Genomic DNA, 57,671 nt, shown 5'->3' with positions numbered 1-57,671 from the left:
TGCCCCTCTTCGGCCGCGGCGCCGGGGAAGGCCATGTCGACCGGCTCGATGACCAGGGACCCACGCCGGTCCAGCCGGACGGCGCGCAGCCGGTGCAGCACGTCGTTGGCCGCCCCCGTCAGCACGTCGCAGGCGATGGCGTCGCCGTCGGGACGGCGCGCGGCGTCGCGCCGCACGATGAGGTTGAGCACGCACGGATCGTCCGAGAGCAGGCGAACGACCTCGTCGGTCAGGTCCGGCGGGCTCACCGCGCGGATGTGGATCAGGTCCATCCGGTACCTCCGCGGCTCCCGGCCCCGACGCACGGAGCCCTGCCCGGCCGGCGGCCCGGGGGCTCCCTCCAGTAACGCGGCCCCGGACCCGTTCGGCAAACCGGGCGGCACACCCGCGAGCTGCTCCGCCGGCCGGGCGGCACCGCCCGCCCAAGGACGGCCTTCCCCCCCCCGAGTCGCACCGGCCCTCGCGGGTGACCGCCGCGCCGTACTGGCAGGATCGGCGTGTGGAGACTCCCGACGCCCTTCCCGAACCACTGCCCGGAGCCGCCGGCGCCGCCGCCCAGGACCCGGCCGCCGACGGCGAGCAGCACCGGGGCCGCCGCCTCGTCCGCTGCCGCCTCTGCGGCCGGCCCCTCACCGGGAGCGACTCGCGGCGGGCCGGCCTCGGCCCCTCCTGCGACGCCAAGCTGCACCCGGCGCCGCCGGACATCCGCACCCGTCGCCACGAGGTCGACCAGGACCCGCTGCCGGGCACGTGAGCGGCGGGGCCACCCCTCCGAGCGCGCCCCCTCCGAGCGGTGCCACCCCTCCGAGCGCGCCCCCCTCCGAGCGGTGCCACCCCTCCGGGCAGCGCTATCCCTCCAGCCGCCGGAACAGCCCCTCCTGCACCACCGACACCAGCAGCTGCCCCGAACGGTCGTAGATCCGGCCCCGCGCCAGGCCCCGCCCGCCCGTCGCGATCGGCGACTCCTGGTCGTACAGGAACCACTCGTCCGCCCGGAACGGCCGGTGGAACCACATGGCGTGGTCCAGGGACGCCATGTCGAAGCCGCGCGGGCCCCAGAGCGGTTCCACCGGAATGCGCACCGCGTCCAGCAGCGTCATATCGCTCGCGTACGTCAGCGCGCAGGTGTGCACCAGCGGGTCGTCGCCCAGCGGGCCCACCGCCCGCATCCACACCGCGCTGCGCGGATCGGCGTCCCTGACCTCGTCCTTCGTCCAGCGCAGCCGGTCGACGTAACGGATGTCGAAGGGCTGGCGGCGGGCCATCCGCTCCAGCGCCTCCGGCAGCACGCCCAGGTGCTCGCGCACCTCCTCGGCCACCGTCGGCAGCTCCTCCGGGTCCGGGACGATCCGGGCCGGCGGCAGCTGGTGCTCGAAGCCCGCCTCCTCGGGGCGGTGGAACGACGCCGTCAGGTTGAAGATCGTCCGGCCCTGCTGGACCGCCGTCACCCGGCGGGTGGTGAACGACCGGCCGTCCCGCACCCGCTCCACCTGGTACACGATCGGCACCCCGGGGCGGCCCGGACGCAGGAAGTAGGCGTGCAGCGAGTGCACCGGCCGGTCCCCGTCGGTGGTCCGGCCCGCCGCCACCAGTGCCTGGCCCGCGACCTGCCCGCCGAAGACCCGTTGCAGGGACTCCTCGGGACTGCGGCCGCGGAAGATGTCGACCTCGATCCGCTCCAGGTCGAGAAGATCGACCAAGCGCTCGGCCGGATTCGTCATGCCGTACCTCTCCCGTTGCGCGTCAGGGTCCGGATCACAGCTGGCCGACCTCGGTGACCCGGACGACCGCCCGGCCCTCCTCGTCGGACGCCGCGAGATCCACCTCGGCCTTGATGCCCCAGTCGTGATCGCCCGCCGGATCGGCGAACGCCTGCCAGACCCGCCACAGTCCGTGCGCCGGGTCCTCCTCGATCTTCAGCAGCTTCGGGCCCCGCGCGTCCGGACCGGTCCCGATCTCCTCGTGCGCGTCCCAGTACGCGTCCAGGGCCTCGCCCCACGCGTCCTCGTCCCACCCGGAGTCACCGTCCAGCTCGCCCAGGTCCCGTACGCGGTCCAGCGCGGCCAGCTCCACCCGGCGGAACATCGCGTTGCGCACCAGCACCCGGAAGGCGCGGGCGTTCGCCGTGACCGGCTTGACCTCGTCCGCCTTCTCCTGGGCCTGCTCGGCGGTCTCCACCTCCGGGTTGGCCAGCTGTTCCCACTCGTCCAGCAGACTGGAGTCCACCTGGCGCACCATCTCGCCCAGCCAGGAGATCAGGTCCTGGAGATCCTCCGACTTCACGTCGTCCGGGATCGTGTGCTCCAGCGCCTTGTACGCGCTCGCCAGATACCGCAGCACGATGCCCTCGGTCCGGGCCAGCTCGTAGTGCGAGGTGAACTCCGTGAAGGTCATGGCGCGTTCGTACATGTCCCGGATCACCGACTTCGGCGACACCGGATGGTCGTTCACCCACGGGTGACTCGTGCGGTACACGTCGTAGGCGTGCCACAGCAGCTCGCTCAGCGGCTTCGGGTACGTGACCTCCTGGAGCCGCTCCATCCGCTCCTCGTACTCGACCCCGTCCGCCTTCATCTGCCCCACGGCCTCGCCGCGCGCCTTGTTCTGCTGGGCGGCCAGGATCTGCCGGGGATCGTCCAGCGTCGACTCGACGACCGAGACCATGTCCAGCGCGTACGAGGGCGAGTCGGCGTCCAGCAGGTCGAACGCGGCCAGCGCGAACGTCGACAGCGGCTGGTTCAGCGCGAAGTCCTGCTGGAGGTCGACGGTCAGACGCACGATCCGCCCCTCGGCGTCCGGCGTCTCCAACCGCTCCACCACCCCACCGTCCAGCAGCGAGCGGTAGATGGCGATGGCCCGCCGGATGTGGCGCAGCTGCGCCCGGCGCGGCTCGTGGTTGTCCTCCAGCAGATGCCGCATCGCCTCGAACGCGTTGCCGGGCCGGGCGATGACCGCGAGCAGCATGGTGTGCGTGACCTTGAAGCGCGAGTTCAGCGGTTCGGGATCCGAGGTGATCAGCTTGTCGAAGGTCGTCTCCGACCAGGCGACGAAGCCCTCCGGGGCCTTCTTGCGGACCACCTTGCGCTTCTTCTTCGGGTCGTCGCCCGCCTTCTTGACGGCCTTCTCGTTCTCGATGACGTGCTCGGGGGCCTGCGCCACCACGAAGCCCGCCGTGTCGAACCCGGCCCGCCCTGCCCGGCCCGCGATCTGGTGGAACTCCCGCGCCCGCAAGGTCCTCACCCGGGTGCCGTCGTACTTGGTGAGCGCCGTGAACAGCACCGTACGGATCGGCACGTTGACGCCGACACCGAGCGTGTCCGTCCCGCAGATCACCTTCAGCAGACCCGCCTGGGCCAGCTTCTCCACCAGACGGCGGTACTTCGGCAGCATCCCCGCGTGGTGCACCCCGATGCCGTGGCGCACATAGCGGGAGAGGTTCTGGCCGAACTTGGTGGTGAAGCGGAAGCCGCCGATCATGTCGGCGATCTTCTCCTTCTCCTCCTTCGTGCACATGTTGATGCTCATCAGCGACTGCGCCCGCTCGACGGCCGCCGCCTGCGTGAAGTGCACGATGTAGACCGGGGACTGCCGGGTGTCCAGCAGCTCGGTCAGCGTCTCGGTGATCGGCGTGAAGCGGTACTCGTAGCTGAGCGGCACCGGACGGGTCGCGGAGCGCACCACGGAGGTGGGCCGCCCGGTGCGCCGGGTCAGGTCCTTCTCGAACATCGAGACGTCGCCGAGCGTGGCCGACATCAGCACGAACTGGGCCTGCGGCAGCTCCAGCAGCGGGATCTGCCACGCCCAGCCGCGGTCCGGCTCCGCGTAGAAGTGGAACTCGTCCATCACGACCTGGCCGATGTCGGCGTACTTGCCGTCGCGCAGCGCGATGGAGGCCAGCACCTCGGCCGTGCAGCAGATCACCGGGGCGTCCGCGTTGACCGAGGCGTCGCCGGTGAGCATGCCGACGTTCTCGGTGCCGAAGAGCTTGCACAGGTCGAAGAACTTCTCCGACACCAGCGCCTTGATCGGCGCCGTGTAGAAGGTGACCTTGTCCTGCGCCAGCGCCGTGAAGTGCGCGGCTGCCGCCACCAGGCTCTTTCCGGAGCCGGTCGGGGTGGAAAGGATCACGTTCGCCCCGGAGACCACCTCGATCAGCGCCTCCTCCTGAGCCGGATAGAGGGTGATGCCCTGGGTCTCGGTCCATGACGAGAAGGCCTCGAAGAGGGCGTCCGGGTCGGGTGTCTTGGGCAGCTGGTCGATGAGGGTCACGCCCCCATCTTGCCTGTCTTCGGCCCGGATGAGGGAACCGGCGGACGGTACGAAGATCACGGGCGATACGCTGCGGTCTCAACCTGCCCGCGCCGTACCGGTGATGGGCGTCCGAAGCGCTGGGGGCGGGAAAAGACCATGATGGGACCGGCACACTCTCTGTCAGGGGCGGCGGCCTGGCTGGGGGTGGGCGCGGCTGCCGCCGCCACGGGCCACACGATGCCCTGGCCCGTCCTCGTCGTCGGGGCGCTGATCTGCGCGGGAGCCGCGCTCGCCCCCGACCTCGACCACAAGTCCGCGACCATCTCGCGTGCCTTCGGACCCCTCTCCAAGGGGCTCTGCGAGATAGCCGACAAGCTCTCGTACGCCGTGTACAAGGCCACCAAGAGCAAGGCCGACCCCCGCCGCACCGGCGGCCACCGCACCCTCACCCACACCTGGTTCTTCGCCGTCCTGATGGGTGCCGGCTGCTCGTTCGCCGCGGTCACCGGCGGGCGCTGGGCGGTCCTCGCGATCCTCTTCGTCCATCTGGTGCTCGCCGTCGAGGGCCTGCTCTGGCGGGCCGCCCGGGTCTCCAGCGACATCCTGGTCTGGCTGCTCGGCGCCACCAGCGCCTGGATCCTCGCCGGCGTCCTGGACCAGCCGGGCAACGGCGCGGGCTGGCTTTTCGACGCCCCCGGCCAGGAGTACATGTGGCTCGGCCTGCCCATCGTGCTCGGAGCCCTGGTCCACGACATCGGGGACGCCCTGACGGTCTCGGGCTGCCCGATCCTGTGGCCGCTGCCGATCGCCGGCAAGCGCTGGTACCCGCTCGGCCCTCCCAAGTTCATGCGGTTCCGGGCCGGCAGCTGGGTGGAGAACAAGGTGCTGATGCCTGCCTTCATGGTCCTCGGGGGAGTGGGCGCCGCCGCCGCCCTCAACTTCATATGACCGATCGCCGCCCGCGCGGGCGGGCGGCGCGCCCCACCCCGTAGCACGATGGCAGCATGCTGCTCGCCGAGCTCGCCCAGGTGTCCCTGGAGGTCGCCGCCACCTCCGCCCGGTCCCGCAAGACGGCGCTCCTCGCCGGCCTCTTCCGGAACGCCGGACCCGAGGACGTCCCCGTCGTCATCCCCTACCTCGCCGGACGGCTGCCCCAGGGCCGCATCGGGGTGGGGTGGCGGAGCCTGGGGGAGCCCGTGGAACCGGCCTGTGACCCCACGCTCACCGTCACCGGCGTCGACGCCGAGCTGACCGCGCTGGCCGCCACCTCCGGCCCCGGCTCCCAGGCCCGGCGCCGCGAACGCCTGCGCACCCTGTTCGCCGCCGCCACCGCCGACGAGCAGCGCTTCCTGCGGGCCCTGCTCACCGGTGAGGTACGCCAGGGGGCCCTGGACGCCGTCGCCGCCGACGCCCTGGCCCACGCCGCCGGAGCACCGCCCGCCGACGTCCGGCGCGCCGTGATGCTCGCCGGGTCCCTCCAGGACGTCGCCACGGTCCTCCTCGCCGACGGCCCCGGAGCCCTGGCCGACTTCCGCCTCACCGTCGGGCGGCCCGTCCAGCCGATGCTCGCGCGCAGCGCCGCCTCGGTGGGCGAGGCCCTCGACAAGCTGGGCCCCTGCGCGGTCGAGGAGAAGCTCGACGGGATCCGGGTGCAGGTCCACCGGGACGGCGAACGGATCCGCGCCTACACCCGGACCCTCGACGACATCACCGACCGGCTGCCCGAACTGGTCTCCGCCGTCGCCGCGCTCCACGCCCGCCGCTTCGTCCTCGACGGCGAGCTGATCGCCCTCGGGGAGGACGGCAGGCCCCGGCCGTTCCAGGAGACCGCCTCCCGGGTGGGCTCACGGCGCGACGTGGCCGGGGCCGCGGCGCACGTGCCGGTCGTCCCCGTCTTCTTCGACGCCCTCCGCGTCGACGGTGAGGATCTCCTCGACCGGCCCTTCGCCGACCGGCACGCGGCCCTGGCCCGGCTGCTCCCCGACGACCTGCGGGTCCGCCGCACCGTCGTCGCCGATCCGGACGCCCCCGAGGCCCGCGCGGCGGCCGACGCGTTCCTCGCCGCCACCCTGGAGCGCGGTCACGAGGGAGTCGTCGTGAAGGACCTGGCCGCCGCCTACAGCGCGGGCCGCCGGGGCGCGTCCTGGCTGAAGGTGAAGCCCGTGCACACCCTGGACCTGGTGGTGCTGGCCGTCGAGCGGGGCAGCGGCCGGCGCACCGGCAAACTCTCCAACCTGCACCTCGGCGCCCGCCGGCCCGACGGCACGTTCGCGATGCTCGGCAAGACCTTCAAGGGGCTCACGGACGCCCTGCTGGACTGGCAGACTGCGCGGCTGCGGGAGCTGGCGACCGACGACGACGGCCACGTCGTCACCGTACGCCCGGAACTCGTCGTGGAGATCGCCTACGACGGACTCCAGCGCTCCACCCGCTACCCGGCCGGGGTCACCCTCCGGTTCGCCCGCGTCCTGCGCTACCGGGAGGACAAGACCGCCCGGGAGGCGGACACCGTGGAGACGGTCCTGTCCCGGCAGCGGTGAGCGCGCCCCGGGCGGTCCGGGGCGCGCTCACCGGGAGACCGGGCGCTCAGTGCTTGATGACCGCCGACGCCGTGTGCTCCTTGATCTGCTCCGGCGTCAGATAGGCGTCCGTGTACTCGAAGTCCCGCAGGGTCGCCGGCTTGCGGGACTGGAACCCGGTCCGTACGAAGTCGTCGCCGGCGACCGCGTTCAGCATCCAGTTCGTCGCCACCCGGGTCTTGGCGACGTTCGTCCGCAGTGCCGACCAGTGGTAGCCGCGCGCCACCGCCTGCGCCGGCAGCCCGCGCAGCTCGATGCCCAGCGGCTTGGACACGGCGTCCTTCCCGCCGAGGTCCACGACGAGCCCCAGGTCCTTGTGCACGTAGTCCCGGAGCGGCTGATGGCGCAGCGAGGCGATCAGGTTGTCCGCCAGCACCCTGCCCTGGCGCATCGCGTGCTGCGCGGTGGGCGGGCAGACCGCCCCGTCGCCCTTGGCCAGATCGGGCACCGCGGCCGCGTCCCCGAGCGAGAACACCCCGTCCGCGCCCGGCAGGCTGAGCTGCGGGGTTACTGCGAGCCGACCGCGCACGGTCTCCGCGCCGAGCGTGGCGATCAGCGGGCTCGCGGCCACCCCGGCGGTCCAGATCAGCGTCCGGCAGGGCAGCACCCGGCCGTCGGTGAACGTGACCTCCTCCGGCCCCGCCTTGGCGATGGAGACCCCGAGCGACACCTCGATGTTCCGCTTGCGGAGCACCTCCAGGGCGGCCTGCCCCAGCTTGTCGCCCAACTCCGGCATCAGCTTGGGCGCGATGTCGATCAGGTGCCACTTGATCAGCCGTGCGTCCAGCCGCGGATAGTGCCGCACCGCGCTCGTGGTGAGGCGCTGGAGGCAGGCGGCCGTCTCGGTGCCCGCGTAACCGCCGCCGACCACCACGAACTGGAGCCGCGAGGCCCGCTCGGCCTCGTCATGACTGGCGTCCGCCAGATCCAGCTGGGCGATGACGTGGTCCCGGACGTACGCGGCCTCGGCCAGCGTCTTCATCCCGCGGGCGTTGTCCAGCAGCCCCGGGATGTCGAAGGTCCGGGTGACGCTGCCCGCCGCCAGCACGATGTAGTCGTACGGCTCGTTCACGATCTCGTCCGTGATCTTCCGGATCACACAGACCTTCGCCCGCGTGTCCACGCCGATCGCCCCGCCCGGCACGATCCGTGTCCGGTGGCGGCGGCTGCGGCGCAGCGACACCGCGACGGACTGCGGTGTGAGCACCCCGGAGGCCACCTGGGGGAGCAGCGGCAGATAGAGCTGGTAGGAGAACGGTGTGACGAGCGTGATCTGGGCCTCTCCCGGAGCGAGCCTGCGCTCCAGGCGGCGTACGCACTCGACGCCTGCGAAGCCGGCGCCGACGACGAGAATCCTGGGTGGTGCCACGGTCTGCGTCCCTTCTCGGGCTTGCGTGGTTCTGCGCTCGCCTGCCCCGTATACCGGGGGATTCACCCCTCATCCTCACCGGACGTGCAGCCATCCGCCTCCTGACGGGGTGGAAACGGGGTCTGCCCGACGCGGCGGCCCCGGACGGAGGCGGTGGAGCGGGATAGCGCGCACGCCGTCGACGATGGCCGAAAGCGCCGGCGTCACCGGCTTCGCCCCGGCGCCGGACGGTGGCCCTCCGGCTCCGCCGAGATCCGCGCGGCCTTGCGCACCGGCCGCTTCCCCACGCTGGTGGACGACCTGGATGAAGCGACAAGGAACGATCCGATCAGAAGCGAATCGCCGTGCGGCGCGCATCGGTCAGGAGCCGGACAGGGCGCCGCGTCCGGGTCCCGCCCCGATCCCTCCACCCCTTGCAGCGACGGGAGTTCGGCCGCCCGCCCCGTGCGAGGATGCAGCGGTGACGACCTCGCCCTCCTCGCCCGCGACCGACGACTCTCCCGCAGCCGGTGATCCGCCCCGCGACGACGGCACCGGGCTGGGCCCACGCGCCGCCGCGGTCCTCGTGTTCGGATCGTCGGCCGCGGTCCTGGTGGTCGAGATCGTGGCCCTGCGACTGCTGGCCCCGTACCTCGGCCTCACCCTGGAAACCAGCACGATGGTGATCGGCGTCGCCCTCACCGCCATCGCGCTGGGCTCCTGGCTGGGCGGGCGCGTCGCCGACCAGGTCGACCCGCTCCGGCTCATCGCCCCGGCGCTCGGCGTCTCGGGCGTGGTCGTCGCACTCACCCCGCTGCTGCTCCGTACCACCGCCGAGTGGTCCCCCGCGCTGCTCCTGCTGGTCGCCTCCGCGACCCTGCTGGTGCCCGGCGCCCTGCTCTCCGCGGTGACCCCGTTCGTGACGAAGCTGCGGCTCACCAGCCTCACCGAGACCGGGACCGTCGTCGGGCGGCTGTCGGGCGTGGGCACCTTCGGCGCCATCGTCGGCACCGTGCTCACCGGATTCGTCCTGGTCTCACGACTGCCCGTCAGCTCCATCCTGATCGGACTCGGCACGCTGCTGGTCCTCGGGGCCGCCCTCGTCGGATGGCGGGCGCGGCGTTGGCGGCGTGCCGCGGCCGTCGCGCTCGCCACCGTCGTCGCGGGCTCCCTGGCCACCGGGTTCGCCCCCGGAGGGTGTGACGCGGAGACCCGGTACCACTGCGCCCAGGTCGTCACGGACCCCGACCGGGACGGCGGACGCACCCTCGTCCTCGACGGACTGAGCCACTCCTACGTCGACGTCGAGGACCCGACCCATCTGAAGTTCGCGTACGTGCGCGCCATCGCGTCGGTGGTCGACACGTCCTTCCCCGGCGGCGAGCCGCTGACCGCCCACCACATCGGGGGCGGCGGCCTCACCCTCCCCCGATACCTCGCGGCCGTGCGCCCCGGGACCCGCAGCACCGTCTCCGAGATCGACGGCGGAGTCGTGCGCATCGACCGCGACCGGTTCGGCCTGGGACCGTCGGCCGCCACCGGCATCGACGTACGGGTGGAGGACGGCCGACTGGGCCTGCGCGGGCTGGAGGAGGGCGGCCACGACCTGGTCGTGGGCGACGCCTTCGGGGGCGTCAGCGTCCCGTGGCACCTCACGACGTCACAGGCGCTGGAGGACGTCCGCCGGGCGCTCGACGAGGACGGGCTGTACGTCGCCAACCTCATCGACCACGGCGCGCTGGCCTTCGCCCGCGCCGAGGTCGCCACCCTCGCCGCGACCTTCGAGCACGTCGCCCTCCTCGGCAAGCCCGCGGACATCGGGCTGGACCCCACGGCGTCCACCGTGGGCGGCAACCTCGTGGTGGTCGCCTCCGACCGGCCGCTCGACGCCCCCGCGATCCAGAAGGCCCTGGACGCCCGGGACGTCGGCTGGAGGATCACCACCGGCGACGACCTCGCCGACTGGACCGGGGACGCCCGGATCCTCACCGACGACCACGCCCCCGTCGACCAGCTCCTCCAGCCCGACCGCACACGGACGGCCCGGTGATCACCGGACCGTCCGCCGGACGGCTCACCCGTGCCAGGACCGCCACAGCGACGCGTACGCGCCGTCCGCCGCCACCAGCTCGTCGTGGCTGCCCAGCTCGCTGATCCTGCCGTCCTCCACGACCGCGATCACATCCGCGTCGTGCGCGGTGTGCAGCCGGTGCGCGATCGCCACCACCGTGCGGCCCTCCAGCACCCGGGCCAGTGAACGCTCCAGGTGACGGGCGGCCCGCGGGTCCAGCAGCGAGGTCGCCTCGTCCAGCACCAGCGTGTGCGGATCGGCCAGCACGAGCCGGGCCAGCGCGATCTGCTGGGCCTGCGCCGGGGTCAGCGCGAACCCGCCCGAGCCGACCTCGGTGTCCAGCCCCTTCTCCAGGGCCTTCGCCCAGCCGTCCGCGTCGACCGCGGCCAGCGACGCCCACAGCTCCGCGTCCTTCGCCCCGTCGCGGGCCAGCAGGAGATTGTCCCGGAGCGAGCCGACGAAGACGTGGTGCTCCTGGTTGACCAGGGCCACGTGCTCGCGGACCCGCTCCGCCGTCATCCGCGACAGCTCCGCCCCGCCGAGCGTCACCTCACCGGTGCGCGGCGCGTAGATCCCCGCCAGCAGCCGGCCCAGCGTGGACTTGCCCGCGCCCGAGGGGCCCACCAGGGCGATCCGGGTGCCCGGAGCCACGTCGAGCGACACCTCGTGCAGCACGTCGACGCCCTCCCGGTACCCGAACCGGACGTCGTCCGCCCGTACGTCCCGGCCGTCCGGACCGACCCCGGCGTCGCCCGCGTCCGGCTCGATCTCCCGGACGCCGACCAGCCGGGCCAGCGACACCTGGGCCACCTGGAGCTCGTCGTACCAGCGCAGGATCAGGTTGATCGGGTCGACCAGCATCTGCGACAGCAGCGCCCCCGTCGTCAGCTGCCCGACCGTGATCCAGCCCTCCAGCACGAACCAGCCGCCGAGCAGCAGCACCGCGCCGAGGACCGTCACGAACGTCGCGTTGATGACCGGGAACAGCACCGAGCGCAGGAACAGCGTGTACCGCTCCCAGGCCGTCCACTCCGTGATCCGCCGGTCCGACAGCGCCACCCGCCGGTCGCCGAGGCGGTGCGCCTCCACGGTCCGCCCGGCGTCCACCGTCTCCGCGAGCATCGCGGCGACGGCCGCGTAACCGGCGGCCTCCGAGCGGTACGCCGAGGGCGCCCGGCGGAAGTACCAGCGGCAGCCCACGATCAGCACCGGCAGCGCGATCACCACGGCCAGCGCCAGCGGGGGAGCGGTCACCGTCATCGCGCCGATCAGCAGGGAGGTCCACACGACGCCGATCGCCAACTGCGGCACGGCCTCACGCATCGCGTTCGCCAGCCGGTCGATGTCCGTGGTGATCCGGGACAGCAGATCGCCCGTCCCGGCCCGCTCCAGGACCCCGGGCGGCAGCCCCACGGACCGTACGAGGAAGTCCTCGCGCAGGTCCGCGAGCATCTCCTCGCCCAGCATCGCCCCGCGCAGCCGCATGGACCGCGTGAACACCGTCTGGATGACCAGCGCGACCGCGAAGATCGCGGCCGTACGCTCCAGATGCAGGTCGGTGACGCCGGCGGACAGGTCCTCCACCAGCCCGCCCAGCAGATACGGTCCGGTGATCGAGGCGATCACCGCCACCGCGTTGACCGTGACCAGGACGGTGAACGCCCTGCGGTGCCGGCGCAGCAGGCTCCGTACGTAACCCCGTACGGTCGTCGGCGTGCCCACGGGCAGCGTCGTCGCCGACTCCGGGGCCGCGGGGTCGTACGCCGGGGGTGCGACGCCGATCATGCCCTCTCCTCGATTTCCTGGATGCTGTTCATGGCGGGGACTTCACCGACGGCGTACGGCGCGCCCGCGGCGGCCGCCTCCTCGTCGGTCTCCCGGGTGACGACCGCCCGGTAGCGGGGTTCGGTGCGCAGCAGGTCGCGGTGGGCTCCCACGGCGACCACCGTGCCCTCGTGGACCAGCACCACCCGGTCGGCGGCGTCGAGCAGCAGCGGGGACGAGGCGAACGCCACCGTCGTACGGCCCCGGCGCAGCTTCGCGATCCCGGCGGCGACCCGCGCCTCGGTGTGCGAGTCGACCGCGGAGGTCGGCTCGTCCAGTACCAGCGCCTCCGGGTCCGTGACCAGCGACCGCGCCAGCGCCAGGCGCTGGCGCTGGCCGCCGGACAGGGACCGGCCGCGCTCGGTGATCCGGGTCCGCATCGGGTCCCCGCCGTTGTCGGGAGAGGCCTGCGCCAGGGCGCTCAGCACGTCACCGCACTGGGCCGCCTCCAACGCCGCCTCGGCGGTGACCAGCCCCGAGGACGGGATGTCCAGCAGCTCCCGCAGCGTGCCGGACAGCAGCACCGGGTCCTTGTCCTGGACCAGCACCGCGGCCCGTGCGGCGTCCAGCGGGAGCTCGTCGAGCGCGACCCCGCCGAGCAGGACCGACGGGGGCGTGGCCGGAGCCTCCCCGTCCTCGCTCTCCTCGCCGGTCTCGGCGTGCCCGCCGAGCCGTTCGGCCAGCCGGCCCGCCTGGTCCGGGTCGCCGCAGACGACGGCCGTGAACTGCCCCCGGGGGGCCATCAGCCCGGTCGCCGGGTCGTACAGGTCGCCGGAGGGCGCCGACCCCTCGACGGTGGCCTCCCGGGTGCTGCGGCGCAGCGACAGCACGCGCACCGCACGCTGGGCGGACGGCCGCGAGAACGAGTACGCCATCGCGATCTCCTCGAAGTGCCGCAGCGGGAACAGCATCAGGGTGACCGCGCTGTAGACGGTGACCAGCTGTCCGACCTCGATACGGCCGTCCCGGGCCAGCGTCGCCCCGTACCAGACCAGGGAGATCAGCAGGACTCCCGGCAGCAGCACCTGCACCGCCGAGATCAGTGCCCACATCCGCGCCGAGCGCACGGCTGCCCCGCGCACCTCCTGGGAGGCGCGGCGGTAACGGCCGAGGAACAGCTCCTCGCCGCCGATTCCGCGCAGCACGCGCAGACCGGCGACCGTGTCCGAGGCCAACTCGGTGGCCTTGCCCGCCTTCTCGCGCTGCTCGTCGGCGCGCCGGGTGGCGCGCGGCAGCAACGGCAGCACGGCCAGGGCGAGCACCGGCATGGCGAGCGCCACCATCAGACCGAGGGACGGGAGGTAGAAGGCCAGCCATACGCAGACCCCCACGAGGGCGATGGCGGCGGCCGCGAAACGGGAGAGCGCCTCGACGAACCAGCCGATCTTCTCCACGTCGCCGGTCGAGACGGCGACGACCTCACCGGCCGCGACCCGTCGCGTCAGCGCCGATCCCAGCTCCGCGGTCTTGCGGGCGAGCAGCTGCTGGACCCGGGCCGCGGCGGTGATCCAGTTGGTCACGGCGGTGCGGTGGAGCATGGTGTCGCCGAGGGCCAGCACGATGCCGAGGATCGCGATGAGACCGCCCGCCAGGGCCAGCCGGCTTCCCGAGCGGTCGATGACGGCCTGGACGGCGAGACCCACGCCGACCGGCATACCGGCGATGCCCAGTTGGTGCAGCAGCCCCCAGCAGAGGGCCTTCACCTGCCCCCCGAGCTGGTTGCGCCCGAGCCAGTAGAGGAAACGAGGGCCTGAACGGACATCGGGGTCGCCGGGATCCGAATACGGAAGGTCGCGAATCTGCATGACGTCCCAGGGCTTGTGAAACGGAGATCCGGAAGGACCCCTAAGAACAGGTTGACGTGCAAGGTTCCCTGTTCGTCCCGGTCCGGGGCAACCGGTTTTCCGGCCCTCTCCGCCGCCCTGCGGGGTCCCGGGCCCAGCCCCGGGACCCCGGGGACATCACTCCGCGGGCTTCTCCGAGTCCACGCCGGACCGGGTCTTCTTCCACTCGCCCCGGGTGAAGTCCGGGATCGGCAGCGGAGCGCCCTTGGCCTTGATGGAGAGGTGGCTCAGCGGCACGGGGGCGGTCCAGGTCGCCGCGTCGTACACGTCGAAGTCCGGGACCAGGCCGAGCCGCATGCACTGCATCAACCGGAAGACCATCATGTAGTCCATGCCGCCGTGCCCGCCCGGCGGGTTCGCGTGCTCCTTCCAGAGCCAGTGGTCCCACTCGGCGTACTTCTTGAAGTCGTCCCACTGGTGGTTGGTGTTCGTGGGCTCCAGGTAGATGCGCTCCGGGTAGTCCTCGAACACGCCCCGCGTACCGCCGAGGCTGTTGATACGGGAGTACGGGTGCGGGGACGACACATCGTGCTCCAGCCGGATCACCCGGCCCTTGGCCGTCTGGACGAGGCTGATCGTCCGGTCGGCCCCGATGTAGGACTCCTTCCAGCTGGGGTCGCCGGCCGGCATGCGCTCCTTCCGGTACTCGGCGAGCGACAGGGCCGGGGTGCCGATGCTCGAGATGCTTGACGCCCGGTCGCCCCGGTTGACGTCCATGTAGTTGGCGACCGGCCCGAACCCGTGGTTGGGGTAGAGGTCACCGCGCAGCCGGGTGTGCCACAGCCGGCGCCAGGGCCCCTCGTAGTAGTCGGGGTCGAACATCAGCTCGCGCAGATCGTGGTTGTAGGCGCCCGCCCCGTGCAGCAGATCGCCGAAGAGACCCGCGTGCGCCATGCGCAGCACCCGCATCTCGTTCCTGCCGTAACAACAGTTCTCCAACTGCATGCAGTGCCGTCGGGTCCGCTCGGAGAGGTCCACCAACTGCCACAGCTCGTCCAGCCGCATGGCGATCGGGCACTCCACGCCGACGTGCTTCCCGTTCAGCATCGCCGTCTTCGCCATCGGGAAGTGCAGCTCCCAGGGCGTCGCCACGTAGACGAAGTCGAGGTCCCCGCGCTTGCAGAGGTTCTCGTAGTCGTCCTCGCCCTTGGCATAGACGGTGGGTGCGGGCTGACCGGCGGCCGTCACCTTGGCCGCGGCCCTCTCCGCCTTGTCCCGGACCGGGTCGCAGACCGCCTTCACCTGGACACCCGGCACGGCGAGGAACAGGTCGATCATGCTGCCGCCGCGGTTGCCGAGGCCCACGATGCCGACCCGGATCGTGGAGCGTCCCTCGAAGCGGACGCCCGCCATGGTGCGGCCCTGCCGGGCCGGAGCGGCGGCGGCCGCTTCCGCGGCGGAGAGGGCCTGCGGTGCGGTCGACTCGGCCGCCGACGCGTTTCCCGTCCCCAGAGCGCCGAGGCCGATTCCGGCGCCGGCCACACCCGCCGTGGTCCACAGCACCGAACGGCGGCTGGGATCCTGCCGCGCCGGCTCGTCGGCCGCGCCGCTGTGCGGGGGCATGTCCTGCGGTTCCGGTGCGGGCCGAGCGTCGTCGTTCATCGAGCCTCCAGGTGGGGTTGGGGGTTCAGACGGTGCGCGAGCGCGTCCGGTCCCCGTACGGATGACGAGCGCGGGGACCGGGTCTCGGTAAGGACCCTGGGGGGTGAGGCTGATGGTGCGCAAGAGAAGTATTTGGACTCTCGTCCTCAAACCATGGACTTTCTTCACGGCACGCCGAAGCCCCGACTGGTGTAACCAATCGGGGCCCGGAAACGCTCAGATGTGCACGTCGGACGGGGTGTTCCCGCCCGACGTCACGGGCTCACGGGAGGGTCGGCCGGGTGGCGTGCTCCAGCTCGATCAGCGCCGAGCGGTAGGGACGCCCGGTGGCCCGTTCCATGCCGATCTCGCACATCCGGTTCGCCGACAGATGGGCGTCGTAGGCGCGGAGACCGACCTCGGCCGCCTCCTTGGCCGTCGCCGAGTCGGTCAACTCCTTGTGCAGCATCCCCCGGTCGCCCGCGAAGGCGCAGCACCCCGCGTCGTCCGGTACCACCACCTCGTCCGCGCACGCCTCGGCCACCGCACGCAACTGCCCCACGTCGCCCAGGTGTTCCATCGAACACGTCGGATGCACGACGGCCGACCCGGTGGTGCGGAACACCGTCAGCTCCGGGAGCAGTTCCTCCGCCGCCCACACCAGCGAGTCCACGACGGTCAGTTCACGGTGCAGTGCCCGGTTGTCCGCGCTGAGGTAGGGCACCACCTCCTCGGCGATGCCGAGCGTGCACGAGGACGCGTCCACGACCAGCGGCAGTGTCCCGCCCGCCGTCCAGCCCCAGGCCGCCTCGACGATGCGGTTCGCCATGACCCTGTTGCCCGCGTCGTACCCCTTGGAGTGCCAGATCGTCGCGCAGCACGTGCCCGCGACGTCCTCGGGGATCCAGACGGGCTTTCCGGCCCGCGCCGACACGGCGACGACCGCCTCGGCCAGGGGGAGGCCGGCGACGCCGTCCGGCCCGGCGAAGATGCGGTTGACGCAGGCCGGGTAGTAGACGGCGCTCGCCCCGACCCGGTCCGTGGGCGGCAGCCGTCGGGCCGCCCCCGGGGTCCGGGGCAGCAACTCCGGCACGAGATCGGGTCGGACGGCCTTGCGGGCGAGCCGCGTCAGGGCCCCGAGCGGGCGGTCGCCCACCCGGTCGCCGACCGCGTCGGCCACCGCCACGGCCAGCCGCGCCGAGGCCTCCACCAGCCGGAAGTTCTTCGCGGTCAGCGCGGCGATCCGCTCCTCGCGCGGGGTGTGCCTGCGGTGCCGGAATCCCTTCATCATCGCCCCGGTGTCGATGCCGACCGGACAGGCGAGCTTGCAGGTGGAGTCCCCGGCGCAGGTGTCCACGGCGTCGTACCCGTAGGCGTCCAGCAGACCGGTCTCGACCGGTGCGCCGTCCGCCTGGCGCATCATCTCCCGGCGCAGCACGATCCGCTGGCGCGGCGTGGTCGTCAGATCCTCGCTGGGGCAGGTCGGTTCGCAGAAGCCGCACTCGATGCACGGGTCGGCGACCGCCTCCACCTTCGGAATGGTCTTCAGACCTCGCAGATGGGCCTGCGGATCCCGGTCCAGGACGATACGGGGAGCGAGCACCCCGGCGGGGTCGATGAGCTGCTTCGTCCGCCACATCAACGCGGTGGCGCGCGGTCCCCACTCCCGCTCCAGGAACGGCGCGATATTGCGTCCGGTGGCGTGCTCCGCCTTGAGCGACCCGTCGAAACGGTCCACCACCAGCGCGCAGAACTCCTGCATGAAGGCGTCGTACCGCTCGACGTCGGCCGGCTTCGCCGCGTCGAACGCCAGCAGGAAATGCAGGTTGCCGTGGGCGGCGTGGCCTGCCACGGCGGCGTCGAAACCATGGCGCTGCTGGAGCTCCAGCAGCGCCTCGCAGGCATCCGCCAGCCGGGCGGGCGGCACGGCGAAGTCCTCCGTGATCAGGGTGGTGCCGGACGGCCGGGACCCGCCGACCGCCGTGACGAACGCCTTGCGGGCCTTCCAGTACCCGGCGATCGTCCCGGCGTCCCGGGTGAAGGCGTTGGTCACCGACACGGCCGGAACCACCAGGTCCAGACCGGCGACGACGGCGTCGGCCGCCCGCTCGAACGCCTCCTGGCCCGCCTCGTCGGCCGCCCGGAACTCCACGAGCAGCGCGGTCGTGGTCCGGGGCAGCGCCGCCCAGTCGGCCGGCACGCCCGGCACGCTGACCGAGGCGCGCAGGGTGTTGCCGTCCATCAGCTCCACGGCGATGGCCCCCGCCTCGTTGAAGCGGGGCACGGCTGCCGCGGCGGCGGTCAGGGAGGGGAAGAACAGCAGGGCGCTGGAGATCCGCCGGTCCAGCGGCAGGGTGTCGAAGACGACCTCGGAGATGAAACCGAACGTGCCCTCGGAGCCGACCATCAGACCCCGCAGGATCTCCACCGGCGTCGCCCCGTCGAGGAAGGCGTCCAGGCGGTATCCGTTGGTGTTCTTGATCGTGTACTTGGCGCGGATTCGTGCGGTCAGCTCCTCGTCCGCCTCGATCTCCGCCTTCAGCTCCAGCAGCCCCGCGCACAGCCCGGGCTCGGCGCGGGCCAGCTCCTCGTCGGCGGCCGGGGCGGCGGTGTCGACGACGGTGCCGCTCGGCAGCACGAAGGTGAGCGAGGCGAGGGTCCGGTAGGAGTTGCGGGTGGTGCCCGCGGTCATGCCGGAGGCGTTGTTGGCGACGACCCCGCCGACGGTGCAGGCGATGGCGCTGGCCGGATCGGGGCCCAGCAGCCTGCCGTACCGGGCGAGGGTGATGTTGGCACGCATCACCGTCGTCCCCGGCCCGATCCGCGCCCGCGCCCCCTCGTCGAGCACCTCGACGCCGGTCCAGTGGCGGCGTACGTCGACGAGGATGTCCTCGCCCTGCGCCTGGCCGTTGAGGCTGGTGCCGGCGGCCCGGAAGACCACCTCACGGCCCTTGCCGTGGGCGTACGACAGGATCGCGGAGACGTCGTCGAGGTCCTCGGGGACCAGCACGACCCGGGGGAGGAACCGGTAGGGGCTGGCGTCGGAGGCGTACCGCACCAGGTCGGAGATCTTCCAGAGCACCTTGTCGGCGCCGAGCAGGGCGGTCAGCTCACTCCGCAGCGGCTCCGGGGTGCCGCCCGCGCTGCGGTCGGTGACCCGGTCGGGGGCGGGTTCCCGTGCCGTTCCGGGGCGCAGGGCTTCCGGGTCGGGCTCCAGCAGCGGCATGTCGGCCATCTCCTCGGCGGTTCGGCGCGGTGTTCAGCAGTGGCGTTCCGGCAGGCCGTCGACCAGAGCGGACAGCAGCCCGCCGAGCACCTCGCGCTGATCGGCGGTCAATGGGGTCAGGATCTCCTCTGCGGCGGCCCGGCGCGCGCTGCGCAGGGACCGCAGCGTGGCGCGGCCCTCGTCCGTGATCTCGACACGGACCACCCGGCGGCTGTCGGGATCGGGTGCGCGGCGGACCCGGCCGCTCGCCTCCAGGGCGTCGACCAGTGTCGTCACGGCGCGCGGAACGACGTCCAGACGCCGGGCGAGATCCGCCATCCGGGGGGCCGCGTCGTAGCTCGCGACCGTCCGCAGCAGCCGGAACTGCGCCGGGGTGATGTCGATCGGCTCCAACTGGCGGCTCTGGATGCGGTGCAGCCGGCGGGTCAGCCGCAGCAACTGCTCGGCGAGCATGCCGTCGGTGTCCGGGGACCCGGGGGAGTCGGGGGAGCCGGGCGGACCGGGGGAGTCGGGGGCGTCCATGCGGGAACAATATCAGGACCTGGTTCATTGTGAGTATAGGTAACAATGAGCTAAGCTCTGCATATGCGAGGGTCGGGTCTGCCCGGCCCTCGCCCCACGCCCGACGAAGGAGCCCATGAAACCCGACGAGCCCACGTGGACGCCCCCACCCGACGCCGCTGCCGACCGGCCGCCGGCCGAGGTGCGCCGTATCCTCCGCCTCTTCCACCCCTACCGCGGCCGACTGGCCGTCGTCGGCCTGCTGGTCGGCGCGTCCTCCCTGGTGTCGGTCGCCTCCCCGTTCCTGCTGCGCGAGATCCTGGACACCGCGATCCCGCAGGGGCGCACGGGCCTGCTGACCCTGCTGGCGCTCGGCATGATCCTCACCGCAGTGATGACCAGCGTCTTCGGTGTGCTCCAGACGCTGATCTCGACCACCGTCGGCCAGCGCGTCATGCACGACCTGCGCACCGCCGTCTACACCCAGCTCCAGCGGATGCCGCTCGCCTTCTTCACCCGCACCCGCACGGGCGAGGTCCAGTCCCGCATCGCCAACGACATCGGCGGTATGCAGGCGACGGTCACCTCCACCGCGACCTCGCTGGTCTCCAACCTCACGGCCGTCATCGCGACCGTCGTCGCCATGCTCGCCCTCGACTGGCGGCTCACCGTCGTCTCGCTGCTCCTGCTGCCGGTCTTCGTCGCGATCAGCCGCCGCGTCGGCCGCGAGCGGAAGAGGATCACCACCCAGCGTCAGAAGCAGATGGCCGCGATGGCCGCCACGGTCACCGAGTCCCTCTCGGTCAGCGGGATCCTCCTCGGCCGCACGATGGGCCGCAGCGACTCCCTCACCCGGGGCTTCGCCGAGGAGTCCGAGCGCCTGGTCGACCTCGAAGTGCGCTCCAGCATGGCGGGCCGCTGGCGGATGTCGACCATCGGCATCGTGATGGCCGCCATGCCCGCCGTCATCTACTGGGCGGCCGGGCTCACCTTCGCGTCCGGAGCGGCCGCCGTCTCCATCGGCACGCTGGTCGCCTTCGTCACGCTTCAACAGGGGCTGTTCCGACCTGCGGTCAGCCTGCTCTCCACCGGTGTGCAGATGCAGACCTCCCTCGCCCTCTTCCAGCGCATCTTCGAATACCTCGACCTCACGGTGGACATCACCGAACCGGAGAAGCCGGTCCGCCTGGAGAAGATCCGCGGCGAGATCGCCTTCGAGGACGTCGACTTCCGTTACGACGAGAAGAACGGCCCGACGCTCACCGGCATCGACGTCACCGTTCCCGCCGGCAGCAGCCTCGCGGTCGTCGGATCCACCGGTTCCGGCAAGTCCACCCTGAGCTACCTCGTGCCCCGGCTGTACGACGTCACCGGCGGCCGGGTCACCATCGACGGGATCGACGTCCGCGACCTGGACTTCGACACCCTCGCCCGGGCGGTCGGCGTCGTCTCCCAGGAGACCTACCTCTTCCACGCCTCGGTCGCCGAGAACCTGCGCTTCGCCAAGCCGGACGCCACCGAGGAGGAGATCGAGGCCGCGGCCCGCGCCGCACAGATCCACGAACACATCGCCTCCCTGCCCGACGGTTACGACACCCTGGTCGGCGAGCGCGGCTACCGCTTCTCGGGCGGTGAGAAGCAGCGCCTCGCCATCGCCCGCACCATCCTGCGCGACCCGCCGGTGCTGATCCTCGACGAGGCGACCAGCGCGCTCGACACCCGTACGGAACAGGCCGTGCAGCAAGCGATCGACGCCCTGTCCGCCGGACGGACCACGCTCACCATCGCGCACCGCCTCTCCACCGTCCGCGACGCGGACCAGATCGTCGTCCTGGAGGACGGCCGGGCCGCCGAGCGGGGCACGCACGAGGAACTGCTCGACCGCGACGGCCGCTACGCCGCCCTGATCCGCCGCGACTCCCATCCGGCCCCGGTCCCCGCCCCCTGACGCCACCGACGTGATGCGCGTACGGCATGATCGCCGCGCATGAGAGCTCTCCTCGGGGTGGAACTCCCCGGCTACCGGACCGTGGACACCGACACCTGGCTGAACGATCACGGTGATGTGCTGTCGCTGCACTTCTTCGACCTGCCGCCCGATCTGCCCGCCGCACTGGACGACGGCCCCGCCCTGCGCCACGGCCTGACCCACTTCACCGCCCGAGCGGGCGGCGGGCTCGTCGAGGCGTCGGTGAAGCGACTGGGCGAGCTTCCGGCCCTGCGCCAGATACTCAAGCTGCCACTGCCGGGGCAGCCCAGCGGGCAGGCGTTCATCGGCAGCTTCACCGTGCCGCGCGCCGGGTGCAGCACCGTGGTGAAGATCCAGGCCGCGGAGCGCGGCATGACGGGCATGCGGGAAGCCGTGGTGATGGCCAAGCTCGGCCCCGATCACTACTTCCGGCCGCACCCCTACGCCCCCGAGGTCCAGGGCGGGCTGCCCTTCCACGCGGCGGACCACGACCGGTGGGACGCGGAGTTCCCGGACCATCCGCTCACCCGGGTCCGCCGGACGCTCGACATCCTCGCGGCGGCGGTGACGGTGGACCCCGGGTTCGCCGCCCTGCCGGCCTTCACCGGTCCGGCCGCGCCGAACGGCTGAGCCGGCGGGCCCAGCACGAGCGGCGGCGCCGCCGCTCCCGTGGGACGGGGAGCGACGGCGCCGGGTGGAGCGATGGTCAGACGAGCCAACCCACGAAGTGGACGACGCCGGCAAGCAGGTTGGTCAGGAAGTTCATCTGGTCTTTCTCCTTGTACGTGGTGCATCTGTGGGACTGCGCAGTAGCGGTCTGCAGCCCGTTGACTGCGCTCTGCAATCATCACGCCCCGGACGGGTGAACAGCAATGAATCCCCTGACGATCACACGTTCCAGCGAACACCCGAGCCCCTGTTCGTGTGTTCTGTGCGTCGTGCGTTCTGGTCCGCCCGGTACGGCGTTCGTGTCGCCGGGGCCGACGCCGTGGCCGAGCTACCGGCCGTGGCCCGCGCCCCGGGTTAACGTGCCCGCATGGTGAACGAGTCCCCGGACGCCCGACCCCGTCGCAGACTCCGCCCGACCCGCCGCGGAAAGGTCGTCCTGGCCGTCGGCGCCCTGCTCGTCGCGTCGGCCGCCGTCCTGATCCCGCTGTCCCTGACCGGATCGGACGAGGGCGGGCGGGAGGAGGAGCGTCCGCGAAGCACCCTGATGATCCCCGAGGGCCGACGCGCCTCGCAGGTGTACGAGGCCGTCGACCAGGCGCTCGGCCTGAAGCCCGGCAGCACGGGGAAAGTCGCGACGACGGTGGACCTGGCACTGCCGGCCCAGGCCGAGGGCAACCCCGAGGGGTACCTCTTCCCGGCCACCTATCCGCTCGACGCCGCGACCGAACCGGCGGGCCTGCTGCGGTACATGGCGGACACCGCCCGCAAGCACTTCGGCGCGGACCACGTCACGGCGGGAGCCCAGCGCAACAACGTCTCCGTCTACGACACGATCACGATCGCCAGCATCGTCCAGGCCGAGGCCGACACCGCGTCCGACATGGGCAAGGTGGCCCGGGTCGTCTACAACCGGTTGCTGAAGGACATGCCCTTGCAGATGGACTCCACCATCAACTACGCCCTCAAGCGCTCCACCCTGGACACGACGACTGCCGACACCCAACTGGACAGCCCGTACAACAGCTACCGGATCAAGGGGCTGCCCCCGACCCCCATCGGCAACCCCGGGGAGGAGGCGTTGCGCGCGGCCGTCAGCCCCACGCCCGGGCCCTGGCTGTACTTCGTCACGGTCGGTCCCGGCGACACCCGGTTCACCGACAGCTACGACGAACAACAGGAGAACGTCGAGGAGTTCAACCGCACCCGCGCCTCCGCCGCCACGGGCTGACGCCAGGCCTCCCGCGGACGGCTCACCCCCCGGAGACCGGGGCGGCGACCGCCGCTCCGGCCTCCCGGCCCGGCCGCCCGCCGCCGGTCTCCGTGCCGGTCTCCGCGCCCGTGCCGCCGCCTGTCTCCCTCAGCAGCCGCATGACCGACCGGACCGCCGCCCGGCCCGCACGGTTCGCGCCGATGGTGCTGGCGGACGGTCCGTACCCGACGAGATGGACGCGCCCGTCGCGTACGGCACGGGTGTCCTCGGCCCGGATGCCGCCACCCGGCTCGCGCAGCTTCAGCGGTGCCAGATGGTCCACGGCGGGCCGGAACCCGGTGGCCCACAGGATCACCTCGGCCTCGACGACCCGACCGTCGTCCCAGGCCACCCCGTCCGGCGTGATCCGGTCGAACATCGGCAGCCGGTCCAGCACCCCCCGCTCCCGGGCCCGCCGCACCGCGTCGGTCATCGGCAGCCCGGTCACGCTGACCACGCTCCGCGGCGGCAGTCCCCTGCGCACCCGCTCCTCCACCATCGCCACGGCCGCCCGTCCCCACTCCTCGGTGAACGGTCCCTCCCGGAAGACCGGCTCGCTCCGGGTCACCCAGAAGGTGTCGGCCGCGTGCTCGGCGATCTCCATCAGATGCTGCGTACCGGAGGCCCCGCCCCCGACGACGATGACGCGCTGCCCCGCGAACTCCTCGGGCCCCGGGTAGTCCGCCGTGTGCAACTGCCGTCCGCGGAAAGTCTCCTGGCCCGGGTAGCGCGGCCAGAACGGCCGGTCCCAGGTACCGGTCGCGTTGATCACGGCCCGCGGGGCGTACGTCCCCTCGGACGTCTCCACGAGCAGCCGCCCGCCGCTTCCCTCCCGTACGGCGCTCACCTCCACCGGGCGGTGGACCCGCAGGTCGAAGTGCTCCTCGTACGCGGCGAAGTACGCGCCGATCACCTCCGACGAGGGCCGGTCGGGGTCGGCTCCGGTCAGCTCCATGCCCGGCAGCGCGTGCATCCCGTGAACCTTGCCGTAGGTCAGCGAGGGCCAGCGGAACTGCCACGCGCCGCCCGGCCGGGGCGCGTGGTCCAGCACGACGAAGCCGACGTCCGGCTCCAGCCCGACGCGGCGCAGGTGGTGGGCGGCGGACAGCCCCGCCTGACCCGCGCCGATCACGACCACGTCCAGCTCACGCACCCCAGAAATGTTCACGCTTCTACTAACTCGTCGGGGGTCCGGGATCTTCCCGGACCCCCGACGAGCGCCACCGCCGGGTCAGCGGCCGCCGGCCACCAGCAGCGGCGCACCCCCGGGAGCAGAGGCGGGACGGTTCTCCCGGCCTCGCGCCGCACTCAGCGACGGGGACGCCGGGACGGTCGACAGCAGTCCGCGCCGGGCCAGCTCGGGGGTGACCCCCTCACCGAACCAGTACGCCTCCTCCAGATGCGGATACCCGGAGAGCACGAAGTGCTCCACCCCCAGTGCGTGGTACTCCTCGATCCGGTCCGCGACCTCCGCATGGCTGCCCACCAGCGCGGTCCCGGCCCCGCCGCGCACCAGGCCGACGCCCGCCCAGAGGTTCGGCGCGATCTCCAGCTCGTCCCGCGAACCGCCGTGCAGCGCCAGCATCCGCTGCTGCCCGACCGACTCGCTGCGCCCCAGCGCCTGCTGCGCCGCCGCGATCGTGTCCGCGTCGAGGTCGCCCAGCAACCGGTTCGCGGTCGCCCACGCCTCGGCCGAGGAGTCCCGCGAAATGGTGTGCAGCCGGATGCCGAACCGGACCGTGCGGCCCTGCTCCTCCGCCAGACCGCGAATCCAGTCGATCTTCTCCTTCACGGCGGCCGGCGGCTCGCCCCAGGTCAGATAGACATCCGTATGAGCCGCGGCCACCGGCCCCGCGGCGGCCGAGGACCCGCCGAAGAAGATCTCCGGCAGCGGGTCCGGCGGCAGCGCGGTCAGCCCGCCCTCCACCTGGTAGTGCTCACCGTCGAAGTCGTACGGCTGCCCGCTCCAGACGCCCCGCACCACCGACAGGAACTCCGCGGTCCGCGCATAGCGCCGGTCGTGGTCCAGATGGTCCCCGAACCGTCGCTGCTCCGTGGAATCGCCCCCGGTCACCACGTTGAGCAGCAGCCGTCCACGGGTGATCCGCTGATACGTGGACGCCATCTGAGCGGCGAGCACCGGGGAGATGACCCCGGGCCGGAACGCCACGAGGAACTTCAGCCGCTCGGTGTGCTGGGCGAGCGCCACCGTGGTCAGCCAGGCGTCCTCGCACCAGGTGCCCGTGGGCGTCAGCACGGCCTCGAAGCCCAACTGCTCCGCCGCCTTGGCGATCTGGATCAGGTACTCGATGTCCGGAGCCCGCACCCCGCTCACCGGGGTGATCCGGTCGCGCGTGATGCCGCCGTCGGTGTAGGCGTGCCGGTCGACGAGCGTCCGGCCGTCGCCCCCGGTGGGCAGGAACCAGTGCAGATGGACGTTCACGATGAGGCCTTTCCGTAGGAGCGTGGTGCGGTGGAGGACGGGGGGAGGTCACGGTTGAACCGGGTGTCGACGTAGTCCTCGAAGTCGAACCGCCGGGGAATCAGCTTCAGTTCGGCGAAGGTGTCGGCGATCTCCTGCTCGGAGGCGATGGCCGCGGCGTCGATCGCGACCGGGACGCGGGTGCCGTAACTGAGCTTCACGGCGTCCAGCGCCACCTCGTAGGGGAGACCGGTCTCCTTCGCCCAGACCTTCGCCCACTCCTCCGGGTGCTCGAAGACCCACTTCTGGGCCCGCTCCAGCCGGACGAGCAGGTCGCCGATGGCCCGCGACTTCTTCCGGTCCCCGAGCGACACGGGCGAGGCGACCTGGAAGCCGAGGCCGTTGACGACGCCTTCGCCGGTGGTGAGCACCCGGGCGTCCGTCGTGCGCAGGACCTGTGAGGTGTACGGGTCCCAGATCGCCCAGGCGTCGACCTTGCCCCGGCTGAACGCGGCGAGCGCGTCGGCGGGCTGGAGGTAGTTCAGCTTCACGTCCTCGATCCCGAGGCCGGCCTTCCTGAGCGAGGCGACCAGCTGGAAGTGGGCCGAACTGCCCTGCGCCACGGCGATGGAGGCGCCCTTGAGCTGGGCGGGTGTCTTCAGGGGAGAGTCCTCGGGCACCACGATGACCTCGCCGGCCGAGGAGCCGTGCGTGGCGCCGACGACGGTGATGTTCGAGTCGGCCCCCGCGGCGAAGACGGGCGGCGTGTTGCCGACGCCTCCGATGTCCACCGCGCCGGCGCTCACGGCCTCCAACAGGGGTGGTCCCGAGGTGAAGGTGGACCACGTGACGCGGTAGCCGAGGTCGTCGAGCTCTCCGGAGGCCCGCAGGATCGCCTCGTAACCCCCCTTCTGGTCACCGACGTTGAGTGTGAGGCTGCCCGATCCGTCGGTGTTGCCGCCCGAGTTCGCCGAGGAGGGGCCGCCGCACGCGGTCAGGAGCAGGGCGAGGGGGAGGAGCAGTGCGGGCAGAGCGCGGCGTTTCATGAGACCTCTCCATGACGAGGGTGTACGGGGGACGTGGCGGTCGTCTTCGTCGGTCCGGGGCCGAGCGGGGCGGCGGCCACGGAAGGCTGCGCACCGGCGACCGTGTCCGCCCCACCGAGGGCGCGGCCCTCCCTTTCGCCACCGCCCTCGTCCCCGACGCCCAGTTCGGTCAGCAGGCGGGAGCGCAGGTCGGTGAACCCGGCCGAGCCGACCCCGCGGGGCCGGTCCAGCGCGACAGGCGTGTCGTACGCGATCCGCCCGTCCCGCATCACCAGCGCCCGGTCGGCCAGCAGCAGGGCCTCGTCCACGTCATGGGTGACCAGCAGTACGGCGCAGCCGCGCCGCTGCCAGAGCTCCGCGACGAGCTGCTGGGCCCTGATCCGGGTCAAAGCGTCCAACGCCCCGAAGGGCTCGTCGAGCAGCAGCAGATCGGGCTCCCGCACCAGGGCCCTGGCCAGCGATGCGCGCTGCGCCTCGCCGCCGGACAGCGTCCTGGGCCACGCCCCGGCCCGCTCCGCCAGCCCGACCTCCGCCAACGCCCGCTCGGCGAGTCCGCGTTCGGGCTTGCCCGGCAGGCCGAGCAGTATGTTGCGCCAGATGCGCTTCCACGGCATCAGCCGCGGGGCCTGGAACGCGACCGCGCGCCGGCGCGGCACCAGTACGGTGCCCGAGATCTCCCGGTCCAGCCCGGCGAGCACGCGCAGCAGCGTCGACTTGCCGCATCCGCTACGCCCGAGCAGGGCGGTGAACTCGCCTGCCCTCAGGGTGAGATCGAGGCCGTCGACGACCGGTCGCCCGTCGAAGGACCGGGTGAGCCCTTCGACCCGTACGGCGGCCTCCGGAGCGCCGGCCGACAGCGCGGCGGGCGGGGCGGGGGCAAGGTCGTCTTTCACTGGCCGGTGAAGGTCGGTCGCCATTGCAGCAGCAGCCTTTCGAGGATCCGGACGATGACGTCGGCGGTGAGGCCGAGGAACGCGTACACGACGAGACAGACGACGATCACGTCGGTCCGGAAGAACTCGCGGGCCTGGTTCATCAGGAAACCGATCCCGGCGTCGGCGTTGATCGACTCACCGAAGACGAGCGCGAGCCAGGCCGTCGCCAGCGAGTACCGCAGCCCGGTCATGGCCCCGGGCAGTGCGCCCGGCAGCACCACATGCCGGACCAGCCCCCATCGCCCGAGTCCCAACGACTCACCGGCTTCGATGAGTTGGGCGTCGACACCGCGGATTCCCGCATAGACGTTGAGGTAGAGGTGAAAGGCCACCCCGAGCGCGATGAGCGCCACCTTCGGCGCCTCGCCGATCCCGAGCCAGATGATGAACAGCGGGATCAGCCCCACCCAGGGCACCGTGCGCAGCATCTGCACGGTCGCGTCGACCAGGTCCTCCCCGAGCCGTGAGAGCCCCGAAACGAGCGCGAGTGCGGTCCCGACGACCCCGCCGAGCAGGAGCCCCACCACCACCCGCTGGAGCGAGACGCCCATCGCGGCCGGCAGTGTCCCGTCCGCCACGAGGTCGGCCCCGGCGCGGGCGATGGTCCCGGGCGAGGCGAGCACATCGGCGTGCAGTACCCCCGTGGCGCTGAGCACCTGCCACAACGCGAGCAACAGCGTCGGACCCACCGCCCGCCGCACCCACCGCGGTGCGGCCCGCAGCCGGGACCGCCGGACGGACGCCGGAGAGACCGCCTCCAGATCGGGTGGCGTACGGGTCACCGCGGACGGTTTCTCCGGGGCGACGGACGGGCCGGGTGGCGGTGGTGCGTGGCTGACGGTCATGAGGGCTCCACGGGAGGGCGCACGGATGGGGGGGGGCGAGGCGCGAGGAGAGCGAGGAGAGGAGGAGGAACGGGGAAGAGACGTGGACGCGAGGGGCGAAGGAGGCAGTCGCGGGCAGGCCGACGGGGCCCCGTACCGACTGCCGCTCACGGGCGATGACCGGCCGGGAGTTGCCCGACGGAGCGTCGGAAGGCACGAGTGACCACGGCCCGCTCGGGCGACACGAGAAGCCAAGGAGCCGGAGACGGGGGCTGCGCCTACGCGACAGGCGAGGCTACGGAAGGGCGGACAGCGGAGTACCGCAGGCACGGCCGTGCGGTGGGAAACGCTCCGGGAGTCGCCGGGAGAACGTCAGCAGCCGCGACGACACGCGGCGGAAGCCACTCGCAGCAGGTCGATGTGACCGCGCGAAGTGAGCAGAGCTGATCGGAACATGGCGCTGAACGTAGCCATCCGGTCGGGACACGGTCAATGGTGTCTCGGAGCGTGGACGCGTCATCTCACGCCGGTGGGGCGAAGATGGAGGCATGTCCGATTCCTTCACCACCACGGTCCTGAATCTCACCACCGGTACGTCCGAGAGCGTCACCGACCTGACGCGCGCCTGCGAAGAGTTCCTCACCCGCACCGCGCCCGGTCGCGACGGCCTGCTCAACGTGTTCGTCCCCCACGCCACGGCCGGCGTCGCCGTACTGGAGACCGGCGCGGGCAGCGACGACGACCTGCTGGCCGCGCTCCACCACCTGCTCCCCGCCGACGATCGCTGGCAGCACCGCCACGGCAGCCCGGGCCACGGCCGCGACCATGTGCTCCCCGCCCTGGTCCCGCCCCACGCCACGCTGCCGGTGATCGGCGGCAGGCTGGAGCTGGGCACCTGGCAGTCGGTCTGCCTGGTGGATACGAATCGCGACAATCCGGACCGTCAGGTTCGTCTGAGCTTCCTCAGCTGACCAAGATCGTTCAGCCGGGGGCGTGGCCGCCGATTCTCCGTACGATGCGCGCTCGAACGGAGAGATGAAATGCGCGGTACGGACCTCAACGCGATCGAACGACCCTACGACGGAAGCGGCAAGTGCCTGCTCGGAGTGCGGCGGCTGTCGCGCGTGAAGCCGGCGACGTCTTCACCTGAGCGCCGGCGAGAGAACGTGCTCACTGCCGCCGCCTCCGTCGGGGCCCACATCATCGGCTGGGCGGACGCCTGGGAGGTCTCCGGCGCCACGGATCCCGTGACCCGTCCCAGTCTTGGCCCGTGGCTCCGGTGACGAGAGGGGACCGTACGACGGCCTGGTCGCGGCAGCGGTGGACCGGCTCGGCCGCAACGTCGTCGACGGCCTGAACACCGGCTACAAGATGCGGGACGAGAATGAAGATGCTCGTCACGTACGGGCACGACGGTGCCTGGAACCTCGACGACCCCGCCGACGAGAACCGTTTCACCGGACCCTGCCCGACGAATGGGCCTGTGCCAAGCCCTACCACTCAGAAGCCGAACACCGCGAAGCGTTCCCGCGGTGGCTGCACACCTGCAATCACCACCGCGGACACACCGCACCCGCAGGCAAACCACCCGCCAGCCGCGTCCCCGACCTCACCGGGCAACACACCTAGACCCGCCTGACGGCCCCGGAACCGACAGGTCCGAGGATCTCGCCCCGAACCTCTGCGCACCCCCGCCCCCTTGCGCGAGACTTGTCCCGGGGCGCCGGAGCCAGGCGTCCGAAGCTCGCGTTCGGTATCCGAGGGGAGTACGTCATGGGCGGCGACAACGGGATCACTCTGCGGGAGGCGTTGCGGGAGTTGCGTCAGGAGCTGTACGCCGCCCAGGACGACGGCTGGCAGGAGCAGTTCCGCTTCGAGGTGGAGCAGGCCGAGCTGACCCTTGAGGTGGAGTTCCGCCGGGACGGCGCGGGCAAGGTCCAGGTGGAGGTGGGCGGTTGGGGCGCCAAGGCAGGGCTGGAGGCGGGCGGCACCCGGGGCGACACCCTGCGCCAGACGCTCACCCTCCGACTTCAGGTGTTGGACGAGGCATTGGGCGGGGACCGGGCCAAGATCCGGCGCAACGCAGGCGGGTTCGAGGCTCTGGACGCGGAGACACAGAGCGGTGCCGCGGACATTCTGGCCGAGGAGATGCCGGATCGCGAACCGCCGGAGAGGGACGACGCCGGGGTCCGGCCGTGGGAGCGGTGAGGTGGAACCGAGGAGACTGGTGTGGGTTAGCACCGAGGATCCGAAGGACTCCGGCACCGGGTATCTGATCGGCCCCGGGCTCGTCCTCACCGCGTTGCACGTGGTGCACCCCGGCCGCCGATGGGCGCAGGGGGTGAGAGCTCATGTCGGTCATCCCGCGTTCGGGGACGTCGTGCGACGTCGGGCGGAGGTGCGCTGGCCCGACCCCCGGCTGGGAAACCCACCCGAAGGCGCCCTGGACGTAGCCCTGTTGACGCTGGACGTGCCCGTGCCGGACACCGGGGACGGACCGGTCCGCTGGGGGCAGCCGGACGGGGTGGACCGCGTTCCGTTCACTGGGGCCGGTTTCCCGGCCTTCGCCGCCGACTCGGGCAGCGAGGCCCACTGCGAGGCGCTGAACGGCACGTTGTCCGCCGTGTCGACTTCGACGACTGGCTGGGTGCTGGACAGCGAGGTCTGGCCCGCCCCCGGCGACGGGCGGAAACGCCCCTGGGCTGGTGCCTCCGGCTCGGCGATCTTCCTCGACGACCGGCTGATCGGTGTGGTCGTCGAGGACAACCGCGCCATGGCATGGCGGCGTCTGCACGCCGTACCCGTGCACAAGGCCCTCGCCGACCGCGAGTTTGCCGGCCTCGTCACCCTCCACGGACATCCCGGCACCACCACCGAACTGGAGAGGCTCACTGCTGGCGGTGAGCGGGAACAGATCGAGATCGGTCCGGTGCCGACGCTCGCCTCGGCGTTTCAGCCGCGCGCGGGTCTGCGGAAGCAGATCGAACAGGCCCGTTCGGGAGCCGGGCCGGTTGTCCTCTCGCAGGAGGCATCCCCGAAACCGACGCGGATCCTGTCCGGCGGTGGCGGGGTCGGTAAGACTCAGCTCGCCGCCGCCGTCGCCGGCGACGCCCTGCAGCGGGGGACCGACCTTGTCGTCTGGGCCGCGGCGACCGAGGTCCAGCAGGTGATCACCCAGTACGCCCGCGCCGCCGTACGCCTGCGGCTCCCGGACGTGACCGGCCTGGACCCGGAGGCGGACGCCAGGGCTTTGCTGGAGTGGCTGGCCACCACCCGGCGCCGCTGGCTCGTCGTGCTGGACGACGTCACCGACCCGGCCGGCATCAACCCCTGGTGGCCCCTCAGCCGCACCGGCACCGGCAGGGTCCTCGCCACCACCCGGCTGCTCGACTCGCGCCTGACCGGGGGCGACCGCGCACGCGTCCCTATCGACGTCTACTCCGCTGAAGAGGCCGACGCCTATGTGCGGGAGCGTCTGACCGGCGAGGGCATGACGCACCTCCTGGACGATCAGGTCCCCGCCCTCGCCGAGGCGCTCGGCCGCCTCCCGCTCGCCCTCGGGCTGGCGGCCGCGCACCTCGTCAACGAGGATCTGTCCTGCTCCGCGTACCTGGAACTGTTCGCCGACCGGCACACCCGGCTCGAAGAGGCACTGCCCGCCACCTCCGACGCCGAGGGCTACGGCCTGGCCATCACCACCGCGCTGCTCCTCTCCCTCGACGCCGCCCGGGCCGCGGACCCCACCGGGCTCGTCCTTCCCGTCCTGCGGCTGATCTCCCTCCTCGACCCCGCCGGCCACCCCCACCCGCTGTGGGCCAGCGAGCCCGTCCTCGCTCACCTCTCCTCACGGAAATCTCCGCACGAACCGACGACCAGCCCGGCCTGGGCCCGTTCCGCACTACGGGTCCTCCACCGGTACGCGCTGGTCACCTCCGATCCGGGTGCCGGGCCCCGCGCCGTCCGTATCCACGCGCTCACTGCTCGCGCCGTCCGTGAGGAGATTCCCAGCACCGAGCTGGCCCACCTCGCCTACGCCGCCGCGGGCGGCCTCCTCAGCCTTTGGCCGGAGGTGGACCAGCCCCACCCCGACCTGGCCGCCGCCCTGCGCGCCAACACCGAGATCCTTGCCGGCCTCACCGGCGACCACCTCTGGCACCACCCCGAGCGGCACCCGGTGCTCTACCGCGCCGGCCGGAGCCTGTACGACGCCGGAATGGCCAACGCCGCCACCGCCTACTGGCAGCACATGGCCGACAACGCGCACCGCATCCTCGGGCCCCGGCACCCCGACGCCCTGGCCACCCGCCACAACCTTGCGATCTCCCACCAACAGGCGGGACGCACCGGCGAGGCCATCGCCATTGAGGAGGAGGTCCTCGCTGAGAGCGAACGCGTCCTCGGGCCGGACCACCCCCAGACCCTCGACACCCGTCACAACCTCGCCGCCTCCTACCGGCAGGCGGGACGCATCAGGGAGGCCATCACCATCGAGGAACAGGTTCTCGCCGACCGCGCACGCGTCCTCGGCACCGACCACCCCAACACCCTCGACACCCGTCACAACCTGGCCACCTCCTACCGGCAGACGGGGCGTGTCACCGAGGCCATCACCATCGAGCGGCAGGTCCTCACCGACAGCGAGCGCGTCCTCGGTACCGAGCACCCCGACACCCTCACCACCCGCCACAACCTTGCTGCCTCCTACCGGGAGGCCGGCCGCACCGACGAGGCCATCAGCCTCCAGGAACAGGTCCTCGCCGACCGCGAACGCGTCCTGGGACCGGACCACCCCGACACCCTCACCACGCGCGACGTCCTGGCCGGCGCCTACCGGGAGGCCGGCCGTACCGACGAGGCCATCAGCCTCCAGGAGCAGGTCGTCGCCGACCGCGAACGCGTTCTGGGGCCCGAACACCCGGACGTCCTCGCCTCCCGTCACAACCTCGCACTGTCCTATCTGCGGGCGGGCCGCGCCGCCGCCGCCGTCGAACTGCTCCAGCGCGTCCTCACCGACCGCGAACGCGTCCTCGGCACCGGCCACCCCGACCTCGTCGTCATCGGCAGCAGCCTCGCGCACGCCCTGGGGCGGGCCGGTCGCACCACGGCGGCCATCCGACTCCAGGAACAGGTACTCACCGACAGCGAACGCGTCCTCGGACCGGACCACCCGGGCACACTCAACGCCGGTAACAACCTCGCCAACCTGTATCTGCGGGCGGGCCGCACCGACACGGCAATCGAACTGTTGCAGCGCGTGTTGTCCGACCGCGAACGTGTCCTCGGGCCCCGGCACCCCGGCAGTCTCACCACGCGCAGCAACCTCGCCACCGCCTACGAGCAGGGGGGCCGCGTCGTGGAAGCCGTCGATCTCCAGGAGCAGGTTCTCGCCGAGCGCCTGCGCGTCCTCGGCCCCGAACACCCCGACACCCTCACCACCCGCCACAACCTCGCCGTTTCGCACCGGCGGGCCGGCCGCGTCGAGGAAGCGGTCGGAATGCTGGACAACGTCCTCGCCGAGCGGCTGCGGGTCCTCGGCCCGGACCACCCCGACACCGCCGCCACCCGTGACTACCTGGCCGCCACCCGGCGCGCGCTCGAAGCCGGGGCCATGCCGTCCGGCCGGGTCCGCGAGAGCCCGGTGATGGATCCGCGGCGGCTGGTATGCGTCGGTAGCGACGACGGCGGGTTCGGCACCGGCTACCTGATCGGACCTCAGCTCGTGCTCACGGCCCTGCATCTCGTCCGGAAGGGCGGCCGGTGGACCGGACTGGTGAGTACCCGGGTGGGTCATCCTCGGTTCGGAGACGTCGTACGACAGCCGGCTCAGGTCTGCTGGCCCGATCCCCAGCACGGTGTCCCGCCTGAGGACGCGCTCGACGTGGCGCTGCTGTGGCTGGACGAGCCCGCTCCAAAGACTGGTGAGGCACCGGTTCGCTGGGGACGGCCGAGCGGGAGCGCGCGCATCCCGTTCACGGGGGCCTACTTCACCGACCGGCTCGGCGACCAGGTGCGGGTCGAGGACTACCACGGCGATCTCTCACCGTTGGCGATGTCGTCGGCCGGCTGGGTGCTGGACTGCGCCGTCGGGCTGGCCGCGGCTGGCGGACACGGCGGTGACCAGCGCTGGGCGGGGGCCTCCGGCTCCGCCGTCTTCTGCCACGGCCGGCTTGTCGGGATCGCTGTCCAAGCCGACCACACGGACCGGCGCCGCCTGTACGCCGTGCCCCTTCACGAGGCCCTGACGCTCACCGGCTTCGCCGATCTTGTCCGCCGGCACGGACACCCAGGCACGGAGGCGGTGTGGGAGAAGGTCACCGAGGAGCTGGAGATCGAGTAGTTGCCGAGTTCCCGTCCCCGGACCTGGGCCGCGCCCGGTCTCACGGCACGTACGAGATCCTGCAGCCGGTAGGGCGAGGGCCGGGTCTCGACTGCCGTACCTGGGCCTTGTTCCCGGCCGGGAAGCGCCACGCGGGTACTGGTGCGCCGCGAACCGTACGGGGGTGGAGAAAAGCCTCACCGGCGAGGTGCCAGGGCTCTGCTGAAGGCTCAAAGTCGCGGAGTCCTCCCCGTTTGCATACGTCTGCTACCTGTGCTCCGACTTCCTGGACAGCCACGTCCGCGCAGACCATACGGCCTTCGAGAGGGGAAGAAGCCCCGGGAGCTGCCGGCGGGCATGGCTTGCCGTTACATGCCGGGCGAGGACTCCGGCACTCTCTGACGCCCCCGCGTCGGACCGGGCGAGGATCTCCCTGCGACTCCTGGGTCCGGACGCGGTGACGGTGTGGCGGGGACTGCGAGGGTGCGGTGAAGCCGTCCAGGCAGTGACCTGGCCCGAGGCGTGGCCAGTGCCGGCCGGGCGACGTGATCCGCGGGGACGGGAGTCGACCATCTCAACCATATGCCAGTCGTAGGCTGTTGAGGGAACGCAAGGGGAGACGATGATTGACTACCGCAAGGCGGCAGCTGTTCCGGTGTGGACGCTCGCGACCGGTGACGTCCGGGTGCCCGCCGTGGTCGGGGACCGGCCGATGACAGCCGAGCGCCTGGGTGAGTTGCGCGGTGTGCTGGCCGCCCTGGCCGACGAGCCGATCGCCACTCTGGAGGTGCATCCGCTTCCCGACGAGCTCGACCGCAGCCGAGGCATCCCGCTCGACGCTGTGAGTCCCTTGGCACAGCATCTGTCGCAGCTCGTCGCGCAGACAGCACGGAACTCCTCCGCTGCGGCCACGGCGACCGCCGCGGGCGAGAACCTGTATCGCGTCGTGATTCCGGCGAAGGTCGCAGCCCAGGTCGGTCAGGGCATGGTCCGCCAGATGGCGTCGAAGGCGGTGGCCGGTGGCGTCCGTGGTCCGCTCGTGGATCCCATGGGCCGCATCGTCGCCCAGGCGACGTACGTGCCGGTCAGTAAGGCGGCGGCAGCGGGCGCAGCCGGTGGAGCCGGTGCGACGGCCGGCGTCACGGCCGTCGGCGGTGCGGCGCTCACCGTGGCCGCGCCGCTCGTACTCATGGCCGTGGCGGTGGGGGTGAGTGCGCACGCCGACCAGCAGCGTCAGCAGGCCATCGAACACATCACGGAACTGCTGGAGCGACTGCACGAGGAGAAGCTCGAAGACGAGCACAGTGCCCTCGACGGCTGCCGAGGCGCCATCGAAAAGGCCACCGCGATCCTGCTCGACCGGGGCAAGCTCGGTGTCTCGCTGGGGCTGGACTCGGCGGTCTATGCCATCGACACGGCGCTGGGCAAGGCCGGCCGCCGCCTCACCCGGTGGCAGAACACACTTGATGCGCTGCCCGATGGCGAGGCCGTCGAGCTCGGCACACTGACCAAGTCGTTCCCCGGCATCGACGACCAGGGTGGGGAATTCCGTGCCCACCTCGAACTCGCCTCGCTGGCGGTTGCGTTGAAGCGGCGGGTCGTCGTTCTGCAAGCGGTCGAGCATGCACAGAACAACCCTGGGAATCTGTTCGAGAGCTTCACGCGTGAACTCAAGCGGGACCAGCAGCGCCTCGACGAACTGGAGTCGGGCATCGCCGAGGTTCTGCTGCGCCTGTCGGCGCTCGAGTTGGCTCGCCCGAACGGATTGCGGCCCGTCTTCACACCCGGTGAAGTCGATCGCCTGATGCGCGCGGCACACCGGATCAACCGGCTGGGTGAAAACGTGACGGTCAACGGCCGCGCCACGGACGTGACGATCGAGATCGCCCGGAACAGGGACGGCTCGGTGCTGGTCTTCCCCGCCCTGCCCGCGTAGGCGTGCCGGTCGGTGTCGGTTTCGTTCGACAACCGCAGGGGGAGCGCCGGACTCGCGGCGGCGTCCGGCCTCTGCTCCGGGCGTGACGGCGGGCCGGTACCTTGTCCCCGAGGTACCGGCCGTGTCACCGTGCCGGTCAGGCCGCTTTCCTGAGTGATGTGAGGTGCGCGAAGACGACCACGTTCGCCGAGTAGCCCGCCTTCTCGTCGAAACGCCCGCCGCAGGTCAGCAGCCGGAGTTCGGGTCGCCCGGTCTCCCCGTAGACCTTGTCGTCGGGGAACTTGTCCTTCGTGTACGTCTTCACGGCGTCCACCGTGAACACCGCGGTCTTGCGGTCCGCACGCGCCACGTTGACCTTGTCGCCCCGGCGCAGTGCGTTGAGGTTGAGGAAGATGGCCGGGCCGGTCCTGGTGTCCCGGTGGCCGACGAGCAGTGCCGTTCCGTTCTCACCGGGCGACGCCCCCTGCTCGTACCACCCCGTGAGCTTGGGCTTGCTCAGTGGCGGGGCTTCGAGCCGGCCCTTCGCGTCGAGGCCGAGTCCGGTGACCGCCGCCTCGATGAAGATGGCGGGAATGGCGACCTTCAGGGGGCGGGAGGGCACCAGAGGGGCGTGTGAGGCAGGCACGTGCTTCTCCGGTTCGTGCGGTGCCCGTCGGAACGGCTCCCGCCCGCCGCCCGCGGCGTCGTTGCCGCGGGCGGCGGTGGCCGACCGGGTGTCCTCGGAGTCCGAGGACACCCAGACGATGCCGGCCACCAGGGAGAACGTCACGCACAGCGTCATCGTGAGACGGCATGCGCGCGTGGGCCCTCGTCGTCGCCGTCGGCAGCGGGCGTTACGCCTCGCCACGGGCACGGCGACGTGCGGACCGGCGCATCATGACCAGTCCCGCGGCTCCCGCGGCCCCGGCAGCCAGTGCGGCGGCGGCCCCGACGTTGGAGTCGCTCTCGGAGCTGACGGGCTCCATGTCCGGGACGCCGCCGCCGCCCGCGGGGACCCCGCCGATGGGCCGCTGCGGCTTGTGCGGCTTGCCGCCGCCGTGACCGCGGTCGGGGCACTCGACCTTGAAGCTCTTCTGCTTCGGGCCCGCCGGGACGACCCACACCAGCTGGTACGTGCCCTCCGGGAGCAGGTACTGCTCGCTGCGCGCACTGCCGTTGATGAGCGGAAGCCGGTCCATCAGGGTGGTGCCCGGCGGCACGGTCGGGGGCTGCTCGGTGATCGTCCACGGGACCGACGGGAACGACTCGAAGTTGCTCGCCGCCAGTACGAACTTGCAGACCTCGACCCCGTCGCGGTCGCCGCGCGAGTGCCAGCTGACCGAGCGGATGTCGATGTCACCGCTGTCGCCGGGGAGGGCGTAGGCGGCGGGTGCTCCGGCCAGGGTGGCGCCGGCCACCGCGACCGCGACGGCCACCTTGGCGCCCGTGCGGACGTGGCGGGGGCGGACGGAACGGGAGATGCGCATGAAGACTCCTTCAAGGCGAGATGATTGTCGTACTGATCACCTGATCGCCTAAGGGATGCCACGAATCGTCGTAAAAGTCAGATAAGACACGGGAATATGCCGGAAGTGCCCTGTTCGGCAGACAGCGCACGAGTGGATCCGTGGGCGTGGCCACCGCCCTCGTTACGCCGACCAGGGCATACACCGCCCCGGGCCGCGTCGCTGCCGCGGTCGCGGGACCCCGGCGCGGCGGAACGCGAGCGGGGAGAGCCACTCCGATTCAGGTGCCCCGTGCGTGTTGGTGCGCGTACGCGTGCGTGTCCTCTTGCGCCGCGGGGACTCCGCCGTGTCGGACGCCGGGCCGGGAGGACGCCGGGCCGGGCGTACGCCGTACGGGTCAGGTCGACCAGACCACCCTGTCGTTGTGCACGATCACCACCTTGCCGTCGGGCCTCAGGACCATCCGGGCGCCGCCGAAGTCATGGGTCTTGGAGGCCCAGATCGCCCGGTCGTCGCCGTTGTGGACCACCAGGTTGCCGTCGGGCTGGAAGATCGCCCGGTGGTTCTCGCCGAAGGTCATGGCGGCCCAGACCGGCTTGTTCTGCTCGTTGTAGACGACGAGGTTGCCGTCCTGCTGCATCGTCATGCGGATGCGGTTGGTGGCCCAGGACTGGCCGACCCCGATGGAACTGGTCGCGGAGACCGTCTGGGTGCCCCAGTCCGGCTTCGGCGCCGCCTTGGGCTTCGGTTTCGGTGACGCCTTGGGCTTCTCGGCGGGGGCGCTCGTCCGGGGCGCCGGGGTGGGGGCTGCGGGTGCCGGCGGGACGGGCGCGGCCTTCGGCGGGGCGGTCCTCTTCGGCTTCGTCGGGGACGGGCTGGGCTTCACCGCCACGTAGTCGTCCAGGGCCGCCGGGGCCGACTCGGGGTTGAGGACCGTGTCGGCGCTCCCGGCGACCGCCGTCGTCGCGGGGGTACGGGGCTCCTCGTCGTTCGCGCTGCCCATCAGCAGCACGGGTATCGCCACCAGGGCGGCGCCGACGAACGCGGCCCCTGCCAGGACCGGTGTGCGGGGGCGCCCCTTGTCGGCGGCGGTGATGGTCCGGGTCTCCGGCGCCGTGCCGATGGCCGCTGCCACTGCGCGGCTCTCCGCGCCGGCGTCCGGAGCCTCCGGTGTCCCGGCCGGCTCGGCCGCGGCCCGGGACTCGGCCGCGGTGGTGGCCCTCTCCCCGTCCGGAGCTGTCGCCGACTCCGGCTCGGCGGTCGGGGCAGGGGGCTGTGGCCCCGGTGCGGCGGACGGCGGGGGCTGGGCTCCGGACTCCTCCGGGCGGGCGGTGGCCGCCGCGGTGCCGGCGCCGGGGGCGGGGTGCTCGGGGGACATGCGGTGACTCCTCCTCGGTGGCGCGCCCAACGTAGCCCGTCGCGACGGCGGCGGCGGTGTCCCGTCCCGAACTCCCTCCGGTGCTTTGTCCTCCCACGCCTCACTGGTCCCGGAAAGTTCTCCGTTCGGGCAGCAAACGGGCACGTGAGGAGGGTGATACGGGCCCTGCTCGGAGCCCCGTGGGCGGTGCTCCTGTGACATCCTGAAGGCTCCCCGATCCGGTCACTGTCGGCGGCGAGCGTGTGCCGTTCGGCGCTCACGAACGCGTACGGAGCCAAGAGTTCAGGTGGAGATACGTCCCGGAGATCGGCAAGTGGGCGGGCAGGGCGTTCCGTCCGGCGTTTCCGGTGCCTCCGGAGCACCCGACGCCCCCGGGGCACCCGACGTCGGCGGCGGCACCGAGACGGTCGATGCCTCCCTGGTGCCCGATGCCGTGAAGGACGCCGCCCGGCGTGCTCCGGGGCACTGGGTCGGGATCGTCGACCCGGAATGGGCCGGGGAGCGGACGCCGCCGGAGTGGGCCGTGCTGGGGGAGTGGCGGTCGGACGAGGACGGGTGCGTCGGGGAGTACCGCGCCAACCCGGCGTACCGGCCCTCGGCTCGGGTTCTCGGGTGGCCGGAGCCCACCGATCCGGTGGACGCGGCGGCCCAGCGGGCCGCCACCGGGTACGGATCGGCGGAAGCGGCGCTGGAGGCCCTCGCGGACGCGGAGGTCACCGTCGTGCGGGGGCCGGACGGCGCGCCGCTCTCGGCCGCCGGGCGGGACGGGGCGCCGGTGATGCTGTTGTTCACCTCGCCCACCCACGCATTCATGTCCTCGGCACTTCACCATGACAGCTTTCCGGCCAGGGAGTTGGCCAGGTCCGCGCGGGCCGTCGACGCCCTGCTGATGGTCAACCCCGGGGCCGCGGCTCCGCTGCTCGTCCCCGCCGACCGTCTTCTCGGACCCGTGAGCGGGACGGGCGACCCCGGCCCGAGCGAACCCGGGCCCCACACCACAGGGAGGACCACCCCGTGACGCACCGTTCGTCCCAGCAGGACCCCGTCTCCCCGGATGCCCGTACGGAGTCCGGCCGCGAGAGCACCCAGGGCACCGGGGGCGAGGTGGCGGCCACGAGCGCGGGAACGGCCGGCTCCGCCTCCCCCGCCGAGCCCGGCGCCTCCGTCGCGGCCGCCGCTGTGCCCGGCGGGGCCGCGGAACCCGTTCCGAAGGCGGCGGAGCACGAGACGGCCGGAGAGCGGAAGGACCCCGAGGTCCCGACCGAGCCCCCGGCCACCCGTCCGGAGACCCCGGCCACCCGTCCGGAGACCTCGGCCCCCGAGGCCCGGCCCGAAGCCGCCGGGGCCGACTCGGCGTCCGCCCCCGACCCCGGCGCCTCCGCCGCCGCGCAGAGCCGGCTCCCCGCCCTCGTACGGACCATGACCGCCACCGCCATCGACCGGCCGCAGCCGCGGACCGGGCCCGTGGGCCGGCCGGGCGCGGCGGTGCTCGCCGGGGCGGCGGTCGCGGGCGCGCTGCTCGTGTCCGTGCCCTTCCTCGTCCTGGCCGGGAACGACGACGACGGGCCCGGGCGGACGAACACGGCGGCGGCCGGGACCGTGCTCGACGGCACCGGGCAGGAGGCTCCTGGCGAGTTCGCCGTCACCGCTCCCGAGACCAGCCCCCCGGGTGACCGCACGGGCGACGAGGGCAAGCCGCGGAAGCCCGCCGAGCCCGTGCGGCAGGCCCCCGCTCCCGCCGCTGCCCCGGGAACGGGCGGGGACGCGTCACAGCCGGACGACACCCCCGCGAAGGCCTCCGCGAACCCGCCCGGGAAAGCCGACAGTCCCGAAGCGCGGCCGAAGAAGGCCGACGGGGCGAAGAAGCGGCCCGCCGAGGCCGCGCCCGCCGTGACCCTCAGCGGGCCCGTCTCCTTCCGCAGCCACCTCTCCGGCCGCTGCATCGACGTGCCCGGTCACAACTTCAACGACGGCCAGCCGTTGTTCATGTGGGACTGCAACGGCGCGGACGCCCAGAAGTGGCGCTTCGCCTCCGACGGCACGATCCGGGTCAGGGACAAGTGCCTGGACGTCGCCAACGCGAACTTCAACGACGGCGCGCGCATCCAGATCGCCTGGTGCAACGGGGCCGACGCCCAGAAGTTCGCCCTCAACGGCGCTCACGACCTGGTCAACACCGCCGTCGGCAAGTGTGTCGACATCCCGAACCACAGCCGGAACAGGGGCCCGGAGACCTATCTCATCCTGTGGACCTGCACGGGGCTCGACAACCAGAAGTGGAGCGTCTGACCTGAACGCCCGGGAGCCGGGAGCCCGTTTCCCGCGCCGCGTGCGCCCGGGCGCGGAATGATGGCACCGCCGGAACGCCGACACGCGTCCCCGGCGAGAAGGGGCGCCCGTCGAGGGCGCCTCCGTAGCAAGGAGGTTGGTGCGTGTCGCGCCAGGTACTGACGGTCGGCCCCGAGGACCGCTTTTCCACCATCGGCGAGGCGCTCGCCGCCGCTCGTACCGGTGCGCTCATCAGCGTCCGGCCCGGGACGTACGCGGAGAACCTGGTGATCCACACCCGGGTCACGCTCACCGCCGCCGACGGGCGGGGCACGGTGGAGATCCGGCCGCGCACCGGCAGCGTCATCGCGCTGCGCGCCGACGCGGTCATGCTCTCCGAGCTGACCCTGCGCGGCGGCGACCCCGAACTGCCCGCCGTCGACGTGCGGCGCGGACAGGCCGCGTTCGACGGGTGCGAGATCGTCGGGGCCGCCTGGACGGCGATGCTCGCCGGCGGGACCGGCTCCCTCGCGCTGCGGGACTGCCGGGTGAGCAACCCGCAGGGCGCGGGGATCGTGGTCACCTCCACCACCCCCACCACCGTCGAGTCCTGCACGCTCGAACACCTCGGGACCAGCGGCTTCGTCCTCGCCGAGCAGGGCGAGGCACGCATCCGCGACTGCACGGTACGGGGTGCCCGAGGCAACGGACTGCTCGCCAACGGCGAGGCCCGCGGGACCGTCGAGGACTGCGACGTCTCCTCCACCGACAAGCCCTCCATCGCCCTGGAGGGCGACTCCGCCGTGTCGGTCGTCCGGACCGTGGTGCACGACACCAGCACCGGCGTGCACCTGAGCAGCACGGGCCGCACCACGCTGGAGGACGTCCGCGTCACCGGCGCCTCCGGCAACGGCATCGCCCTGGCGCAGGGCACCGACCCCGTGGTGCGCCGCTGCCGTGTCTCACGCGTGCGCGGCCACGGCGTCGTTGTCACCGACCGGGCGCGCGGCACCTTCGAGGACTGCTGGGTCGACGGCGCACAGGGCGCGGCGCTGCGCGTCGCCGGGGCGTCCTCCCCGGCGCTGACCGGGCTGACCGTCCGCGACTGCGAGGGGGCCGGCCTGCTCCTGGAGGAGGACGCGGCGCCCGAGCTGGACCGCCTGGAGGTGATCGGCTCCTCGCCCGCCGTCGCCCTGCTGGGCGGCGCCAATCCGCTGCTGCGCCGGGCCCGCCTGGTCGAGCCCGCCGGCGACGGCATCGCGGCCACCCGGGACGCCCGGGGCCGTGTCGAGGACTGCGAGATCGTCCGGCCGAAGGGCGCCGGTGTACGGGTGGCCTCCGGCTCCACCCTGTACCTGGCCGGTGGCGGGGTCTCCGACACGGCCACCAGCGGCCTGGTCGTCGAGGACGGCGGCAACGTCACCGTCCGCGACTTCCGTGTCGAGACGAGCGGCGAGGAAGGCGTGGTCGTCGACGCCGGGGGCGAACTGACCGCCAACCGCACCTCGGTGCACGCCCCCAAGGGCCACGGCTTCCTGCTGCGCGAGGGCGCGCTCGCCTCGCTCAGCGGCTGCGAGGCCAACAGCGGCGCCCAGGACGGCTTCCGGGTCGAGTCCACCGCCCCCGTCTCGCTCGTCAACTGCGCCGCCCGGGAGAACGAGGGCGGCGGCTTGGTGCAGACCGCCCCCGGCGAACGGCTCGCCGTGGAGGGGCTGAACAGCGTCGGCAACGGCAAGCGGGACGCGTGGGGCAGCGGCAGCGCCGAGAACACCGACCCGGCGGGCTCCGGCGCGGCCGACGCGCCCCCGCCGGACCGTGCGGACGGCCCGCTCGGCGCCCTCAACGCGCTGATCGGCCTGGAGAACGTCAAGCAGCAGGTGGGCACCCTGGTCAACCTCACCCGGCTCGCCCAGCGCCGCGAACAACTCGGCATGCCCGCGCCGCCCATGAGCAGACACCTGGTGTTCGCCGGTCCGCCCGGCACCGGCAAGACCACCGTGGCCCGCCTCTACGGGGCGATCCTCGCCGAGCTGGGTTCGCTGCGCAGCGGACACCTGGTCGAGGTCTCGCGCGCCGACCTGGTGGCCCAGGTCGTCGGCGGCACCGCCATCAAGACCTCCGAGACCTTCCAACGAGCGCTGGGAGGAGTGCTGTTCATCGACGAGGCGTACACCCTCACCTCGGACAGCGGCAACGGCGGCGCCGACTTCGGCCGGGAGGCGGTGGACACCCTGCTGAAGCTCATGGAGGACCACCGCGACGACGTGGTGGTGGTCGCGGCCGGCTACTCCCGCGAGATGGACTCCTTCCTCGGCTCCAACCCGGGCCTGGCGTCCCGCTTCTCACGGACCGTCGAGTTCGAGAACTACTCGGTGAGCGACCTGGTCGCGATCATGGAGAGTATGTGCGCCCAGCACCAGTACGAGCTGGGTGAGGGCACCGCGCAGGCCCTCGCGGCCCACTTCGGCGCGATGGACCGGGACGCCGGGTTCGGCAACGGCCGGGCCGCACGCGGCGTGTTCGAGGAGATGGTGGACCGGCAGGCGGTCCGGCTCTCCGCGCAGGCGCAGGTCGGTGAGCGCGACCTGCGGCTCCTGCTGCCCGACGACGTCTCCGCCACCGCCGCGTCGGCCGCCGGGACCGCCGCACCGGCCGACGACCCGCTCACCCGCCTCGGCGACATGATCGGCCTGGCCGGAGTGAAGCGCGAGGTCGCCGATCTGGTCAACCTCATCACCACCGCCCGGCACCGGGCCGCCGCCGGGCTGCCCGTCCCCACCCTCAGCAACCACCTGGTCTTCACCGGTCCGCCCGGCACCGGCAAGACCACCGTGGCCCGCCTCTACGGGGAGGTGCTGACCCAGCTCGGCGTGCTGGCGCGCGGCCAGTTGGTCGAGGCGGCCCGCGCCGATCTCGTCGGCCGCTACATCGGGCACACCGCCCAGCTGACCCGCGAGGTCTTCGAGAAGGCCCGCGGCGGTGTGCTGTTCATCGACGAGGCGTACACCCTCACCCCGCGCGGCGGCGGCGCCGACTTCGGCCAGGAGGCGGTGGACACCCTGCTGAAACTGATGGAGGACCACCGCGACGAGGTCGTCGTCATCGTCGCGGGCTACACCGACGAGATGGAGCGCTTCCTCGCCTCCAACCCGGGGCTCTCCTCCCGCTTCCCGCGCCGGATCTCCTTCGCCGACTACTCCTCCGAGGAACTGGTCACCATCGTGCGCGCCCAGGCCGCGGCCATGGGGTACGAGTGCGGGCCCGGCACCGGGCCCCTGCTCAAGGAGCACTTCGACGCGGTGCCCCGCGACCGCTCCTTCGGCAACGCCCGGCTGGCCCGCCAGGTCGTCGAGTCGATGGTCACCCGCCAGGCGGGGCGGCTCAGTTCGCTGGCCGCACCCACCCTGGAGGACCTGCGCGTCCTCCTCCCGGCGGACGTGGCGGCCGGGGCATCCGAGGCGGCGCCCCGATGAGGCCGCCCGTCCGCCTGCTGTACGGTGCGGGGCTCGCGGTCGCCCTGCTGCTGCCCGTGGCCGCCCCCGCCCCGGCGACGTCCCCCGCCCGTACCCCGACAGCCCTTCCCGCGGCCGACGGGAAGAAGGGCCAGGAACTGCCCGGGATGCCCGCCGCGCTCGACCCGCGGGCCGACGAGGCGGCCTGCACCCCCGCCTCCGGGGAGAAGGCGAAGAAGCAGGACTGGTCGCGTCAGCGCCTCGACCTGGACCGGCTGCACGGGCACTCCACCGGGGCGGGCGTCACCGTCGCGCTGATCTCCACCGGGGTCGACCCCGAGGCCGCCGGGCTCGACGGCCGGGTCACCGCCGAGGGCGCCGCCGCCGACGACTGCGTCGGACACGGCACGTTCCTGGCCGGGCTGATCGCCGGGACGGGGGGCGGCACCCCGAAGCTGGTCGGCGTCGCCCCCCGCGCGAAGATCCTGGCCCTGCGCGGCACGGACCGGCGCGGGCAGCCGGACCCGGCCCTGGTCACGGCGGCGGTGCGCGAGGCGGCCGAGGCCCGGGCCGACGTGATCGCGGTCGCCGTCGCCCTGCCGCGCCGGGACAAGGCGCTGACCCGGGCGGTCGCCGAGGCCGGCCGGGCGGGCGCCGTGGTCGTCGCCGCGGCCACCCCCGACCCGCCGTCGCGGGGCTCCGCCGACGAGATCCCCTCCCGCACCTACTGGCCGGCCGGTGAACCGGGCGTCGTCTCGGTCGCCGACATGCTGCCCGCCGGAACCCGCCCGGACGGCTCCCTGCCCACCGGCACCGTCGACCTGGCCGCTCCCGGCGCCGGAGTGGTCTCCGGCGGGCCGCGCGGGACCGGGCACTACCTGGGGGCGGGCGTCGCGGTGGCCACCGCGTACGCCGCCGGGGCCGCCGCGGTCGTCCGCGCCACGCACCCCGACGACTCCGCCGAGGCGGTGACCCGCCGGCTGACCGCCACCGCCTACCCGGCCGACATCCCCCAGCTGGACGCCTACGCCGCCGTCACCACGGTCCTCGGCGACGCGGGGCCTCCGGCCGCGCAGCGTGCCGCCGCGCCCGTGGCCGCGCGCGACACCTCCGGCACCGACCGCGCCACCGGCCGGGCCACGCTTGTCGTCCTCCTCGGATCGGCGGGCGTCCTCGCCGTCCTCTGGGCCGGTTTCGGTTTCTCCCGGGCCCGTGCCCGGGGCTGGCGCCCGGCGGACGCGGGCCCCCCGGGCAGGCGCTGAACGGGAGTCGCCCTTCCCCGGGAGGGCGACCCCCGTCCGCACGCGCAAACCCCCGCAGGCGCGGCCCTCCAGGAAACCCCCGTCCGTCCGCTCAGCCCTCCTCCACCAGCGCCGTCTGCATCAGCCGCGGCTTGCGTCGGGCGATGTGCAGGGCCCGGCCCGGCGGAAGGTTGAGCGGCTTCGCGTTGCCGAAGAGGCGGCCCTCCGTGGGCGGGCAGGAGAGCAGCACCGCCGGGTTGTTGGCCTCGTCGAGGCGGCGGACGAGCCCGTCGCTGAGACCGCGCCCCGCCCCCATGGCGCTGCGGGCGACGACCAGGTGCAGCCCCATCTCGTAGCCGAGCGTCAGATGCTCGAAGATCGGCTCGAAGGGGCTCTGGAAGGAGTTCGAGGAGACCATGTCGTAGTCGTCGACCAGGATGAACAGGCGCGGTCCCGTCCACCAGTCGCACCGGCGCATCCGGGCCGGCGCGATGTCCGCGCCCGGCACCCGGGTCTTCATCGCGCGGGCCGCGCCCTCGATGGTCTCGTTGAGGTTGTCGAGGGAGATCACGTGCCCGATGCGGTACTCCTCGGGGATCGCGTCGACCAGGGTGCGGCGGTAGTCCACCGCGATGATCTTCGCCTCCTCGGGAGCGTACCGGGTGGTGATGCCCCGGGTGACCAGGCGCAACAGGTTGGTCTTGCCGCTCTCGGTGTCGCCGACCGCGATCAGGTGCGGGGTGCGGCTGAAGTCGTGCCAGACCGGTTCGAGGGCGTCCTGGTCGAGGCCGAGCGCGAGGCGCATGCCGCCGCCCTCCGTGGCCTCGGGCGCGGGGAGGTCGGCGAGCGGGAGCCGGTGCGGCAGCATCCGGACCCGGGGGGCTTCGGGGCCCGGCCAGTGCCGCGCGATCTCCGCGACCAGATGGGCCACGCCGTCGCCGAGGTCCTCCAGGGAGCCGCTGCCGTCCAGGCGGGGAAGGCCCGCGAGGAAGTGCATCTTGCTGTCGGCGGTGATGCCCCGGCCGCCGGAGCGCGGTACCGAACGGGCCTTGCGGGTGTCGATCTCGGAGTCCATGGGGTCGCCCATCCGCAGCTCCAGACGGGTGCCGGCCTGGTCGCGCACCTGTGCGGACAGTTCCACCCAGCGGGTGGTGGTGATGATCAGGTGGATCCCGTAGTTGAGACCGCGGGCGGCGAGTTCGTTGAACTTCGGGATCAGGTCGTCGTAGTCCTGGCGGACCGTGGACCAGCCGTCGACCACCATGAAGACGTCACCGAACGGTTCGTCGGGGAACTCCCCGGCGGCCCGGCGACGCCGGTAGGACTGCATGGAGTCCAGGGTGTGGTCCACGAAGAACTGCTCGCGCCGGGCCAGGAGCGCCATCACCTCGGCCACCGCCCGGTGCACCCGCTCCGGATCGAGCCGTGCCGCGACCCCGCCGACGTGGGGGAGCGCGGCGAGCTGGGAGAGCCCGCCACCGCCGAAGTCCAGGCAGTAGAACTGGACTTCGGCCGGGGTGTGGGTGAGCGCGAGGGCGGCGATGAGGGTGCGGGCAAGCGTCGACTTGCCGCTCTGCGAACCGCCCGCCACGGCGACGTGGCCGCCCGCCCCGGAAAGGTCCACGACCAGCGGGTCACGGCGCTGCTCGAAGGGTTTGTCCACGAGGCCGACCGGGACCCGCAGCCGGCCGGCGCCCGGCCATCCGGCGGCGGTCAGGCCGCGGCCCTCGACCGGTGCGATGCCGGGCAGCAGGGTGTCCAGCGGGGACGGCTCGTCCAACGGCGGCAGCCACACCTGGTGGGCGGCCGGCCCGGAGCCGCGCAGCCGGTCGAGCGCCACGTCGAGCAGCGCCTCCTCGTCCTCGGCCCCCTCCTCGGCCCCGGTCTCCGGCTCCGGCGGGGTCTCCAGGGTGCGGGGCACCACCCAGCCGCTCGTCCACGGCACCACCTGGCTCGCGACCCTGGCCTGTACCACCGCGCCCGTCCGACGCCGGTACGTCCCCGAGGAGTACGCGGCACGGAACCGGGTCAGGGCCTCCACCCCCGACTTCAGGTAGCCGCTTCCCGGCGCGGCGGGCAGCTCGTAGGCGTCCGGGACGCCGAGCACGCCGCGGCTCTCCATCGCGGAGAAGGTGCGCAGCCCGATGCGGTACGAGAGATGGCTCTCCAACTGGTGCATGCGCCCCTCGTCCAGGCGCTGCGAGGCGAGCAGCAGGTGCACGCCCAGCGAGCGGCCGAGACGGCCGATCATCACGAACAGCTCCATGAACTCCCGGTGCGTGGAAAGCAGTTCGCTGAACTCGTCGACCACCACGAACAGGCTGGGCAGCGGGGCCAGCTCCGCCCCGGCGGCCCGGGCCCGCTCGTACTCCAGGGCCGAGGTGTAGTTCCCCGCCGAGCGGAGCAGCTCCTGACGGCGGATCAGCTCGCCGTGCAGGGCGTCCTGCATGCGCTCCACCAGGGCGACCTCGTCGGCGAGGTTGGTGATGACGGCGGAGGTGTGCGGGAGTTCCTCCAGACCGAGGAAGGTGGCGCCGCCCTTGAAGTCGACCAGCACGAAGTTGAGCGTCTCGGAGGAGTTGGTCAGGGCGAGGCCGAGGACGAGGGTGCGCAGCAGTTCGCTCTTGCCGGAGCCGGTGGCGCCGATGAGCATGCCGTGCGGGCCCATGCCGCCCTGCGCGGACTCCTTGATGTCGAGCTCGACCGGGCGGCCGTCCACGCCGACCGCGACCGGCACCCGCAGCCGGCCGGAGCCCGTGTGCTTGGCGAACAGGGTCCGCGGTTCGTGCCGGTGCAGGTCCGGTATGCCGAGCAGGGTGGTCAGCTCGACGTCGGTGTCCAGCGGCTGCGCGACGTCGGCGCCGAGGCTCATCCGGCGCGGGGTGAGGAGCCGGGCCAGCGACTCCGCCCCGAACGGGCCGAGCCGGTCGGGAACGCCCAGCGGCACCGACCGCTCCTTGCGGCTGCGGTCGGTGCGCACCAGGCTCACCCGGCCGGGCCCGACGGTCAGCCGCAGGGTGTTGCGGCCGGGCCGCCAGCGCAGCGCCCCGGAGACGTCGAGGATCAGGGCGTTGCGGTAGCCGTGCCCCTCCCAGCGGTGGCCCTCCGGGACGGTGACGCCGTCCAGCAGGACGACCGTGTACGGCTCGTCACGGCCGGGGCGGGCGTCCGGGTCGAAGCCGGGGCGCTCGGCGAACTCGGCGCCGAGCAGGTCGTCCAGCTCGCTGAGGTCGGCGGTGATCCGGCGGGCCTGTCCCGCGCCGTCCTCCTCATGCGGATCCAGCACGTGCGGCAGCCACTTGACCCACTCCCAGTCGGGGCGCCGTTCGTCACCGACGCACAGGGCGAGCCAGAGTTCCTCGGGCGCGTGGAAGACCGCGAGCTGCCCCAGTACGGCACGGACCAGGGAACGTACGGCGTCGCCGTCGTCGCCCCCGCCCGGATCGGCCGCCTGCCCGCCGGCGGCCCCCTCGGCCGCGGCCTCCTCCGGACGCAGCAGGATCCGGGCCGAGGAGCGCAGGTAGAGGCCCAGGGGCTGTTCCGGGACGGTGGAGTAGGCGCGGATGAAGCGGCGCAGGGCGTGCGCGCAGAGGGGTTCGAGGTCCTCCACCGGGCGGGTGGAGACGGGGTTCAGGGTCAGAGCCAACTGCTGTTCACCGACCGCGATCCGGACCTCGCCGAAGTCCTCGTCCGCCGGGCGGCGCTCCCACAGCCGGGAGGTGCGGGCCAGCGAGCGCAGCGAGGCCGGTTCCGGGTGCCGCCAGGCGAGCGCCCGCTGCTGCTCCGCGATGGTGGCCCGCACCCGCTTGCGGGTCTGCGCCAGATAGCGCAGGTAGTCACGGCGTTCGCCCTTCAGCCGCTGTTTGCGCTCGCTGGAGCGGCGCATCAGCTGGCCCAGCAGCATGGCGCCGGCCGAGAGCGCCATGACACCCATCGCCAGATACATGAAGACGCCGTTCCCGCCGCCGGGGCGCAGGAACATCAGCATCATCGACACCGACATCAGAGCCATCGGCAGATAGGTCCACACCGCCGAGGTGTCGGGCACCGTCTCGGCGAGGACGGGCGGCTCCTGGAGGGTCAATTGCCCGTCGGGCATCTCCGGCCCGCGCCTGCGGGCCGGGCGGCGAAACAGCACGACACTCAAGGAACAGAACCTCCGGTTCACTGACTTTCCGGCCCGCCGAATACCGGCGTACCCGACGGGAGAAAGACCGCACCAGGCGGATTTTCCGGGCGGAACGCGCCCCGATGAACGCCGGGTGAATGTTTCGAGCGGGACGGCGCGGAACGGCCGACTTCCGTGATGGTCGACCACCTACCGGATTCGGAGTCCGGTCCGCGGCGCGACCGGTGGCCGCAGGCAGTAGTCTGCATTCACGGAACGCGGCCTGTCCACGCGGGAGGGGCGGTCGCCCGGTGTACGGGCACAAATTCCCTGCCCGGCCCCCCGGTTCACAGCCACGCGGACTTTCCGTACTGTTCGCACATTCCCTCTCGCGGGGAAGTCCTCTGTCAAAGCCTGCACGGAAGACGAGAGTTCTGCTGATGACCGACAGTGCGGTGGCCGAATCGTGCCGCCTGACCGTACGTGCGCCGAGCGTCACCATCGATCTGGCCGTGCCCGCCGACGTACCGGTCGCCGATCTGCTCCCCACCCTCCTGCGGTACGTCGGTGAGGAGGCCGAGGAGGCCGGGCTCGACCACGCCGGCTGGGTGCTCCAGCGGCTCGGCGACGCCCCGCTCGACGAGGAGACCACCCTGGCCGGCGCCGGACTCACCGACGGAACCGTGCTCCATCTCCGCCCGCACACCGAGGCGCTCCCCGAGGCCCGCCTCGACGATCTCGTCGACGGAATGGCCGAGACGGTGGGCCGCAAGCTGCACACCTGGCACCCCGGGGCGGCCCGGGGCCTGCTGGTGGGCACCGCCGTGGCGGCCGTGGGGGCCGCCCTCCTGCTGGTCTTCCAGCCCGGAGTGGGCGGTTCCGCCACCACCCGGGCGGCCCTCGCCGCAGTGGCCGGACTGCTCCTCCTCGCCGGCGCCGGCTCCGCGAGCCGGGCGGTCGGCGACCGGCTCTCCGCCACCGCGCTCGCCCTGCTGGTCGCCCCGTGCTTCGCCCTGGTCGGCTGGGTGCTGCCGGGCGGCGACCTCACCGGCCCCGACGCGACGCGGGTCGCCGGGGCGCGGCTGCTCGCGGCCGGCGCCGCGGCGGCGGGCGGCGCGGTCCTCGCGCTCGCCGCCACCGCGGTCGGCGCCCCCGCCCTGCTGGCCACCGCCGTGGTCGCCGCGGCCGCCGCGGTCTCCGGGGCGCTGATGGGCTACACCGGCCTGGACGCGGCGGCCGCGGTGGCGCTGGTGGCGACGGCCGTCGCGCTCGCCGCCGGGGCGGTGGCCCCCTTCGCCTTCAAACTGGCCGGAATGCGGATGCCCGCGCTGCCGTCCTCCGCCGGGCAGCTCCAGGAAGGCATCGACCCGTACGCGGGCGACGAGGTCGCCGAGCGCACCGAACTCGCCGGGCGCTGGGTCACCGCACTCTTCGCCGCCACCGGCGTCATCGCCGCCGCCGCCCTGGTGGTCCTCGCCCACACCCCGGACCTGCCCGAGACGCTCACCGCGCTCGCACTGACCCTGCTGCTCCTCCTCCACTCCCGGGGCCTGGTCCACATCGGCCAGCGCCTCACGCTGGCGGCGCCCGGCATCTGGGGGCTGCTGCTGCTCGCCCGGGCCTGGGCGGTGGACAGCGACGCCGACGGCCGCGTGGTGGTCTTCGGGGTGCTGCTCGCGGCGGCGGCCGCCCTGGTGACCGCTTCCTGGATCGTGCCCGGCCGACGGGTCCTGCCGTACTGGGGCCGGGCGGCGGAGTTGGCGCACACCGGCCTGGCCGTCGCGCTGCTCCCGCTCACCCTGTGGGTGGCGGGCCTCTTCGGCTGGCTGCGCGGCCTGTTCGGCTGAGCCCCCCGTACGCCGTTCCACCAGAAGCTAGTCGAGGAGAGGCTGTGCAGTCCAAGCGCGATCAGGTCCAGGCCCACGGTTTCATGATGGGCAGGCTCAGTTCCGGCCTGCTGACGGCCGACCCGGACGCTCCGGAGAGCCCGCTGGGCCGCACCACCCGGGGCGTCGTCTTCGGCCTGCTGGTCACCGTCCTGATCGGAGCGGGCGCCACCGTCTACGGGTTGCTGCGGCCCGGCGGGAACGACACCTGGCGCAAGGGCGAGCACCTGGTGGTCAACCGCGAGACCGGCGCCCGCTACCTGTGGACCGGCACCGACGGCGTGCTGCACCCGGTGCGCAACTACGCCTCGGCGCGGCTGATCGGCGGCTCCGACCTCAAGGCGGTGGACGTCTCCACCGCCTCCCTGCGGGACGTCCCCGTGGGCTCCCCGGCCGGCATACCCGGCGCCCCGGACACCCTGCCGGGCCCGGGCGGGCTCGACGCCGGGGCCTGGCACCTGTGCGTCACCGGACCGGACGGCGCCCTGCCCAGCACCTCCGGCGCCGTCGCCGCCGCGGGTGTGGACCGGCCCGGGGCCACCACGGTGGTGGCCGGGGCGCCGCTGGAGTCCCAGGGGGTCGGCGCCGACCGCGGGGTCCTCGTCCGGGGCCCGGACCGCACCGAGTACCTGGTCTGGCGGGGCAGCCGCCTCCCGCTGGATCCCGAATCCGACGCCCGTAACGCCCTCGGTTACGGCTCCGAGCGGGCGATGCCGGTCTCGGCGGCCTTCCTCGACGCCCTCGCCCCCGGCCCGGCCCTCAAGCCGCCGGAGGTGCCCGGCCGCGGGGGCGAGGGGCCGGAGATCGGCGGCGAACCGAGCCGGATCGGCCAGCTATTCGAGGTCGGCGTGGTCGGCGGCGGCAGCACGTACCACCTGCTGCGGAAGGACGGTCTGGTGCCGCTGTCCCGCCTGGAGGCCGCCCTGGTGCTCGGTGACCCGGCCACCCAGAAGGACGCCTACCGGGGGCGCTCGCCCGAGGCCCGGGCGGTCGGGGCGGACGCGCTGCGCACCCACCGGGCCGAGGAGACCGCCCCCGCCGGACCGGCGGCCTCCGAGCTGCCCCGTACGCCGCCCCTTCCGCAGTCCGCGCCGCGCGGCACCGCGCTCTGCGCCCAGGTGGACGGCGGCGACGGCGGCGCCCGGATCAGGTCGGTGCTGGTCCCGCTGGCCGGGCTCGCCCCCGCGGCGGCGGCGCCGGGCGCCGACCGGTCGCTGGTCGCCGCCTGCGCCAGGACGGACGCCACCGTGGTACGCCCCGGGCGCGGGGCCCTGGTCCGGGCCCTGCACGCGAGCGGCGCCGCACACGCGGGAACCACCTACCTCGTCGCGGACAACGGTGTGAAGTACCGGGTCCCGGCGAAGGACGCCCTGACGGCGCTCGGGTACGGGGAGGGGGACATCGGCTCGGTCCCCGCACCGCTGCTCGCCGCGCTGCCGACCGGCGCGGACCTCGATCCGGCCGCCGCCTCCGGCGCCGCGGAGCCCAGGGTCACCGCCCCGAGGTGCGGCGCTCCCGGCGGTACCGGGACGGTCGACTCCCGGCCATGATCCAGGCAAAAGGCCCATACAGTGCTGAAGAAAGAGAAAAGGGAGGGGAAGCGGAACTTCGCACATGACTCGGCCTCGACGGAGAGCCATTCGGTGTGGGCCGCGCACCGAGGGAAACCTCAGGGAAAGCTCAGAAATTGACCGCGAGCCCCTTCCGGGGAATCCCGCGAAAAGGTGGGCGAGACACCGGAAACGGGCCGCCCCGATGACCGTTCGGATTCTTTGGCTGCCCGTTTTCCGTCCGCATCGCCCGGTCCGGAGGTCCCGGGGCCGCAGTGCGTTCATATGGTGGAAACCTGCGAACAACTCCGTTGGCATGCAAGGATTCTGACGAGCCCGCCTATGCTCAAATCTTGCTTACATCCGTTGCGCCGGGCGGGTATTCCTCTTTAGCCTCAGCGGGCAACGGCGCGACGAGAAGTGACGCGACGAGCTCACCGAGACGCAACGAAGGGAGCGCGACATGGCGGACAGTGGCCAGAGGCGGGCGGACTATGCCAAGGGCTTGGGAGGTGTCTCCTCCCTGGAGTCGGCCCGGGCCGCGGTCGAGAAGATCCAGAACAACGTCGCCGAGATCGCCGCGCGTTCGGGCGTCGGCGGAGACGAGGGTCAGGCCCTGCTGAAGCTGTTCCGCAGCTGGAACGGCGAGGCGCAGAAGGTCGTCGTCCAGATCAGCAAGATGGTCGACGCGCTCCAGGAGAACGTGACCTCGGCCGACCGGCTGGCGAAGGAGAACCAGGACCTCACCGAGGTGCTCAACAGCAAGACCAGCCAGGGCGTCTTCGAGGCGCTGCGCTGACCCGTCCCCGACGGCGCCGGCCCCTCCCGCGGAGGCCGGAACCCGCGAGCACCCCCGGGCCCCGGAGCCCGGCCACCCGAGAGGAGACGTCATGGCCGACGGCATCATCGATGTCCAGTACTCCACGGTCCGCAACGCGATCGAGGAACTGAAGCAGCAGACCCAGCAGATCATCACCACCCTCAACAACCTGGAGGACGAGCTCAAGCCGCTCGTGACCTCCTGGGAGGGTGACGACCAGCAGATGTACCGCGGCGTGCAGGCCGAGTGGGACCAGGCCACCAAGAACATGGCCCTCCTCCTCGGCGACAGCGGCGAGCTCGTCCAGAGCATCCACGACAACCACTCCCGCGACGAGCGCAGGAGCGCGGACAACTGGGGCGGTGTGCGCGCCCGGTAGTCCGCGCCGGGGTTCACCTCCGTCCGTCAGTCCGTACGGCACGGAGGGCGGACCCCGGCCTTCGCGCGCCCGCCCCGCCCGCGCCGCCCCGGAGCGGCCCCCGCCCGCACGGGCACCGGAGCGGCCCCGCCCCGTTTCCCGTAACCCTGTCCCGCTCCGACCGCAGGAGGACGCCCCATGGCCGGTGAGAAGGCCGACGTCAAGCACTTCGACCTCAAGCAGATGGAGAACTTCCGGGACAACGAGGTGCACCCGGTCTACGTCAAGGCGAAGCAGCACCGGGAGGACGGGAGCGGCGAGGAGGGCGAGGCCCACATCCGGCCCCTCGGCCAGCTCATCAAGGGCTACACGACGGCGGACAACCTCGACCAGGGCCAGCAGATGCTGCGCCTGGGGTTCATGAACACCGAGAAGCTGGTCTCGGGACCGACACTGATCGAGAGCGTCACCACAGCCGCGACGGCCCTCGACAAGCTGCTCGGTGACCAGATGGACCTCTTCAAGGAGCTCAAGGAGGCCCTCACCGACACCATCGAGGAGGCCGAGAAGACCAAGAACAAGAACCTGGACGCGATCGACGCCCAGACGCTGCTCCAGACCTTCGAAGAGGTCGACACGCTCACCAGCGGGTCCACGGGCACGGAAGAGAAGTAGCGCGACCCGCGCACGCCGGCGGCGAGGACGACACATGACCAGAGGGGTGCCCGGTGGCCGACCAGTACGACGATGAATCCAAGGGCAACGTCGACAAGTACCGGAAGACGGACGCGGCGTCCGCCGACAACTGGGCGGAACTCGTCAAGCACCTCACCGGCTACCCCGTGCCCGATCGCGCCACCATCTTCGACACGCTCCGCTCCGACCACGGCGGCAAGCTCTTCCGGATGGACATCAAGGAGCGCAGCCTCGGCCTGCTCGTCAAGGACTCCGGCTTCCTGCAGAACAAGGGCCAGGACTACGACATCTGGTTCTTCGACAGCGGGAAGAAGAGTTCCATCAAGCAGGCCCGGATCGTCTTCGAGGGGCGCGTGAAGTCCGGTGACGAGATCATCTTCGCCGGCACCGACGCCGAGAACGTCGAGGACGTGAGCGTCCGTGAGGGCAACGAGTTCACGGACTACAACAAGGACAAGATGAGCACCATCCCGCTGGCCCGATACATGAACGGGCCGCGGGCGGCGCTCCTCGCCCTGCTGCGGGGAAACAGCGGGGACGGCCGCTTCAGCGGGGAGGGAGCCGGTGACAAGGGCATCGTCGACCTCGACACCTTCGACCGGACCGGTGAGTCCTTCGACTACGCGGCCAAGTTCTTCAAGGACCAGGCACCGCTGCTCAAGGAGTGGGAGGACCGTTTCGGCCGGGACGACGCCAGCTGGAAGGGCGAAGCGGCCGAGGTCTTCATCAGCCTCATCAGGAAAGTCCGCGAGAACTACGACACCTACGTGGAGACGTTCGACAACACGGCGGGCACCGGCGACCGCAACGGCACCGGCGCCACCGTGTACTCCCGCGCGCTCTCCCTGGGCCGCACCGCCCTGGAGGAGGCCGCGAGGACCCTCCTGGACAAGTGGCTGGCCTGGGCCCGGTCCGACTACTACGACCCCCACCGGGTGCTGCGCTACGTCCTCGACGACCTCGCCCAGTGGGTGGACGCCAACAACGTGGCCAAGACGGACATCCAGTCGTACACCACCCGGTACAACACGACGGTCACCCACAAGCCGCAGCCCGGCTTCAGCCAGGTGCACCCGGACTACGGGGACCTCAACGACATCGCGAACTGGGCGAAGGTCGGCGACAAGGCGGTCGACATCTGGAGCAGGGCCGTGGACGAGATGCTCGTCACCCCGGCCCGGGAGGTCCAGTCGAAGCTGAACAACCAGTTCCTCTCGCTCTCCGACGACTTCACCGAGAACGTGCCCGAGCCCAAGTCGACCAGCACGGCGGGTGAGGAGTACGAGAAGGAGAAGCTGGAGGAGGAGAAGGAGAAGATCAACGAGGAGAACGAGGAGAACCGCAGGTACCAGGACGAACTGCGGGAGGAGCAGCGCCTCCAGCGCGAGGAGGACAAGAGGCTCCAGGAGGAGTTGCGGGAGGAGCAGCGCCTCCAGCGCGAGGAGGACAAGAAGCTCCAGGACGAACTGCGCGAGGAGCAGCGCCTCCAGCGTGAAGAGGACAAGAGGCTCCAGGACGAACTGCGCGAGGAGCAGAACAACCAGCGCGACGAGGACCGCCGGTACGCGGACGAGCTGCGCGAGGAGCAGCGCCGCGAACAGGAGGAGGCCGAGCGGGAGGCCGAGGAGCAGGCCAAGCGGATGGAGGAGAGCCTCGGCGGCATCAACGGGCCGGGCGGCGGCGGGAACCTCGGCGACCTCGGCGGCCTCGACGACCTGCTGAACCTCAAGCAGGACGTCCCGGTGACCGAGAGCCACGGCGACCTCGGCGGCCTCAACACCCCCGGCCCCGGGGGCGGGAACAGCCCGAGCCTCGACGACGTGAACAAGGCGGTGTCCGAGAACCTCGGCAGCCTCTCAGACGTCAACGACCCGGGCG

Annotated in this window: 40 protein-coding genes and 1 pseudogene (1 of these 41 running past the window's edge); 22 read left to right on the top strand and 19 right to left on the bottom strand. The window is 72.5% G+C overall.

Features of this window, described 5'->3' with window-relative positions:
* A protein-coding gene (locus DTB53_RS01825) for a DUF389 domain-containing protein (RefSeq protein WP_003970633.1) crosses the window boundary here: on the bottom strand, positions 1-272 show its start. Its footprint begins 700 nt before the window's first position; only the first 272 of its 972 coding nucleotides appear in the window; its start codon is at positions 270-272; its stop codon lies beyond the left edge, outside the window.
* A 227-nt stretch (positions 273-499) separates the two neighbouring features.
* Between DTB53_RS01825 and DTB53_RS01820 the strand changes: the two genes are divergently transcribed.
* A complete protein-coding gene (locus DTB53_RS01820) occupies positions 500-754 on the top strand; it encodes a DUF6011 domain-containing protein (RefSeq protein ID WP_003970634.1) in 255 nt (84 codons plus the stop codon).
* A 94-nt stretch (positions 755-848) separates the two neighbouring features.
* Here the strand turns inward: DTB53_RS01820 and DTB53_RS01815 are convergent, their stop codons facing one another.
* Positions 849-1,721: an acyl-CoA thioesterase gene (locus DTB53_RS01815; RefSeq protein WP_003970635.1), complete on the bottom strand. Its 873-nt coding sequence runs from the start codon at positions 1,719-1,721 to the stop codon at positions 849-851.
* A gap of 34 nt (positions 1,722-1,755) precedes the next feature.
* A complete protein-coding gene (locus DTB53_RS01810; RefSeq protein ID WP_030704347.1) occupies positions 1,756-4,269 on the bottom strand; it encodes a DEAD/DEAH box helicase in 2,514 nt (837 codons plus the stop codon).
* 138 nt (positions 4,270-4,407) lie between these two features.
* Between DTB53_RS01810 and DTB53_RS01805 the strand changes: the two genes are divergently transcribed.
* Together DTB53_RS01805 and DTB53_RS01800 are read left to right on the top strand one after the other, a co-directional pair.
* Positions 4,408-5,199: a metal-dependent hydrolase gene (locus DTB53_RS01805; protein ID WP_003970637.1), complete on the top strand. Its 792-nt coding sequence runs from the start codon at positions 4,408-4,410 to the stop codon at positions 5,197-5,199.
* A 56-nt stretch (positions 5,200-5,255) separates the two neighbouring features.
* A complete protein-coding gene (locus DTB53_RS01800) occupies positions 5,256-6,791 on the top strand; it encodes an ATP-dependent DNA ligase (protein WP_012381855.1) in 1,536 nt (511 codons plus the stop codon).
* Between the two features lie 46 nt (positions 6,792-6,837).
* Here DTB53_RS01800 and DTB53_RS01795 read toward each other — a convergent pair whose 3' ends face one another.
* Entirely contained in the window at positions 6,838-8,199 is a 1,362-nt protein-coding gene (locus DTB53_RS01795; protein WP_042497629.1) for an NAD(P)/FAD-dependent oxidoreductase, read from the bottom strand.
* A 460-nt stretch (positions 8,200-8,659) separates the two neighbouring features.
* Between DTB53_RS01795 and DTB53_RS01790 the strand changes: the two genes are divergently transcribed.
* Positions 8,660-10,228 (top strand): fused MFS/spermidine synthase, encoded by a 1,569-nt coding sequence (locus DTB53_RS01790; protein ID WP_012381857.1) that lies wholly within the window; start codon positions 8,660-8,662, stop codon positions 10,226-10,228.
* Between the two features lie 24 nt (positions 10,229-10,252).
* On the opposite strand, the gene DTB53_RS01785 is transcribed toward DTB53_RS01790, so the two are convergent.
* The 5 genes from DTB53_RS01785 to DTB53_RS01765 form a co-directional block, all read right to left on the bottom strand.
* Complete coding sequence (locus DTB53_RS01785; protein WP_003970641.1) at positions 10,253-12,034, bottom strand: ABC transporter ATP-binding protein; 1,782 nt, start codon at positions 12,032-12,034, stop codon at positions 10,253-10,255.
* On the bottom strand, positions 12,031-13,878 hold the full coding sequence (locus DTB53_RS01780) for an ABC transporter transmembrane domain-containing protein (RefSeq protein ID WP_012381858.1): 1,848 nt from the start codon (positions 13,876-13,878) through the stop codon (positions 12,031-12,033). Before DTB53_RS01780 ends, DTB53_RS01785 begins: the two co-directional genes overlap by 4 nt.
* A 156-nt stretch (positions 13,879-14,034) precedes the next feature.
* Positions 14,035-15,519 (bottom strand): Gfo/Idh/MocA family protein, encoded by a 1,485-nt coding sequence (locus tag DTB53_RS01775; protein WP_012381859.1) that lies wholly within the window; start codon positions 15,517-15,519, stop codon positions 14,035-14,037.
* A gap of 262 nt (positions 15,520-15,781) precedes the next feature.
* A complete protein-coding gene (locus DTB53_RS01770; RefSeq protein WP_012381860.1) occupies positions 15,782-18,724 on the bottom strand; it encodes an FAD-binding and (Fe-S)-binding domain-containing protein in 2,943 nt (980 codons plus the stop codon).
* Positions 18,725-18,757: 33 nt separating this feature from the next.
* The gene (locus tag DTB53_RS01765; protein WP_003970645.1) at positions 18,758-19,246 is read right to left on the bottom strand and encodes a MarR family winged helix-turn-helix transcriptional regulator; all 489 of its coding nucleotides are present in this window, start codon (positions 19,244-19,246) and stop codon (positions 18,758-18,760) included.
* A 115-nt stretch (positions 19,247-19,361) separates the two neighbouring features.
* Between DTB53_RS01765 and DTB53_RS01760 the strand changes: the two genes are divergently transcribed.
* From DTB53_RS01760 to mltG, 3 genes are all read left to right on the top strand, one after another.
* Positions 19,362-21,173 carry an ABC transporter ATP-binding protein gene (locus DTB53_RS01760; RefSeq protein ID WP_012381861.1) on the top strand — a complete coding sequence of 604 codons (1,812 nt, stop codon included), beginning with the start codon at positions 19,362-19,364 and terminating at the stop codon, positions 21,171-21,173.
* A 39-nt stretch (positions 21,174-21,212) separates the two neighbouring features.
* Positions 21,213-21,824: a hypothetical protein gene (locus DTB53_RS01755; protein WP_003970647.1), complete on the top strand. Its 612-nt coding sequence runs from the start codon at positions 21,213-21,215 to the stop codon at positions 21,822-21,824.
* 406 nt (positions 21,825-22,230) lie between these two features.
* Entirely contained in the window at positions 22,231-23,091 is an 861-nt protein-coding gene (mltG, locus tag DTB53_RS01750; protein WP_003970648.1) for an endolytic transglycosylase MltG, read from the top strand.
* A gap of 22 nt (positions 23,092-23,113) precedes the next feature.
* Here mltG and DTB53_RS01745 read toward each other — a convergent pair whose 3' ends face one another.
* From DTB53_RS01745 to DTB53_RS37930, 6 genes are all read right to left on the bottom strand, one after another.
* On the bottom strand, positions 23,114-24,265 hold the full coding sequence (locus tag DTB53_RS01745; protein ID WP_236586342.1) for an NAD(P)-binding domain-containing protein: 1,152 nt from the start codon (positions 24,263-24,265) through the stop codon (positions 23,114-23,116).
* Positions 24,266-24,343: 78 nt separating this feature from the next.
* A complete protein-coding gene (locus DTB53_RS01740; protein ID WP_012381863.1) occupies positions 24,344-25,555 on the bottom strand; it encodes an LLM class flavin-dependent oxidoreductase in 1,212 nt (403 codons plus the stop codon).
* Positions 25,552-26,580 carry an ABC transporter substrate-binding protein gene (locus DTB53_RS01735; RefSeq protein ID WP_012381864.1) on the bottom strand — a complete coding sequence of 343 codons (1,029 nt, stop codon included), beginning with the start codon at positions 26,578-26,580 and terminating at the stop codon, positions 25,552-25,554. Before DTB53_RS01735 ends, DTB53_RS01740 begins: the two co-directional genes overlap by 4 nt.
* A complete protein-coding gene (locus DTB53_RS01730) occupies positions 26,577-27,497 on the bottom strand; it encodes an ABC transporter ATP-binding protein (protein WP_042497632.1) in 921 nt (306 codons plus the stop codon). Before DTB53_RS01730 ends, DTB53_RS01735 begins: the two co-directional genes overlap by 4 nt.
* On the bottom strand, positions 27,470-28,360 hold the full coding sequence (locus DTB53_RS01725; protein ID WP_003970653.1) for an ABC transporter permease: 891 nt from the start codon (positions 28,358-28,360) through the stop codon (positions 27,470-27,472). Before DTB53_RS01725 ends, DTB53_RS01730 begins: the two co-directional genes overlap by 28 nt.
* A gap of 351 nt (positions 28,361-28,711) precedes the next feature.
* Positions 28,712-28,795 carry a putative leader peptide gene (locus DTB53_RS37930; RefSeq protein WP_350692898.1) on the bottom strand — a complete coding sequence of 28 codons (84 nt, stop codon included), beginning with the start codon at positions 28,793-28,795 and terminating at the stop codon, positions 28,712-28,714.
* A gap of 92 nt (positions 28,796-28,887) precedes the next feature.
* On the opposite strand from DTB53_RS37930, the gene DTB53_RS01720 reads away from it, so the two are divergent.
* The 5 genes and pseudogenes from DTB53_RS01720 (at position 28,888) to DTB53_RS01690 (ending at position 36,591) form a co-directional block, all read left to right on the top strand.
* On the top strand, positions 28,888-29,310 hold the full coding sequence (locus DTB53_RS01720) for a YjbQ family protein (RefSeq protein WP_003970654.1): 423 nt from the start codon (positions 28,888-28,890) through the stop codon (positions 29,308-29,310).
* A 418-nt stretch (positions 29,311-29,728) separates the two neighbouring features.
* A pseudogene (locus DTB53_RS37190) lies at positions 29,729-29,968 on the top strand (IS481 family transposase); the annotation flags it as partial.
* 144 nt (positions 29,969-30,112) lie between these two features.
* Positions 30,113-30,547, top strand: coding sequence for a trypco2 family protein (locus DTB53_RS01705; protein WP_012381869.1), 435 nt, complete (start codon positions 30,113-30,115; stop codon positions 30,545-30,547).
* A 19-nt stretch (positions 30,548-30,566) separates the two neighbouring features.
* Positions 30,567-34,676 carry an FxSxx-COOH system tetratricopeptide repeat protein gene (fxsT, locus tag DTB53_RS01700; protein ID WP_106431730.1) on the top strand — a complete coding sequence of 1,370 codons (4,110 nt, stop codon included), beginning with the start codon at positions 30,567-30,569 and terminating at the stop codon, positions 34,674-34,676.
* A gap of 601 nt (positions 34,677-35,277) precedes the next feature.
* Positions 35,278-36,591 carry a hypothetical protein gene (locus DTB53_RS01690; protein ID WP_012381871.1) on the top strand — a complete coding sequence of 438 codons (1,314 nt, stop codon included), beginning with the start codon at positions 35,278-35,280 and terminating at the stop codon, positions 36,589-36,591.
* 136 nt (positions 36,592-36,727) lie between these two features.
* Here the strand turns inward: DTB53_RS01690 and DTB53_RS01685 are convergent, their stop codons facing one another.
* The 3 genes from DTB53_RS01685 to DTB53_RS01675 form a co-directional block, all read right to left on the bottom strand.
* Positions 36,728-37,372 (bottom strand): class F sortase, encoded by a 645-nt coding sequence (locus DTB53_RS01685; RefSeq protein WP_003970659.1) that lies wholly within the window; start codon positions 37,370-37,372, stop codon positions 36,728-36,730.
* 52 nt (positions 37,373-37,424) lie between these two features.
* Positions 37,425-38,057: a hypothetical protein gene (locus tag DTB53_RS01680; protein WP_003970660.1), complete on the bottom strand. Its 633-nt coding sequence runs from the start codon at positions 38,055-38,057 to the stop codon at positions 37,425-37,427.
* A gap of 376 nt (positions 38,058-38,433) precedes the next feature.
* Complete coding sequence (locus DTB53_RS01675; RefSeq protein WP_012381872.1) at positions 38,434-39,414, bottom strand: hypothetical protein; 981 nt, start codon at positions 39,412-39,414, stop codon at positions 38,434-38,436.
* Between the two features lie 313 nt (positions 39,415-39,727).
* Between DTB53_RS01675 and DTB53_RS01670 the strand changes: the two genes are divergently transcribed.
* The 4 genes from DTB53_RS01670 (at position 39,728) to DTB53_RS01655 (ending at position 46,396) form a co-directional block, all read left to right on the top strand.
* The gene (locus DTB53_RS01670; RefSeq protein ID WP_003970662.1) at positions 39,728-40,432 is read left to right on the top strand and encodes a type VII secretion system-associated protein; all 705 of its coding nucleotides are present in this window, start codon (positions 39,728-39,730) and stop codon (positions 40,430-40,432) included.
* Complete coding sequence (locus DTB53_RS01665) at positions 40,429-41,703, top strand: ricin-type beta-trefoil lectin domain protein (RefSeq protein ID WP_012381874.1); 1,275 nt, start codon at positions 40,429-40,431, stop codon at positions 41,701-41,703. The genes DTB53_RS01670 and DTB53_RS01665 overlap by 4 nt, the downstream gene beginning before the upstream one ends.
* Before the next feature lie 143 nt (positions 41,704-41,846).
* Positions 41,847-45,155, top strand: coding sequence for a right-handed parallel beta-helix repeat-containing protein (locus DTB53_RS01660; RefSeq protein ID WP_012381875.1), 3,309 nt, complete (start codon positions 41,847-41,849; stop codon positions 45,153-45,155).
* Complete coding sequence (locus DTB53_RS01655; protein ID WP_012381876.1) at positions 45,152-46,396, top strand: S8 family serine peptidase; 1,245 nt, start codon at positions 45,152-45,154, stop codon at positions 46,394-46,396. The genes DTB53_RS01660 and DTB53_RS01655 overlap by 4 nt, the downstream gene beginning before the upstream one ends.
* 91 nt (positions 46,397-46,487) lie before the next feature.
* Here DTB53_RS01655 and eccCa read toward each other — a convergent pair whose 3' ends face one another.
* A complete protein-coding gene (gene eccCa, locus DTB53_RS01650; protein ID WP_198409282.1) occupies positions 46,488-50,522 on the bottom strand; it encodes a type VII secretion protein EccCa in 4,035 nt (1,344 codons plus the stop codon).
* Positions 50,523-50,923: 401 nt separating this feature from the next.
* On the opposite strand from eccCa, the gene eccD reads away from it, so the two are divergent.
* From eccD to DTB53_RS01620, 6 genes are all read left to right on the top strand, one after another.
* Complete coding sequence (eccD, locus tag DTB53_RS01645) at positions 50,924-52,330, top strand: type VII secretion integral membrane protein EccD (RefSeq protein WP_012381878.1); 1,407 nt, start codon at positions 50,924-50,926, stop codon at positions 52,328-52,330.
* Positions 52,331-52,374: 44 nt separating this feature from the next.
* Entirely contained in the window at positions 52,375-53,919 is a 1,545-nt protein-coding gene (eccB, locus tag DTB53_RS01640) for a type VII secretion protein EccB (protein ID WP_042497645.1), read from the top strand.
* A gap of 463 nt (positions 53,920-54,382) precedes the next feature.
* Complete coding sequence (locus DTB53_RS01635) at positions 54,383-54,718, top strand: hypothetical protein (protein ID WP_003970669.1); 336 nt, start codon at positions 54,383-54,385, stop codon at positions 54,716-54,718.
* A 91-nt stretch (positions 54,719-54,809) separates the two neighbouring features.
* Entirely contained in the window at positions 54,810-55,118 is a 309-nt protein-coding gene (locus DTB53_RS01630; protein WP_003970670.1) for a WXG100 family type VII secretion target, read from the top strand.
* Between the two features lie 177 nt (positions 55,119-55,295).
* Positions 55,296-55,772: a type VII secretion system-associated protein gene (locus DTB53_RS01625; RefSeq protein WP_003970671.1), complete on the top strand. Its 477-nt coding sequence runs from the start codon at positions 55,296-55,298 to the stop codon at positions 55,770-55,772.
* Between the two features lie 53 nt (positions 55,773-55,825).
* Positions 55,826-57,671: AAWKG family protein (locus tag DTB53_RS01620; protein ID WP_172595239.1), on the top strand; the 1,846-nt coding region annotated here is incomplete at its 3' end.

The organism is Streptomyces griseus, assembly GCF_900460065.1.
In the GTDB taxonomy this organism is placed as follows: Bacteria; Actinomycetota; Actinomycetes; order Streptomycetales; family Streptomycetaceae; genus Streptomyces; species Streptomyces griseus.
Note: the sequence above shows the minus strand (reverse complement) of the source record. Positions and strands in the feature narration are given on the sequence as shown.

What these genes read in the sequence shown, in the direction of transcription:
- DTB53_RS01815 (WP_003970635.1), bottom strand. Translation starts at nt 1,721, where the DNA reads ATGACGAATCCGGCCGAGCGCTTGGTCGATCTTCTCGACCTGGAGCGG.
- DTB53_RS01805 (WP_003970637.1), top strand. Translation starts at nt 4,408, where the DNA reads ATGATGGGACCGGCACACTCTCTGTCAGGGGCGGCGGCCTGGCTGGGG.
- DTB53_RS01800 (WP_012381855.1), top strand. Translation starts at nt 5,256, where the DNA reads ATGCTGCTCGCCGAGCTCGCCCAGGTGTCCCTGGAGGTCGCCGCCACC.
- DTB53_RS01785 (WP_003970641.1), bottom strand. Translation starts at nt 12,034, where the DNA reads ATGATCGGCGTCGCACCCCCGGCGTACGACCCCGCGGCCCCGGAGTCG.
- DTB53_RS01780 (WP_012381858.1), bottom strand. Translation starts at nt 13,878, where the DNA reads ATGCAGATTCGCGACCTTCCGTATTCGGATCCCGGCGACCCCGATGTC.
- DTB53_RS01775 (WP_012381859.1), bottom strand. Translation starts at nt 15,519, where the DNA reads ATGAACGACGACGCTCGGCCCGCACCGGAACCGCAGGACATGCCCCCG.
- DTB53_RS01770 (WP_012381860.1), bottom strand. Translation starts at nt 18,724, where the DNA reads ATGCCGCTGCTGGAGCCCGACCCGGAAGCCCTGCGCCCCGGAACGGCA.
- DTB53_RS01765 (WP_003970645.1), bottom strand. Translation starts at nt 19,246, where the DNA reads ATGGACGCCCCCGACTCCCCCGGTCCGCCCGGCTCCCCCGACTCCCCC.
- DTB53_RS01760 (WP_012381861.1), top strand. Translation starts at nt 19,362, where the DNA reads ATGAAACCCGACGAGCCCACGTGGACGCCCCCACCCGACGCCGCTGCC.
- DTB53_RS01755 (WP_003970647.1), top strand. Translation starts at nt 21,213, where the DNA reads ATGAGAGCTCTCCTCGGGGTGGAACTCCCCGGCTACCGGACCGTGGAC.
- mltG (WP_003970648.1), top strand. Translation starts at nt 22,231, where the DNA reads ATGGTGAACGAGTCCCCGGACGCCCGACCCCGTCGCAGACTCCGCCCG.
- DTB53_RS01735 (WP_012381864.1), bottom strand. Translation starts at nt 26,580, where the DNA reads ATGAAACGCCGCGCTCTGCCCGCACTGCTCCTCCCCCTCGCCCTGCTC.
- DTB53_RS01730 (WP_042497632.1), bottom strand. Translation starts at nt 27,497, where the DNA reads ATGGCGACCGACCTTCACCGGCCAGTGAAAGACGACCTTGCCCCCGCC.
- DTB53_RS01725 (WP_003970653.1), bottom strand. Translation starts at nt 28,360, where the DNA reads ATGACCGTCAGCCACGCACCACCGCCACCCGGCCCGTCCGTCGCCCCG.
- DTB53_RS37930 (WP_350692898.1), bottom strand. Translation starts at nt 28,795, where the DNA reads ATGTTCCGATCAGCTCTGCTCACTTCGCGCGGTCACATCGACCTGCTG.
- DTB53_RS01720 (WP_003970654.1), top strand. Translation starts at nt 28,888, where the DNA reads ATGTCCGATTCCTTCACCACCACGGTCCTGAATCTCACCACCGGTACG.
- DTB53_RS01705 (WP_012381869.1), top strand. Translation starts at nt 30,113, where the DNA reads ATGGGCGGCGACAACGGGATCACTCTGCGGGAGGCGTTGCGGGAGTTG.
- DTB53_RS01690 (WP_012381871.1), top strand. Translation starts at nt 35,278, where the DNA reads ATGATTGACTACCGCAAGGCGGCAGCTGTTCCGGTGTGGACGCTCGCG.
- DTB53_RS01685 (WP_003970659.1), bottom strand. Translation starts at nt 37,372, where the DNA reads ATGACGCTGTGCGTGACGTTCTCCCTGGTGGCCGGCATCGTCTGGGTG.
- DTB53_RS01680 (WP_003970660.1), bottom strand. Translation starts at nt 38,057, where the DNA reads ATGCGCATCTCCCGTTCCGTCCGCCCCCGCCACGTCCGCACGGGCGCC.
- DTB53_RS01675 (WP_012381872.1), bottom strand. Translation starts at nt 39,414, where the DNA reads ATGTCCCCCGAGCACCCCGCCCCCGGCGCCGGCACCGCGGCGGCCACC.
- DTB53_RS01655 (WP_012381876.1), top strand. Translation starts at nt 45,152, where the DNA reads ATGAGGCCGCCCGTCCGCCTGCTGTACGGTGCGGGGCTCGCGGTCGCC.
- eccD (WP_012381878.1), top strand. Translation starts at nt 50,924, where the DNA reads ATGACCGACAGTGCGGTGGCCGAATCGTGCCGCCTGACCGTACGTGCG.
- DTB53_RS01635 (WP_003970669.1), top strand. Translation starts at nt 54,383, where the DNA reads ATGGCGGACAGTGGCCAGAGGCGGGCGGACTATGCCAAGGGCTTGGGA.
- DTB53_RS01630 (WP_003970670.1), top strand. Translation starts at nt 54,810, where the DNA reads ATGGCCGACGGCATCATCGATGTCCAGTACTCCACGGTCCGCAACGCG.
- DTB53_RS01625 (WP_003970671.1), top strand. Translation starts at nt 55,296, where the DNA reads ATGGCCGGTGAGAAGGCCGACGTCAAGCACTTCGACCTCAAGCAGATG.